Below are 55,253 nucleotides of genomic sequence, written 5' to 3'. Positions count from 1 at the left end.
TGAGCCTCAACGGCACCGGCGGCCGCAACCAGGAGGTGCCCGGCCCCGACTGGGCCAAGCCCGAGCGCTACCGCTACACGATGGCGCTGGCCAGGATTCTGGCGTTCCTGCTGCCGGAGGACGTGCAGTTCGGCAGCATCTCCACCATCCCCATCGGATGGCGCCGCGACTGGCCCGCCGACCTGCACGCCATCGCCACCCGCCGCCTGGAGCGGCTGGCCCGCGAGCTGCGCGGCATCTACAGCACGACCGGCAAGACGATCAGGGTCGGCTTCGAGCCCTGGCCTGGGTGCGTGCTGGAGACCACCGAGCAGGCGCTCGAACGGGTCGGCGGCATCGACTCCGAACACTTGGGCGTGTGCCTGGACGCCTGCCACCTCGCCTGCGGGGCCGAGGAGCCGGGCCAGGCGCTCAAGGGGCTGGCCGAGGCGGGCGCGCCTGTGGTGAAGCTCGGTCACGTCCACAACCACACGGGCGAGACGCCCAGCACCGGGGCCGTGCTGCACGACACGCTGACCGCCATGCTGTCGGGGGCGGTGAGCGGCAGCGCTCACATCGAAGTGGAGACCCACAACCTCACCGTGCCGGGCCGCGCCAAGGGGCCTGGTGCGCTGGTGTCGCTGCTGGCCGAGGAGCTGGACTGGGCGCGTACGAACCTGACCGCCCTGGGGCTGCAGCTGGCCGCCTGAGCGGCTCGATCTGCAAAGGCCCGGCCGGTGCTTCTTTCGCCGGCCGGGCTTTTTGCGTGCCGGGGCGGTCAGAGGTTGCCGAACCAGCCCGGGGTGTCGAGGCGCCACGGGTTCGCGGGGGTCATGGTGCGAAGGTCCGCCTCCAGGGCCTGCAGGCGGTCCTCGCCCAGCTCGGCGGCCCAGCGGGCGCGCAGGGTGCCGAAGATGCGGGCGGAACGGGTGAGCGCGTCGGCCCCGCGCGGCGTGAGGCGGACGATCTTCTCGGCGTGCAGCTCGTCGATGATCATTCGGAACGCGAGCAGCAGGCGCAGGGGCAGTTCGAAGCCGGAGCTTGACACGATAGACAGCGCCGGTCGGAGACTCCGGGCGGGGTGATGACGACGTTCGCCTCGCCGACGCAGGGCGGGGCGTCACGGGCGATGTGGCGGGTCGACGCGCACCCGGGAGCCGTGGGGCCGGTGCACGACTTCGACCGCGAGCAGGTGTGGAGCTGGATCGCCGGGGCGGCGACCGTGGAGCTGGGCGGAGAGACGTACACGGTCGGCGCAGGGGACACGGTCGTCATGCCGGCGCATACCGTGCGGCGGGTGCTGGCCGACCCCGAAACGGGCTACAGCGCCGTCGTGACGGCGCCCGCCGGGGCGCGGGCGCTCGCGGCCGACGGCAGCGGTGACGAGTACGGCGTTCCGCCGTGGATCGCGTGAGGGGGAGCGCGGTGAGCGTTGTGACGGCGAAAGAGGCGCGCCGGGCCGAGACGCCGAACGGCGTGATGACCACGCTCGCCTCGCCCGCGCAGGGGCAGGCGGAGGCGGCGTTCTGGCGGGTGGAGGCGCGGGTGGGGCGAAGGTCTGCAACCCTGGTGGTACGTCGGAGCCCGACGCCTGCCACCTCGCGCCTAAGGACGACGAGCGCATCGTCCCCCTGTGGGGCAGGTGAGCCGGTTCGCCCGGTGAACTCTCCTGATCGGCCTGCCAGGAGGTGCGGGGGAGGCCGAACTGTGGGTCCGGTTCGCCCGGTGAGCTTCCCTTGGTGGAATCGTCAGGTGGGCAGGCGGTAGGTACCGTCGTCCAGCACCTCGGCCAGGCCGTCGGCGATGAGGCCGTCGAGTGCGCGTTCGCGCTGGACGGCGTCGTCCCACACCACGTCGAGCGCCGACTTGGGCACCGGGCCGTGGGCCTCGCGCAGCACGGCGAGGAGGCGGCCGCGGCACTGGCGGTCGGTGCCGGCGTACGTCTGGCCCTTGCGGGCCGGGCCCTCGTGCGGCGGCTTGCCCGCGAGACGCCAGGCGCACAGCGAGGTGATCGGGCAGTCGGCGCAGCGAGGGGAGCGGGCCGTGCACACCAGCGCGCCCAGCTCCATCACGGCCACACCCCAGCGGGGCGCGCCCAGTTCGGGCAGCAGGCTCTCGGCGAGGCGGCGTTCGGCGGCGGAGGTTGCGGCCGGCGGGTATTCCTCGCCGCGGATCGCCCGCGCGAACACCCGCCGCACGTTCGTGTCGAGCACCGCGTGACGACCGCCGAAGGCGAAGCTGGCCACGGCCGCCGCGGTGTACTCGCCGATGCCGGGCAGCGACAGCAGCGTGTCGTGGTCTGAGGGCACCTCGCCGCCGTGCTCCTCGGTGATGGCGCGGGCGCAGGCGTGCAGGCGCAGCGCCCGGCGCGGGTAGCCGAGCCGGCCCCAGTGGCGTACGGCCTCGCCCGGCTGCTCGGCGGCCAGCGCCTTGGGGGTGGGCCAGCGTTCCATCCACTCGTGCCAGACCGGCAGGACACGGACGACCGGCGTCTGCTGGAGCATGATCTCGCTGACCAGCACTCCCCACGGGGTCGCGTCGGGGGCGCGCCACGGGAGGTCTCGGGCGTTGTCCTCGTACCAGTCCAGAACGGGGGCGTGCAGGAGGTTCGGCTCAACCACGCGGTCAAGCGTATTCGGAGATTAAGGCCGTCGGCGTGTCGTCACCGAACGTGGTCGCTCTCTCACCATCCTTGGCGTATGGACCCGGATACTATGCGTGGCGACGGCGGTGACATCTACTGGCGGCGCCGGATGAGCGTGCTGATCGCGGTGCTCGTCGTGGTGGCCGTGGTGGCGTGGGCATGCTCAAGCGGCGGCAGCGGGCCGGAACGTGAGTCCAGCGCTCAGTCGTCACCGAGCGTCAGCCCCACGCCGACCGTCGACCCGCTGCTCGCGGGCCTGCGTACGCTCGCCATGGGCACCGCCAGCCCGTCGCCCACGCCGACGGCCAGCCCCAAGGCGTCGCCCTCCGAACGGAGGCGACCAGGTGAGCCGTGCTCGGACAAGGATCTGGTGCTCAGCCTCCAGGGCAGCGGTAAGGAGCCGATCTACAGCGGCGACGCCCGGCCGTCCTTCCTGGTCACGCTGGTGAACACGGGGCCGGTCATGTGCACGGCCGACGTCGGCCCCCGGTCCATGGAGATCCGGATCACCTCCGGGACGGACCGCATCTGGTCGACGGCCGACTGCGTGAGCGGCGAGGGCACGGAGATCAAGCAGTTGCGGCGCGGGGTGCCGTACGTGCGCATGCTGGAGTGGAACCGGCGGCGGTCCAGCTCCGACTGCCGGGCCGAGCCGCCCGCCGCGCTGCCCGGCACGTACGTGGCCATCGCGCGGATGGGCAGGCTGCGCAGCCACAAGGGCGTCTTCCACCTGCGCTGACCACGAGCACCGCTGGGGTCACGGGCGGTCGTAGCGGGTCACCACCACGCCCTTGTCGCAGACCCGCGACTCCACCAGCCGCAGCCCCAGCCGGTCGGTGCCGTTCGGGAACAGCGGGCGGCCGCCGCCCAGCACCACGGGGTGCACGGCGATGTGGTACTCGTCGATGAGTCCGTGCCGGGTCAGCGTGCCTGCCAGGCCCGCGCCGCCCATCAGCAGGATGTCGGCGCCGGGCTGCCGCTTGAGCTCGGCGATGCGCTCGGCAGGGTCGGTGCGGATCACTTCGGCGGCCCACTCGTCGTGCTCCAGGGTGGTCGAGACGACGATCTTGGGCGTCTTGCGCCAGACGGGGGCGAACGTCAGGTCGTGCGGGTCGTCGGACAGGGCTTCGGCGTTCGGCCAGTAGCCGACCATGATCTCCCAGACGCCTCGGCCGTACAGGAAGGCTCCGGCCCGCGCGCAGAGCTCGTTGGAGTACGCCGACAGCTCCTCGCCCATCATCGCCCAGTCGAACTCGCCACCGGGGCCCTCGATGTGGCGGTCGATGGAGGTGTGCACCCAGAACAGGATCTTCCGCATGGTTTCCGTTTCCCTTCAGTGGTCGTTGTCACCAAGGGGTCGGAGCGGGTCGGCCGGTCTCGACATGGGACGCGAGAAATCCCCCGATGTGAAATAAGTCATTCACCGTGCGGCCCGGCCGGAGTAGCCGTGCGCTCCGGTCGCCGGGAGTAGCCGTGCGGTCCGGCCGCCGGGAGCAGGAGGCTGTTGGAGCTCGCGAGAGTGGGTGCCTGGGCGCAGTGGGGCGCTTTCGCGTCGTGGTGGGTGGCCTGGGTCCGGCGCGAGGGGCTGTGCGCTTTGGCGGGGAGCCCGGTCGGAGATTCGGTGCGCTGGTGGGCGCTGCCGGGCGACAAGGCTCACGTGAGACGGAGAAAGGGGGCGCTGCTTGGCGGCCGGGTGGGAAACCACGTCACCCGAGGAGGCGCGGAGCCGGAGGGTAAGACGTGGCGTTCGAGGATGGAGGGTCTGGCGTCAGACGTGGTGTTCGAGGATGGAGGGTCCGGCGTCAGACATAGCGTTCGCGGATGGCGGGCTCGGCGTCAGACATAGCGTTCGCGGATGGCGGGTTCGGCGTCAGACGTGGTGTTCGAGGACGGAGGAATCGCGTCAGACGTAGCGTTCGAGGATGGAGGATTCGGCGAGGCGGGAGAGGCCCTCGCGGACGCTGCGGGCGCGGGACTCGCCGACGCCGCCGACGGCCTGGAGGTCGTCGATGCTGGCCGCCAGCAGCTTCTGCAGGCTGCCGAAGTGGTTGACCAGGCGGTCGACGACGACGGCGGGCAGCCGGGGGACCTTGGCCAGCAGGCGGAAACCGCGCGGGCTGACCGGGCTTTCGAGCTGGTCGCTGCCGCTGTGGCCGAGCACGCGCGCCACCGCCGACAGGTCGAGCAGCTCGGAGCCCGACAAGTGGTCGAGGTCGTGCATGGCCTCCTGCAGGCGGCGCTGGCGGCGGCCGGCCGGGGCGGGGAGGTAGTCGCGGATGACCAGCTCGCGCTCGGAGTCGACGCCGGCCACCAGCTCGTCGAGCTGGAGCGAGAGGAGCCGGCCGTCGGTGCCGAGCTCGACGACGTAGCCCTTGATCTCGTCGGAGATGCGGCGGACCATTTCGAGCCGCTGTGCCACGGCCGCGACGTCGCGCACCGTCACCAGGTCTTCGATCTCCAGGGCCGACAACGTGCCGGAGACCTCGTCGAGCCGGTGCTTGTAGCGCTCGAGCGTGGCCAGCGCCTGGTTGGCCTTGGACAGGATCGCGGCCGACTCTTCGAGCACGTAGCGGATGCCGTCGAGGTAGAGGGCGATGATCCGCATCGACTTGCTGATCGCGATGATCGGCAGGCCGGTCTGCCTGGCGACGCGCTGGGCGGTGCGGTGGCGGGTGCCGGACTCGTCGGTGGGGATGGACGGGTCGGGAACGAGGTGGACGGCGGCGCGGACGATCTTCTGGTCGTCGCTCACCACGATGGCGCCGTCCATCTTGGCGAGCTCGCGCAGCCGGGTGGCCGAGAATTCGACGTCGAGCTCGAAACCGCCGCTGCAGAGCGATTCGACGGTGCGGTTGTAGCCGAGGACTATCAGCCCGCCGGTCTGCCCGCGCAGGATGCGTTCGAGGCCGTCGCGCAGAGGAGTGCCCGGCGCTACAGCGGCCAGCGCTTCGCGACGGCGGTCGTCAAGACTCCTATCCACCTGACCCCCGTGTCGATCGGTCACCTCAGCTTAGCCGCGCTCACGTGACGTGTGTGAGTGCGTCCCAAACGTTCTCCGCCTGCACCACCTCGAACCCGGGAGCGAACGCGACCGGCCCGACCGGCACCAATGCGCGCTGGCCGCCGCGCTTTCGCCCGCCCTCGTCGAGCGATCCGGCGGGAACGAGTGCCCTCTTGAATCCCAGTCTGGCCGCTTCACCCAGCCGCCTGCGAACGTCTTTCACCGGACGCAGCTCGCCCGCGAGCCCGACCTCGCCGAGCGCCACCAGACCGGAGGGCAGCGGCTTGTCGCCGGCCGCGCTGGCGACGGCCAGCATGACCGACAGGTCGACGGCGGGATCGGCCAGCCTGATGCCGCCCACGGTGGCGGTGAAGACGTCGCAGCCGCCGAGCCGGGCGTTGAGCCGGCGCTCCAGCACCGCCAGGATCATCTGGACGCGATAGGGGTCGAGGCCGGACGAGGTGCGGCGGGGCTGCTGGGCCTCGGTGCGCGCGACCAGCGCCTGCACCTCGGCGGGCAGCGGACGGGTGCCCTCGACGGTGACGGTGACGCACGTGCCGGGCACCGGCTCGCTGCGCCGGGAGACGAACAGCCCGCTCGGGTCGGTGATGCCCTCGATGCCGCGCTCGTGGAGGTCGAAGCAGCCGACCTCGTCGGTGGGGCCGAAGCGGTTTTTGATCGCGCGGACCATGCGCAGCCGGGAGTGGCGGTCGCCCTCGAAGTTGAGCACGACGTCGACGAGGTGCTCAAGGGTGCGCGGACCGGCGATGGAGCCCTCTTTGGTGACGTGGCCGACGATGAGCGTCGCCATGTTGCGCTCCTTGGCCAGCCGCACGAGGTTGGCGGCCACCTCGCGCACCTGCGTGACCCCGCCGGGCACGCCCGTGGCCTGGCTGGTGCCGATGGTCTGGACGGAGTCGACGACCAGCAGCCGCGGCTGCACCTTCTCCACGTGGGTGATCAGGGCCGACAGCTCGGTCTCTGCGGCGAGGTAAAGGTTTTCTTGGATCGCGCCGATGCGGTCGGCCCGCAGCCGCACCTGGGCCGCGGACTCCTCGCCCGTGACGTAGAGGACGGTGGTGCGCTCGGCGATACGGGCGGCGGCCTCGAGCAGCAGCGTGGACTTGCCGATGCCGGGCTCGCCGGCCAGCAGCACCACGGCGCCTGGCACCAGGCCGCCGCCGAGCACCCGGTCGAGCTCGCCCACGCCGGTGGTGCGGGCCGTCGCCACCTCGGCCTTGACCTGGCCGATGGGCAGGGCGGGAGCGGTGGTGGCACCGGCCTGCACGACGGTGGCGCCGGCGCGGGCGCCCTCTTCGTCGACCGTGCCCCACGCCTGGCACTCACCGCACCTGCCCACCCACTTGGGGGTGCGCCAGCCGCACTCGGTGCAGCGGTATCCGGGCTTCTGGGCAGTCTTGGCCATGAGGAGCAGGCTAGCGCCAGGCACCGACAATCCCACCCGTCCCGCCCGTAACCGCGACCGGCGCGGCGCGCCGGCTGATGAGGCCGATCAGGACAGGCCCAGCTCGGCCTCCGGCAGTCGTTCCGGCCCGGGGCAGGACCGGCTCGGCCGATCGCCTCAGGACAGGCCCAGCTCCGCCTCCAGCAGGCGCTTCGGCTTGGCGCCCACGATCTGCTTGACGGGCTCTCCGCCCTCGAACAGCAGCATCGTCGGCACGGCCATGACGCCGTAGCGGGTCATGATCTCGGGGTTCTCGTCGGTGTTGAGCTTGCCGACGGTCAGCCCGTGCTCGGCCTCGATCTGCTCCAGTACGGGACCCACCATCCGGCACGGCCCGCACCACTCGGCCCAGAACTCGACCAGCACCGGCTCGTCGCTCTTGAGCACCCGCTCCTCGTAGTTGTCGGTGGTCAGCGTGATCATCTTCATCCCCTTACGAAGCAACCAGGACAGGACTGGGCGAGCTGGGCGGCCACCTCGGCGCGCCGCGCGAGCAGCACGCGGATCTCCCGGTCGATCTCGTTGAGCTTGCGCTCGTAGACCGCGACCGACTCGGCGCAGGAGCCGCCGGTGCTGTGACCACGGCGCAGGCAGTCGACGAACGGCCGCGTCTCCTCCAGGGTGAAGCCGATCTGGAGCAGGGCGCGGATCTCCGAGACGAGCCTGACGTCGTCCTCGGTGTAGGTCCGGTAGCCGTTGGACGCCCTGCGGGCGTGGAGCAGCCCGTGTTTCTCGTAGTAACGGAGGGAGCGGGTGCTCACCCCGGTGCGTTCCGCCAGCTCACCGATGCGCATGCGGCCAGGCTAAACGTTGACACTCGTGTCAAGGTCAAGCGTTCAGAAGTAGCGCCAGCGCAGCACGTTGGGGTAGTCGAGCTCCAGCCCCGGCGTCTCGGCGATGGCCTGCTCGGCCACCTCGGGCGCGAACTCGATGCGCAGCACCGCCTCCAGGTCGGCCCTGCGCTGGAAGACCATTCTGAGGTCGAGCGGCCTGCGCTGCCAGCCGTGCCGGTCCCAGAACGCCTCGACCTCGCGCGCGGAGTAGGTCGGCACCGTACGCGAGAACCACCGGCCGAACGCGCCCCGCGTCGCGTCGAGGTCCACCACGAACGCGGCGCCGCCCCTGCGCATGACCCGCGACAGCTCGCGCAGCCCTGGCTCGCACCCGGGGCCGAAGAAGTACGCCCAGCGCGCGATGGCGACGTCCACCCCGGCGTCCGGCAGCGGCAGGTCCTGGGCGGCGGCGGTGTGGACGGTCACGTTGGGCAGCGCGGCGCAGCGGCGGCGGGCCAGCGCGGCCAGGTCGCCGTGCGGCTCGACGCCGATCACCCGCGCCGCCTCGGCGGCGAGGATCGGCAGGTGGTAGCCGGTGCCGCAGCCGATGTCGAGCACCGTGGCGCCGGCCCAGGGGCGCAGCGCGCGCATGGCCGCGTCGGCGGCGCCGTCGGGATCGACGGCGCGGTTCTCCAGCTCGTAGATCTGCGGGGTGTTCCAGATGTTCGGGCTGGGGATGGCGCCTTTCACGATCCGTGGCATGCGTTCCACGCTAGGGCCTTTCGCGCACTCGTCCGGACAGGCCGTCGGTACGGCTCGTCTGTACGGGGCAGAAGGCACATACGGACAGGGCAGAAGGGCCTGACGCGCCAGATCGGCTTCTCCGGCTTAGGCTGGCTACGTGGCTGATGTCATCCGCGTGCCCAATGCGAAGATCGCATTGTCCACCGCCTCGGTATATCCGGAACGCACTCCCGACGCGTTCGAGCTGGCCGCCCGCCTGGGCTACGACGGCGTCGAGATCATGGTCGGCGCCGACCCCGTGAGCCAGGACATCGACGTGATCGAGCGGCTCTCCGATCACTACGAGGTCCCCGTCCTGGCCATCCACGCGCCCTGCCTGCTGGTGACGCAGCGGGTGTGGGGGCGCGACCCGTGGGCCAAGCTGCTGCGGGCCCAGAAGGCGGCAGAGCGGCTCGGCGCGTCCACGGTCGTGGTCCACCCGCCCTTCCGCTGGCAGCGCGAGTACGCGCGCGAGTTCGAGACCGGGCTGGCCAGGATGCGCGACGAGACGGACATCACGTTCGCGGTGGAGAACATGTTCCCGCTGCGCGCCAGGGGCAACGACGTGGTGCCGTACGCACCCGACTGGAACCCGATCGACTACGACTTCCCCCAGGTCACGCTCGACCTGTCGCACACCGCCGTGTCGGGCTCCGACGCCATGGAGATGGCGACCAAGCTCGGCGACCGGCTCGCGCACCTCCACCTGGCCGACGGCATCGGCGTGACCAACAAGGACGAGCACCTCGTGCCCGGCAGGGGCAACCAGCCGTGCGCGCAGATCCTGGAGCGGCTGGCCGGCAACGGCTACTCCGGGCTCGTGGTCCTTGAGATCAACACGAGGAAGGCGGCCAGCCGCACCGAGCGCATCGACGACCTCGCGGAAGGGCTGGCCTTCGCCCGGCTGCACCTGGCGGCGTCCACGTGAGCGGGCCGCTCAAGGACCTGGCGCGGACGTTCGACCGGGTGGCCGACGCCTACGACGAGGGGCGGCCCGGCTATCCCGACGAGGTCTACCGCGCGATGACCGAGGTGTCGGGCGTCGAGCTCGACGGCGCGACGACGGTCGACGTGGGTGCGGGCACCGGCATCATGACGCGGGCGCTGCGGGCGCGCGGCTCGCGGGTGATCGCGGTGGATCCCGGCGAGCCGATGCTTGCGCACCTCGTCGCCAAATCGGGCGGACGGGGAGCCGGTCGAGGGCGCGCGCAGGACGAGCGAGGGCGTGCCCGGCGAGCCGGACAGGGCACCGGGCAGGCCGGGCAGGGCGGCGGCGAGGACGGCTATGCCGGCGGGGAGGAGGCGCCGCTCGCGGCCGTGCTGGGCGACGGTAACGCGCTGCCGCTGACCGACGGCGTGGCCGACCTGGTGATGTACGCCCAGTCGTGGCACTGGCTCGACCCGGCCGCCTCCATCGCCGAGGCGCGGCGGGTGCTGCGGCCCGGCGGCGCGATCGTGGGCTGCTGGAACTTCAACCACGCGTCCCAGGCCGACTGGCTGGCCGCGTACGAGACGAGGCTGGCCGAGGAGGTGCCCACCTACTACGGCCCCGCCGTGGAGGAGTGGTCGGTGCCGCCGATCGCGTCGGCCTTCGAGGTGGTGGGGGAGCGCTGGATCCCGTGGACGCGGCTGGTCGGCATCGAGCACTTCCTGCTCGACCTGCGCTCTCACTCGTACATGGCGGCGCTGTCGCCGGAGCGGGCCGACGAGGTGGTGGCGCGGCGGCGGGCGGAGCTGCGCGCGGCCTTTCCCGAGGGCGTGCTGTCGGTGCCGATGCGGGTCTACCTGGCGGTGGGCCGGTGACGCGCTGCCTGGAAACGGGCGGGCGCCCCTCGCTGCCGGGCGTACGGACCGGCGGGGCACAGCGCCGCCCGGCGACGGGCGCGAGAAGCGGGGCGAGGCGATGACCGCGCAGCGGCGGCGGCCGGGGCGCAGGCCCGGCGCGGTGGACACGCGCGGCGAGATCCTGGCGGCGGCGCGGAAGGTGTTCGCGGAGAAGGGCTTCGACAAGGCGACCGTACGCGGCATCGCGCGCGAGGCCGGCGTCGATCCCGCGCTCGTGCACCACTACTTCGACACGAAGGAGGGCATGTTCGCCGCGGCCATGCAGCTGCCGATCACGCCCGAGCAGGTCATTCCGCTGCTGCTCGAGGGGCCGCGCGAGGAGATCGGCGAGCGGCTGGTCGGCATGTTGCTGCGGGTGACGGCCGAGCCGGAGATGCGCGAGCCGATGGTGGCGCTGCTGCGCTCGGCGATGACCAACGAGCAGGCCGCGACGATGTTCCGCGAGTTCATCCTGCACGCGCTGCTCTACCAGGTGGCCGACCGTCTGGGGGTGCCGCATCTGCGGGTGGAGGCGGCCTTCGCGCAGATGTTCGGCGTGATCATGGGTAGGTACGTCCTCAAGCTGGAGCCCCTGGCGAGCGCGAGCATCGAGGAGCTGGTCGAGCTGCTGGCGCCGACGATTCAGCGCTACTTCTACGGGTAGAGCATTGTTCTAGAATGGGCGGCGACCTTAGGGTATGTCGCGTGAGCCAGTAAAGTTACTCGTGGGTAGGATCGGCCTATGCCTGCGCAGCGGGTGACCGTACGCTGACAGCCAACGTCGTCTGTGGGAGGACCCGTGCTCTGGGTTGCCATCATCGGGCTCGTCATGACCGTCCTGGCGGTGGCCGTGGCCGGTCGAAGGGTGCTGTTCCTGTACAAGCTCGCCACCGTGGGCCCGCCCGCGCCCGAGCGGATCGAGTACGCCAAGACTCACGTGGGCGACGAGATCAAGGCGCAGCTCGTCGAGGTCTTCGGCCAGAAGAAGCTGCTCAAGTGGACGCCGTCGGGCGTCGCGCACTTCTTCGTCATGTGGGCGTTCTTCATCCTGCTGACCGTCTACATCGAGGCGTACGGCGCGATCATCCAGGGCGCGATCACCGGGCGGCCGAATTTCCACATCCCGCTCATCGGCACCTGGGGCGTGCTCGGCTTCCTGCAGGACTTCATCGCGGTGGCCTGCCTGCTCGGCCTGGTCGCGTTCGCGGTCATCCGGGTCAAGAACTCGCCCAAGCAGCTCGGCCGGCGCTCCCGCTTCTCCGGCTCGCACCTGGGCGGCGCCTGGCTGGTCCTGTTCATGATCTTCAACATCATCTGGACCCTCTTCCTGGCCAGGGGCGCCGCGGCGGCCAACGGCAACTTCCCCTACTCCTCGGGCGCGTTCGTCTCGCTGGCGCTCGGCGACGTGCTTCCGCAGAGCGCGCTGCTGGAAGAGATCGGGCTGCTGCTGCACATCGGCTTCATGCTGGTGTTCCTCATCATCGTGGTGAACTCCAAGCACCTGCACATCTTCACCGCGCCGCTCAACGTGCTGTTCTCCCGCCGCCCCGACGGGCTCGGCGGCGCGCCGGAGCTGCGGGTGGACGGCAAGCCCGTCGACTTCGAAGACGAGGACCTCGACCCCGAGCGGCTCGGCCGGGGCAAGATCGCCGACACCACGTGGAAGGGCTTCCTCGACTTCTACTCCTGCACCGAGTGCGGCCGCTGCCAGTCGCAGTGCCCGGCGTGGAACACCGACAAGCCGCTGTCGCCGAAGATGCTCATCCTCGACCAGCGCGACCACGCCTTCGCCGTGGCGCCGTACCTGATGGCCGCGCAGAACGGCGTCGAGCACAAGGACGCCGACGTGCTCGCGCTGCTGGAGAAGCCGCTGGTCGGCGAGGAAGGCGTGATACACCCAGACGTGCTGTGGTCGTGCACCAACTGCGGCGCCTGCGTCGAGCAGTGCCCGGTGGACATCGAGCACATCGACCACATCCTCGACATGCGCCGCTACCAGGTCATGGTGGAGTCGTCGTTCCCGTCCGAGGCGGGAGTGATGGTCAAGAACCTGGAGAACAAGGGCAACCCGTGGGGCATGTCCGAGATGAAGCGGGCCGACTGGATCGAGGAGCTCGACTTCGAGGTCGAGGTCGTCGAGGACAAGATGCCCGAGGACGCCGAATACCTGTTCTGGGTGGGCTGCGCGGGCGCGCTCGAAGACCGGGCCAAGAAGACCACCAAGGCCGTGGCGGAGCTGCTGCACATCGCGGGCGTCAAGTTCGCGGTGCTCGGCCCGATGGAGGCGTGCACCGGCGACCCGGCGCGGCGGCTGGGCATGGAGTACCTGTTCAACATGCTCGCCCAGCAGAACATCGAGACGCTCAACGAGGCCGGCGTCAAGAAGATCGTGGCCACCTGCCCCCACTGCTTCAACACGCTCGCCAACGAGTATCCGCAGCTCGGCGGCACGTACGAGGTCGTGCACCACACGCAGCTGCTGGCCAAGCTGGTCGATGAGGGCAAGCTCACCCCGATCACCCCGATCGAGGAGAAGATCACCTACCACGACCCGTGCTTCCTCGGCCGCCACAACAAGGTCTACTCCCAGCCGCGCGACATCATGGCGAAGGTGCCCGGAGTGCAGACCCAGGAGATGCACCGCCACAAGGACCGCGGCTTCTGCTGCGGCGCGGGCGGCGCGCGCATGTGGATGGAGGAGCGCATCGGCAAGCGCATCAACACCGAGCGCGTGGACGAGGCGCTGACCACGAACCCTGACACGGTCTCGACCGCCTGCCCCTTCTGCATGGTCATGCTCGGCGACGCGATCAACGAGAAGAAGAACAACGGCGAGGCCAAGGAATCGCTGGAGGTCGTGGACGTCGCGCAGCTCCTGATCAAGTCAGTCAAGAGCCCGTCCTGACCGCGACATGTCGGACTCCTCCACACCTGATGTGGAGGAGTCGCATGTCAACGCACGTGACAGGAAGAAATCCGGCATCCACATAACGGGAAAATCACGGTAACCTCAACGTCGCATGGCTCTATTCGGACGGGGAGGGGGCTAGTGATGGGCGTCGTCGTCACAGACGCCGAAGTCACCCTTGCCGACGTGCTCTCCCTGCGCCTCGCCATGGACGGACCTCTGGAGGAAGGCACCGAACTCGTTCTGCGGCACCGCACCACGGGCGTGGAACGCGCCGTGCGGCTCGGCACGCCGGGCGCCCGGGCGCGCGAGGCCTCGCTCGCGGTGTCGCTGGAGCCGCTCGGCCTCACCGCCGGCCGGTGGGACGCCTACCTGCGCCGCGGCGGCAAGCGCACCAGGCTGCGCAGCATCGACCCGGGCTTCTCGCTCGACCACCTCGACGCGTACGCGCTGTGCCGCCGCACCCTCGCCTACCGCTCCTACCGCACCCGCAACGGCTACCTCGCGCTGAAGATCTCCGAGGCGGAGCCGGTGGCGGAGGTGCGCTCGGTCTGGTTCAGGGAGGGCCGCTTCGAGGTGATGGGCCTGCTCGCCTACACCGGCCTGGAGGACGACGACTCGCGCCACGAGGCCGTGCTGACGCTCAGCCGCAGGCAGACCGGCGCCCGGCTGAAAGGCAACGCGACCGTGCAGGGAGTGCGCTTCCACGCGGCCGTGTCGCTGGTGGACGTGCTGGCCGCCGACCCGGAGGGCGCCGCGGGCTCCGGCACGTGGGAGCCGGTGCTCGAAGTGGAGGACGTGCCCACGGCGCTGCGGCTCGGCTCACGCCTCGACGACGTGGACGGCAAGCGGCGCCGGCTGCACTACCCGTCGGCCCGGGTGGACGGCGTGCTGATCAAGCCCTGCTACACCGCCGACGACGAGCTGCGGATCGAGGTCGGCGGATGAGGATCAGCCTGGTGCTCGCCTCCGCGTACGGTATGCGCGGTGACGTGCGCGCCATGCTGAACCTGGCCACGGCCCTGGCCGAACGCCACGACGTCGAGGTGATCAGCGTCAGGCGGCAGAAGGAGAAGCCGTTCTTCCCCATCAGCTCCAAGGTCTCACTGCGCAGCGTGGTGGACGCCAGGCCCGGCGTGCGCCACCTGCTGCCGCGCGGCCAGGTGCGTACGGAGGTCGCGCTCTGGCGGGTGCTGCGCAACCTCAGATCCGACGTGGTGATCACGACCAGGCCGGGCATCGGCGTGCAGGTGGCCAGGCACGCGCCGCGCGAGACCCTCAAGATCGCCCGCGAGTGGGGCAGGCCGGCCGTGCCGGGCCCCGTCAAGCGCTACTATCCGCGCCTGCACGCCGTCGTGACGGCCACCGAGTCGGCGCAGGAGGAGTGGACCAGGCTGCTCGACGACGGCGGGCCGCCCGTCCACTGCGTGCTCGACGCGCTGCCCTGCGGGCCGCGGCCGCGCTCGCGCATGGACAACAGGATCGTGGCCGCCGGCGGCCGGTGGGTGCCGGTCAAGGCGTACGACCGGCTGATCAGGGCGTTCGCGATCGTGGCCGACAAGCGGCCCGACTGGCGGCTGCGGCTGTACGGCGGCGGCCCGGAGGAGCGGCTGCTGCGCTCGCTGGTGCGGGAGCTGAACCTGCACAACCACGTCTACTTCATGGGCACCACACCCGACCTCGCGGGCGAGTTCGCCAAGGCGTCGATCGTGGCCAGCACCTCGCGCAGCGAGGACCTCGGCATGGCGGTGCTGGAGGCGATGGGCTGCGGGGTGCCGGTGGTGGCGTACGAGGGGGCCAGGGGGCCCAGGGAGTTCGTCGCGACGGGCTACAACGGCGTGCTGGTGCCCGAGGACGACCCTTCGATGTTCGCGGCGGCGCTGCTCGCGCTGATCGACGACGAGCGCCGGCGGCGGTCGCTGGCGGCCGGGGCGCGCGACACGGCGCTGCGGCACTCGGCCGACGAGATCGCCGAACAGTGGGAGAAGCTCATCTCCGGGCTTCGCTAGATCACCTGGGCCATACCTCTTACGGGTACCGTAGAAGCATGCATGGGTACAGCGGAGACAAGCAGGCATATCTCACCCGCCTGCGGCGAATCGAGGGGCAGATTCGGGGCCTGCAGCGCATGGTCGACGACGATGCCTACTGCATCGACGTGCTGACCCAGGTCTCCGCGGCGACGAGGGCCCTGCAGGCGGTGGCGCTGGGGCTGCTCGAGGAGCACATCTCCCACTGCGTGGCCGACGCCATCGCCACCGGCGGCCCTGAGGCCGATGCCAAGGTCAAGGAGGCCTCCGCGGCCATCGCCCGCCTCGTCCGCTCCTGACGCCTTCGCCCGGCCCGGTCTGTGCGGTCGTGCTGTGGGGCCTCCGCCTCCGCGCCTGATGCCCGTGCCGCCCGTGACGCCCTCAGCGCGGCCGTGACGCACACGCCCCGTGTCCGGCCTGGCGTGTGAAGGTCGCTCAGGGGGTGGGGCGGGCTCGTGTCTGAGGGGATGGTCCGAGTGTGCGCGCCCGCGTTCGGTCTGGCGTGCCGGGAAGATCGTTTTGGGAGAGGGGAGGGCTCATCCGTGAGGGGGATAGTCCGAGTGGCGGAATGACTAGTTATGTGAAACCCCGGAAACCGGTGTTCCCGACCCCCTTGGGCCGGGAACTAGGTCCCCGGGGCTAGTAATCGTGATGGTTCTTCAGCGGCTCGCCGAAGTCCGCAATCCGAGCGCGTCGTCGAGTTCGTCCAAGGTCAGCCGCCGCTCGCTACCGGCCACGGCCGTGAGCACCTCGGCGTAGAGCGCAATCTCGTCCAACGCGACACGGTCGTGGACCCGAGAGTCCAGGTCATCGTGCCCCACCGCGTCGTCCTTCCTTCCGCAGCCCACACCCTCTACGAGGTTACGGCGCGGGCCCTTCCGGCGACATGGCCCATCGGAGTCATTCCTTTCGTCGCCTAGGGGGCCCCAGGGGGATCATTTCCCGTTTCCGAGATCACAATTCAGCTAATCGGGTGTTATCGGAAGGGTTGAAACGATAGTGGGGAGGTAAGGTGGAAATAGCGGTATTAGTGGTTTACATGTGACCTGTGTGGTGGTCGTCACGTTCGTGGACGATCTTACGCACCAGCGCCGTCTGGCTCGCCAGCCCGCGCTCGGGCATCTTGGCCCCCGTCAGCCGCTCCCACGCAAGCCCCGTCGCGTACGCGGCCCCCAGCACGGCCGCCGCGCTCGCCCGGTCGGGCGGCGCCACCTCGATGACGGGAGCGGGCGCCACGGACACGCCGCCCCCGCGTACGGGGAAACCCTCGGGCTCGGTCCGTTCGGCCGCCGAGGTGCTCGTCAGGCCCGCGCGGCGCAGCTCCTCGTACGCCATCCGCAGCCGGTGGTCCAGCCGCCCCGGCAGCACGCCGCGCGAGTCCGAAAGGTCGGCGAGGAACGTGGCCGCCGCCTCGCGCGGGTCGGGCATGAAGGACAGCGCGTCCACGAGGTCGTACACGGAGTGGGAGAAGTGACCCTCGGGGTCGTTCTCGACGAGCAGCGCCCGGCACAGCCGGGGCGGGCAGCGTTTCAGCCACGCCTGCCGCAGCGCCGCGTCGTCCTCGTGCGGCTCGTCGATCTCGGCCTTGCGCAGCATCGGCTCGACCATCGTGAGCAGCGCCAGCGCGCGCGGCCTGAAGCGGGTGTCGAGCAGCAGGATCTGCGCGGTGTCGGCCATGACGGCGGCCAGCCTGAGCGCCGCGCGCGGCTGCCCGGCCCGCAGCCGCTCGGCGACGAGCGTGGCGAGGTCGAGCAGCGGCGGCGCGGGCAGCCAGCGCACCCACTCGTCGCCGGGCAACGACCGGCGCAGATACTCGCCGAAGACGGTGATCAGCCGCTCGTTGCCGTCGAAGGCGGGCGCGTACGCGCACCACATGATCGTGCCCCACACGGCGGCGACCGTGCTGGGCACGTCGGAGGCGAAGATCTCGCCGAAGGCCGTCAGCGGGTAGTCCAGCTCCGACTTGCGGCCGCAGGCGCGTACGAGCTGCCTGACCTGCTCGGTGAGGCCCTCGGGCACGTCGGGACCGATGAACGACTGCGTGGAGCCGGGCTCGGCGTGGAAGTCGTAGCCGTGCGGCACCACCTCGTCGGGCAGCGCCGCGGCCTGGTGCGCGTCGCGCCGGGCCCGCAGCCTGCGGGGCGGTGGCGCGAGGTGCCAGCGGCCGTCGGCGGGGTCGTACAGGTGCCAGCGCGCGTGCGCGCCGAACAGCCACCGGTCGCCGTCGGGGGTCACCAGGATGCGGGCCGCCAGGACGTGGGCGCGGTCGGGCACGGACAGCCCCTGCCAGCGCGGATCGGCGACCATGGTGCGGACCTCCGCCTCGGTGGCGGTGAAGGCATCCCAGGGTCGCACGGCGGTCATCGTACTGGGCGAAGGTGGATCATCCATCGGCATTTCGCGGCAGAATGGCCGCTATGAGGGCGAAGGTTGCAGGGATCGTGGCGGTCGTCAGCGTGCTCTCCAGCTGCGGTGCGGATGCGCCGGCACAACCGACGCTCTCAGGGCCGGGGATTCTCACGCTACAGAACGCCACCGCGCCGGCGCCCGGCGGGGAGGTGGGCGAGGCGTCCACGGAGTTCGACGACGCGGCCGATCTGTCCATGTGGACCAAGCTCAGTGACACCGAGAAGGACATCGACAGGATCGCCAAGCTCGATGTGAACGAGACCGTGAAGGGCGCGATGTACCTGGAGCCGAAGACCTCGGCCTGGTTCGACGCCTTCCGCGGGCCCTTCGTCTACCAGGAGCTGGCCGGCGACATCGTCATGTACGCCAAGGTCAAGGTCACCGGCAAGAAGGGCGGCAAGCCCAAGCGGCTGTTCTCGCTCGGCGGCCTGATGGCCCGCCAGCCCGGCTCGTACGCCAAGCCCAACTGGGTCTCGATCACCACCGGCACCGCGGAGAAGAGCGGCCAGGTCGAGGTGAAGTACACCCAGGACGGCAGCTCCAAGCCGGAGGAGCTGGCGGTCAAGGACGGCTGGGTGGAGCTGGTGCTCGGCCGGGTCGGCCGGGTGTTCGTCGCCCTGTACAAGGAGGAGGGCGGCACGTGGAAGGTCGGCAAGCGCTGGCCCTCGACGCTGCCCGACGTGCTCCAGTGGGGGGTGACGGCCTACACCGACTGGGACAGCTACAGCACGCTGAAGAAGGACGCCGCCAAGGGCAACGCCAAGCAGGTCAAGGGCACGCCCGACCTCAAGCTCACGGTCGACTTCGTCCGGTTCCTGCGGCCGGAGCTGCCCGACTACGCCGATCCGCTCAACGAGGCGTCGGTCTCGGACGAAGTGCTGATCAAAGTGATGACGCCTGCCGGTGCCTGATCGCCTTGGCCTGGTAGTTGTCCGGCGTACGGGCGAAGGAGGCGCGGTCGTCGTCGGTCAGCTCGCGCACGATCTTCCCCGGCACGCCCGCGACCAGCACTCCGGACGGGATCTTCTTGCCCGGCCCGACCAGCGCGCCGGCCGCCACCAGCGTGCCCGCGCCGATCCTGGCGCCGCCCAGCACGATGGCGCCGATGCCGATCAGCGCGCCGCGCTCCACGTACGCGCCGTGCACCATGGCCTTGTGGCCCAGGCTCACGCGGTCTTCGAGTATCGCGGGCTCTCCGGGATCGGCGTGCAGGCACGACAGGTCCTGGACGTTGCACTCCTCGCCGATCTCGATCCGCTCGTCGTCCCCGCGGAGAACGGAGCCGTACCAGATGCTGGACGCCCGTCCGATGCGTACGCGGCCGACCACCACGGCGCCGGGCGCGATGTACGCATCGGGGTGTATGTCTGGGGTTGCTCCGCCATCCAACGCTGCTATGTACATTCGAGGCATCTTATTTCCAGGTCGGGGTATGGCGTTCGGGTTGCGGCTGTGGGCCGATGGCAGGAAAGTCGTTTCCTGACGTCTCGTCGCCAGACCCTCACAACCCGCAGTTTTCCCCCGCCTCACGCGAACCCTTAGGTAACCCCCATGATGAACCAGCACGAGAACTTTCCCGATCTGATGCAAGAGGAGACCTTCGAGGTCGTCATGCGCGGCTACAACCGCCGCCAGGTCCACGACTACATGATGCGCACCCGTAACCAGATACGGGATCTCGAGGAACGGCTGGCGCGGGCCATAGAGCAGGCGGAGCAAGGCCGGATCGAGCTGGCCGAGGCCCGGCGGCGGATGGTCGAGACGCCCCAGAGCTACGAGGACCTGAGCCCGCGGCTCGCGCAGATCCTCCGGCTCGGGGAGGAGGAGGCCCAGGCCAAGCGGGAGGACGCCGAGGCCGAGGCCGCCAGGGTGCGCGAGGAGGCCAAGACCGAGGCCGACCGGCTCGTCACGTCGGCGCGCGAGACCTCCGACAAGATCCTCACCTCCGCCCAGGCCGAGGCCGAGCGCCGGGTGAGCGAGGCGACGCAGGCCGCCGAGCGCATGCTGGCCCAGGCGGGCAGCGACGCCGAGGAGCAGCTTTCCGCCGCCCGTACGGAGTCGGAGGAGACGCTGGCCAACGCGCGGGCCGAGGCCGAGCGGCTGGTCACCACCGCCCGCGAGGAGTCCGAGCAGCTCCTGGCGTCGGCCCAGGCGCAGGCCGAGCAGATCGTCTCGGGCGCGCGGGCCGAGGCCGACGCGCTGCTGACCGGCGCCCAGCAGCGGGCGGCGGCGATCGACGAGCAGGCCGGCCGCCGGGTCGACTACCTCACCAACACGCACACGGAGGTGGTGCGGCGGCTGACGGAGATCAGCACGGTGCTGGGCGACCTCATGGTGGCCGAGTCGAACGCCGGGCCGCTGGTGCCCGAGTCGGCGGTCTCCACCTCCCCCGCGCTCCCGCAGCCGCAGCAGGGCATCGAGCCGCCGCAGGAGCCGCAGGACGACGTGCGGGTCATCATCGAGGATGGCGAGACCGCATCGGAGCCGGCCTCCGTGCCGGCCCCCGATCCGGCCGGCACGGAGGTCTCTGACGACACGGACGTGCACATCGTGCGCCTGCCGGAGACTCCCGCTCACAAGTGACCGCGGTGCGAGCGGAAGCCTCCGCCCCCGATAGGGTCGGAGGCTTCCGCGTTCGTGGCCCCTCCTGATTTGGGGGCCCGGTACCGGGGCCGCCGAGACGCTGGACCCGGCACCGGGCTGCTCGCGTGCGGGTGGCGTGACGCTCCGCCGCCCGCGTCATGGAGGCGCGGGGCCGGCCCGTTCCTGCTCGCCGGCCCGCCTCTCCTGGTCCCGGAGCTGGTCGCGCAGCCCCTCCGGGTCGTCCGCGTCGATGGTCATCGCGCATCCTGCCTCGCGCTGCGCCGCGCTCAGCGGATGGTGTCTCGTGGCCCACCAGCGGCCCGCGTCGCTCCGCCAGATGGTCCACTGGGGATGCTCCCGGGCGATCTCGGCGAGGTGCCGATCAAAGGACATCGCTGTCCACCTTCCCGGGCCCCGAGCGAGGTTCCATCTCCCTTAAGAAGATGCGCCACCTCTCTAGAGAATTCAATGATCGCGGGGGTCAGGTCAACGTTGCCTTGACAAATCACCTTGAATCATGCGTCGAAGTCGTATTGGAGTACATACGCGGCCGAGTCCAGGATCATCTCGTTCAGCTCGACCGGCCGCCCGTCCGACGCGTACGCGGTCCGCGCGATGACGATCACCGGCGTGCCGCCCGGCAGGTCGAGCAGGTTGCTCTCGCGGGGGTTCGGCATGCGGGCGCGCACCTCCTCGGTGAAGTGGGCAGGGGGCACGCCGAGCTCGGCGAGCCTGGCGTACACGCCGCCGGGCCCGGTGTCGGTGAGGGTGATCGCGCTGCCCTCGACCAGGTGGGCGGGGAAGTAGGAGGTGGCGAGCTGCACGGGCCGCGCGTCCACCAGATAGCGCCGCCTGCGCACCCACACCTGGTCGCTGTCCAGCACCCGCGCCACGTCCTCGGCGGCTCGCTCCAACGCCACCTCCACCCGGTCAACGGTGAACGGACGCCCGCGCGCGTCGGCGTCCCAGATGGCCCTGCCCTGCCCCCACTGCTCCCGCGACAGGCGTCGTGCGCCGTGCCTGCGGATCGGTTTGAACTGCCGCACGTAAACCCCCGAACCTCGTTTGGGCACCGCCAGCCCTTCGTTGATCAGTACGGCAAGCGCCTGCCTGGCGGTGGCTCGAGCGATTGCGTATTCGGCCATCAGTGCGTTCTCGCCCGGCAGTCGGTCCCCGTCGCGCAACTCGCCGGCATGAATCCGGGCGCGGAGACCGTCGGCGATGCGTCGATAGATAGGGGGCTCGTGGGGTACCGGGGATTCAGACAACTTTGATCACCCTCTGTCACCAACCAGGTTGTGGCGTCTCCAGAGAACTTGCCCCGTCTTGTCCACGATCGCACAGATGCAGGCGATGGTCGCGGGCAGATTTTGGACGGATCGTGCCTGAGTGGTGAATTCCGCGAGGTTTTAGCGGACCGTTACTGTGGAACGGTCCGGGCCGGTATTCGATCCGCCCACCAGCGGCGAGTAACCAAAGAGAAGATCGCGGCGCCCGCCGCATTGAGGAGCACATCGTCGACGGACGAGAAACGGCCCAGGCGTAGGACGTACTGAAGCGTCTCGACGATGACCGAAAACCCCGCGGCGAGGGCCGCGACCCTGGCCGTCGAGCACATCGCGCGGCTGCGCACCGGTAGCAGCGCGCCCAGCGCGGCGAAGACCAGCAGATTGCCTCCGACCTGCACCAACACCTCCTCCCACGGCGCTCCGGCGAGGTCTGCGAGGTCGCTGAACGGCACCAGCGAGACCCCGTCGGCGCCGCCCGCGGGAGTGAGGATCATCCAGATCCATGGAGCGGTCCCGACCGCGATGCCCACGTCGGCGACGGAGGTGCGCAGGGGCATGGGATGGCCGGAACGGGTGCGATGGCGGGCGAGGAGCACGATCGCCAGCAAGGCCAGCGGAAGTGCAATCGTCCCAGCAATTATGACGTTTCCCCACAATTCCCATGTCCGTGCCATCCGACCATGATGGCGATGATCTAGGGATACCGGAAGATGTCCCTTCGGACAGGTCTTAAGGGACGGTCGCCCCTTAAGGCATGGCGCCTAAGAGACGGGCCTAAGAGACGGGCCTAAGAGACGGGCCTAAGAGACGGGCAGGTGCCGGTCGAGGAATTCCAGCGCCACCCGCCAGGCGCGCTCCGCCGCCTCCGGGTGGTGGAACATCGGCGCCTCGCTGTTGTGGAAGGCGTGCCCCGCCTCCTCCTCGATGTACATCACCACGTTCGGACGGCTCCGCGCGGCCTCCTCCACCACCGCCACCCGATCACGCGAGATGAACGGGTCGTCGCCGCCGAACACCAGCAGCAGCGGCGCGTCGATGCGTTCGAGCAGCCCGGTCGACTCGGGCACCGCCGAGCCGTAGAAGGACAGCACGGCCGCCAGCTCGATCTGGGTGGCCAGCATGAACGCGACCGTGCCGCCCAGGCAGAAGCCCAGCGCGCCCACCCCGCCGCGCACCTCCGGCATCGCGCGCAGGTGGGCCACCGTCAGCGCGCAGTCGGCCACCCCCTGGGCCAGGTCGAAGTCGCGGGCCAGCTCGATGGAGGTCGCGGTGCCCTCCGGCGTGTGCTCGCCTCGCCAGTGCGGCCTGATGCGCCAGAACAGGTCGGGCGCGGCCACCACGTAGCCCTTTGCGGCCAGCTCGGCGGCGACCTTCTCGATGTACGGGCCGACGCCGTAGATCTCCTGGATCAGGAGAATCCCGGGCCCGCCGCCCGACTCGGGCAGCCAGGTCCGTACGTCGAAGGTGCCGTCGTGGGCGCTTATCCGATCGGTGCGGGTCTGCATGTCCACCAGCATCGCGCATGGCGCCCGCCGCGTTCCGGCGAGACGATGCGAACGGCGGGTCCGTGTCGTCAGCGTCGTCAGCGTCGTCAGCGTCGTCAGTGTCGTCAGCGTCGTGTGCGTCGTGAAGTCCGCGTCGTGTCGCCGGTGCCGTGCCGTCCGTGCCCCGCGAGGCCCGCCGCCGTCCGCGAACCGATCGACACCGGGAAGTGGAGGAGAGATGAGGAGAACGTGGTGCTGACCCATTTCATCGGCGGCCGGCCGGTCGCCGCGGGGCCGGGCTTTCCCGTCCACGATCCCGTCACGGGCCTCGTGGTCAGGCACGTCCACGAGGCCGATCCCGAGGTGGCCGACCGGGCGGTGCGCGCGGCCAGGGAGGCGGCGCGCGACTGGGCGGCGATGCCCGTCGGCGAACGCGCGGGCTGGATGCGCCGCCTGGCCGAGGGCATCGAGGAGCGCTTCGACGACCTGGTGGCCGCCGAGATCGCCGACACGGGCAACCCGCTCGACCAGACCCGCACGCTCGACGTGCCGCGCGGCATCGCCAATTTCCGCGCCTTCGCCGAGATGGCCGCCCAGCGGCCGGAGGAGGCCTTCCACCTGTCGGGCACGCTCAGCTACACCGTGCGCAGGCCGCTCGGCGTGGTCGCGGTGATCGTCCCGTGGAACCTGCCGTTCCTGCTGATGACGTGGAAGCTCGCGCCCGCGCTCGTCTGCGGCAACACCGTGGTCGTCAAGCCGTCGGAGCACACGCCGGGCTCGGCGGCGGTCTTCGCGGAGATCTGCGCCGGCGCGGGGCTGCCGCCCGGCGTGGTGAACATCGTCTTCGGGCACGGGTCCGCAGGCCAGCTCCTCGTCGAGCATCCCGACGTGGACGCGGTGACATTCACCGGCTCCACCAGGACCGCCGCGGCGATCATGCGGACGGCGGCCCAGCGGGTCAAGCCGATCTCGTTCGAGCTGGGCGGCAAGAACGCCGGGCTGGTCTTCGAGGACTGCGACCTCGACAGGGCCGTGGAGGGCACGGTCCGCTCGGCCTTCACCAACGGCGGCCAGGTCTGCCTGTGCACCGAGCGCATGTACGTGCAGCGCCCGATCTTCGAGGAGTTCTGCGCCCGCCTGGCCGCCCGCGCCCAGGAGGTGGAGCCGCAGCCCATGATCTCCGCCGCGCACCGCGACAAGGTGCTGTCCTACTACGCCCTGGCCCGCTCGGAGGGAGCCAAGGTGCTGGCGGGCGGCGGCGTGCCGGTGTTCGGCGACCACCGTGACGGCGGATACTACGTCGAACCGACGGTAGTGGCAGGCTTGTCGGAATGGTCGAGGTTCAACCGGGAGGAGATCTTCGGTCCCGTGTGCCACGTCGCGCCCTTCGACAGCGAGGCCGAGGCCCTCGACCTCGCCAACTCCAGCGAGTACGGCCTGGCCGCCACCGTCTGGACCACCAGCCTGGACCGCGCCCACCGGGTCGCCCAGCGCCTGGAGGCGGGGCAGGTCTGGGTCAACACCTGGGACGTGCGCGACCTGCGGGCGCCGTTCGGCGGCGTGAAGCTCTCGGGCATCGGCAGGGAAGGCGGCACCCGGTCGCTCGACTTCTACTCAGAACCCACCACGATCACCATCAAACTGGAGCAGCCCGATGCATGACGAATGGTCCCAGGCAGTGGACGTGCACGCCCAGGCCGCCGACCGGCTGGCCGAGGCGGCGCGTACGGGCAAGCCCTGCGAACCGATCAGGGACCTGGTCAGCACGGCGGCCGACGGGTACGCCGTACAGGAGATCCACACCAGGCGGGCGCTCGGCGAAGGGCGGCGGCTGGTCGGCAGGAAGGTCGGCGTCACGAACGCGCAGCTCCAGCAGCGCTTCGGCATCGACCAGCCCGACTACGGCATGCTGTTCGCCGACATGTCCTACTGCGACGGCCTGCCGGTCCCGTACGAGCGGTTCCTGCAGCCGCGCGCCGAGGCCGAGGTGGCGCTGGTACTCGGCGACGACCTCACCGGCGGTCCTTTCACGGTGGCCGACGTGATCAGGGCGGTGGACTTCGCGCTGCCCGCGATCGAGATCGCCGACTCGCGGATCGCCGACTGGGACATCACGCTGGCCGACACCGTCGCCGACAACGCGTCGGCGGGGGCGTTCGTGCTCGGCAGTACGCCGGTGCCGCTGACCGGGCTCGACCTGCGGGCGGCGGGGATGACGATGACCCGTAACGGCGCGGAGGTCTCGACCGGCTCGGGCGAAGCCTGCCTCGGTCACCCGTTCAACGCCGCCGTCTGGCTCGCCACCCGGCTCGGCCGCACGGACTACGCGCTGCGGGCCGGAGACGTGGTGCTGACCGGCGCGCTCGGCCCGATCGTCCCTGTCGAGCCCGGCGACGTGTTCGACGCCCGCATCGAGGGCCTCGGCTCGGTACGGGCGGTGTTCGGCGCGTGAGACCCCCGCCCAGGGCCTTCCGGGTGCCCGGCAAGGCCACGCCCGCAGGCCGGCACCCGCACGTCAAGCGGGCCGGCGACTTTGAGATGCAGGCGGTCGCCTACCACCCGCAGGAGCGGGCCTTACCGTCGCCGGGCTGAAGGGAGTCTCCCCATGCGCCTGCCCATGCTGGGGCTGCCGGCGGCCGGGCTGGCGGTGCTCATGGCGGCCGGCTGCGGCGGCGCGGTGCCGCAGGCCGGCGACGCTGCGCCGGTCGAGGTCGGGGCGATCATCACGCAGACCGGCGTGTACGCCGCGCTCGGCGACGAGATGGAGACCGCCATGCGGCTCTACCTCGACGATCACGGCGGACGGCTGGGCGGCAGGCCCGCCCGGCTGATCGTGGCCGACGACGCGGGCAGCCCCGAGAGGGCGAGGAAGGAGGCCAGGCGGCTGATCGGCGAGGGCGCCGACGTGCTCACCGGGCTCATCTCTTCGCCTGTCGCGGTGGCGGTGGCCGATGAGGCGGGCAGGGGAGCACGCGGAAGGGCCGTCCTGGGGCCGGGCGGGGGAGAGGGGGCCGACGGAGCGGGTGCGGTGCCCGTCGTGGTCGCCAACGCCGGTGCGGACGAGCTGGGCGGGCCGCACGTCTTCCGCGTCTCGTACACCAACCGCGAGCACGGCCGCGCGGCCGGCCGGTACGCCGCCGAGCGATACGGCCGGCGGCCCGTTGCGCTCATGGCCTCCGGCTACTCGGCGGGCGAGGAGACGCTGCGTGGCTTCGTCGAGGGCTACGGGGCCGAGCCGATCGCCCGCGTCATGACGCCGCCGGGCACCGTCACCGAATTCGAGCGGTACCTCGCCCGCGTCCCTGACGAGGCCGAGCTGCTGTTCGCCTGCTACGCGGGTGGGGAGGCGGTGGCGTTCGCCCGGGCGTACAAGCGGCTCGGCTACGACGCCAAGGTGCCGCTGCTGGCCTCCATGAACCTGACCGACGAGGACGTGCTGCGCGCGATCGGTCCCGATGCCGAGGGCATCACGAGCGTCGGCATGTACGCGCCCGCGCTGGACAACCCGGACAACGCCGCCTTCGTCGCCCGCTGGCGGGCCAGGACCGGCCGCGACCCGTCGGCGGTCGCGCTGCAGGGCTGGGACGCGATGCGGGTCATCGACGCCGCCCTGTCCAGGGGCGGCGATCTGACGCGGCGGCTGGGGGAGCTGGGCGAACTGGCGGGTCCGCGCGGCCCGTTCCGTCTGGACGAGCGGCACGAGCCGGTGCAGAACTGGTACGCCAGGGAGTACCACAATGGGGTGAACAGCGTTACAGCCACCATTCCGCCATGAACAGGAGCGAATCCCGTGGATCGCGACCAGTGCCTCGCCCTCGACGCCCAGGACCCGCTGCGGGCGTTCAAGGACGAGTTCGTCCTTCCAGAAGGCGTGATCTACCTCGTCGGCAACTCGCTCGGCGCGCTGCCGAAGCGTACGGCGGAGCGCATGCGGCGCGCGGTCGAGGACGAATGGGGCGGCCAGCTCGTCGGCGGCTGGAACCACGCCGGATGGTACGACCTGCCGCTCACCCTCGGCGACCGCCTGGCCCCGCTCATCGGCGCGGGACCGGGCCAGGTCGTGGTGGGCAACACCACCTCGATCGCGATCTTCCAGGCGGTGGCGGCGGCGCTGCGGCTGCGGCCCGACCGCCGGGTGATCGTCTCCGACGCCCAGAACTTCCCCACCGACCACTACATGGTGCAGGGCCTGGCCGGGCTGGTCGGCGGCTATGAGATTCGCGACCTCGCCGAGGGAAGCTTCGCCGACGCCGCCGTGGTGCTGCTCTCGGAGGTGGACTACCGGACCGGAGCCCGCAGGGACATGGCCGAGGTGACCGCCGCCGCGCACGCCGCCGGTGCCCTCATCGTGTGGGACCTGTGCCACAGCGTGGGCGCCATGGAGGTGGACGTCTCGGACGTGGACTTCGCGGTCGGATGCACGTACAAGTATCTGAGCGCGGGGCCGGGCGCGCCCGCCTTCCTCTACGTCAACCCGCGCCACCACGGCACGGCCGAGAACGTGCTGTCCGGCTGGCACGGGCACGCCGCGCCGTTCGCGTTCGAGACCGACTTCCGGCCCGCCGACGGCATGCGCAGGTTCGTGATCAGCACCCCGCACGTGCTGTCGCTCGCGGCCCTGGACGCGGCGCTCGACGTGTGGGAACGCGTGCCGATGGCGCAGGTCAGGGCCAAGAGCAAGGCCCTCACCTCGCTCTTCGTCGACCTGGTCGGCGACCGGCTGGAGCTGGCCTCGCCCGCCGACCCGGAGGCGCGGGGCAGCCAGATCAGCCTGCGCCACCCCGACGGCTACCCGATCATGCGGGCGCTGATCGACCGCGGCGTGCACGGCGACTTCCGCGCGCCCGACACGCTCAGGTTCGGCTTCGCGCCGCTCTACCTCGGCTACACCGACGTCTACGACGCCGCCGCGACCCTGCTGGAGGTGCTGGACAAGGAGCTGTGGCGGGACGAGAAGTACGCCGTCCGCCTCGCCGTCACCTGACGCCTCGCCGCCCGCGCGGCCGTCGCCCGGACATCGTCGCCGGGCCACGCGACGGCACGCCTGCGCGGCGCGCCCAAGGGATGTGAAGGGCGGGCGGGGCGACGGGTCAGAGCGCGTCGAGAGCCTTGATCGCGCGCTTGGGCGCGACCGCGCGGTAGCTCTCCTCCACCCAGTCGAGCAGCACCTCGGTCTCGGGCAGCTCCGCCATGAACGGCACCGTCACCCAGCCTGCCTTGCCCAGCCCGTAGCCGCTGGGCTTCGCGCCGGGGACGGTCAGCGCGTGGCCGTGGGCCTCGGAGAGCAGCTTGACGGTGAACGCCGGCTGCCACTTGCCGGTGGGCTCGTCGAGGCCGAGGAAGACGAAGACCTTCTTGCCGACCTTGACGACGGTCTCGCCCCAGGGGTGGTCTTCGTGGGCCTCGGGCAGGCCGAGCGCGAACGCCAGCAGCTCTTCCCGCACGTCATGCCAGTCGCTCATGCCTCACCCTAACCCGGCCGGCGGAATTCTTCGAGCTTGCGTTCGATAACGTCTCTGACCCGGTCGCGGGCCTCCATCCTCGGCACGCCCGCCATCAGCAGCCGGTCGTAGTCGGTGTCGAGATGCCGGATGGAGGCGATCACCGCGAGCGTGATCGCGTTCTCGTCGAGCGCCTTCGCGGCGGCCGACCTGCCCACCCGGCCGCTGCCACGCTGGCCCGCGTGCTCGGCGATCTCGCGGGCGCGCGGCTCGGGGCAGCCGGGGAAGAGCCTGGCGATCTCGGCCGCCATCTTCGCCTGGAACTCGACGTCCTGCTCGGCCCTGCGGACGCGGTCGCGCTCGCGGCGGCGCAGGCGTACCTCCTCGTCGGCCAGGCAGCGCTCCTCGGCGGCGGCCAGCGCGGCCTCCTCGACCAGCAGGCCCTTGCGCTGGTAGACCTTGCGCCGCCGGTTGTACTGCACGACGACCGCTGACAGGCCGCTCTCCTGCTTGGCCCGGCGGCTGAGCGCCGCGTTACCGGACGGCAGGAACACCAGGTGGTCGAGGTCCGCGCAGGTCAGGCAGTGGGGCTCGTCGTCCTCCATGATCAGATAGGGGCCGGTGTCGCCGCAGGACGCGCAGGTGAACGGCTCAAGCGGGGCCACCACCATGAGGTCGGGCGCCTTGCTCTGCGCCTCGGTGAGCCGCCGCACCCGGGCCTCGCTCAGGTCGGGCGACAGCCAGTGCACCCGGAACGGCGCCTGGTCGGGACCCTTGACGAAGCGCAGCTCGCGGCGGTCGCGGGTGCCCGCCACGTACGGGGTCTCCACCGGCCGCAGCCCCTTGGCCAGCGCCCACTCGCGCAGCAGCCCCGCCGTGACGAGCAGCCGGTCCTCGTCCACCGCGGCCAGCTCCGCCAGCGTGCCGGCGCGGCCCTGCCGCCAGACGTCCACGTGCCTGGTGTGCAGCCAGCGCAGGCCCGTCACCACGTCGATGAACGTCACGTACTTGCGGGTGGTCAACGCGATCTCGGCGGCTTGGGCGACCCTGCGGGCCAGGTTGGGCTTGGACACCCTCCAAGTTTGTCGTGAGATGGCGCGGCGCGAAGCTTTCCTTGCACCGCTTGCGGCAAGTAACTCCTTCGGACTCGGGCCCCGGAGGAGAGCCCTGGAGGAGAGAACGTTGCGTCTGTTCTGGCCTGCCCTGCTCCTGCTCGCCACCTCGTGCGGCCTGGCGGAGGAGGGCACGCAACCCGTCGTCACGGGACGTTTCGGCAGCAAGCCGGTCGTCACCCTCCCGAAGGGCAAGCCGGGGCGGACGCCGCGTATCACGGTGCTGTCCACGGGCAGCGGGCGCCGGACGATGCCGGGCGACGTGGTGCTCGCCGACGTGGACATCCGGCGCTGGTCGGGCAACCGGCCGTACATGAGCACCTACGACGGCGACCAGCCCACGACGGTCGTCTTCGACGGCCGCAAGGTGCCGGAGACCTGGCGGCGCTCGCTCATCGGGCATCCGGCGGGCAGCCGGGTCATGCTGATCAGCCCGGCCGGTCAGGCGCTCGGCCCGAACGTGCCGTCGGCCGGCCTCGACCCCGACGACACGCTGGTGCTCGTGTTCGACATCATCGGCGGCTACCCGCCGGACGCGCGCCTGGTCGGGCGGACGCTGCCGGTCGTGCCCGCCGACCTCGCCCCCGCCGACCCGCCCCGCGTGCTCATCGACGGCTCGGGCGGCGAGGTCGCCGCGGGCTCGAAGGTGGTCGTCCAGTACGTGGCCGCGTCCTGGCCGTCCCGCCGGGTCGTGGACTCCTCCTATCGGCGGGGCGGGCCGAGCGCGTTCACGCTGGAGCCGGGCGCGGTGCCGGCCTCCTGGGTCGGCGCGCTGGCCGGGCGGCGGGTCGGCAGCAGGATCGCGGTGCCGTCGCCGGGCGAGCGGCCCAGGCTCTACGTGATCGACATACTCGACACCGTCACGCACGCGTAGGCCGGGCGGCCCTCGCGCCGCCCGGCCTGGTCAGATGAGGGGTCGGGTCAGGTCAGCTGCAGTGCTCCCACGGGCTGTCGTACGTGGACGAGCCCGCCTTGCCGCCCCACTTGACGCATGTGCTGGGAGCGGCCGCCTTGACCGGGCCCGCGTAGTAGCTGAAGTTGCCCGAGTCGGTCTTGCGGGACTTGCCCTGCACCTCGAGATAGGCGCTGACGGCGGTGGCCTTACCGATGTTCTTCGCCTTCAGCGTCACCACGCAGTTGTTGGCGTTGCTGGAGTTGTAGAGCAGGTAGACCGTGCCGTCGGTGCCCAGCTTGGCCGAGTCGATGACCTTGAAGCCGGAGCCGCACACCTGCTCGGGCTTGTACGGGTTCGTCGATCCGCCGCTACAGCCGTTCTGCGAGGTCAGGGTCTGCTGGGGGTACCCGAACGTGACCCCGTTGAAAACGGCCCGCTGGATGTTGGACGGATAGTTGTCGCCCAGCCGTACCTCGTAGTGGAGGTGCGGCGAGATGTTGTTGCCCGGCTTGCTGGTGTTGCCGACTGTGCCGATCTTCTGGCCCTGGGAGACGGACTGTCCGACGCTGACCGTACGGGTGTCCAGGTGCGCGTAGTACGTCGCCCAGCCGCCACCGTGGTCGATCTTGACCAGGTTGCCGAAGCCGTTGGTCGAGCCTTGGTGCGACGAGATCACCACCGTCCCGGCGGCAGCGGCGACCACGGTGTCGCCCTTGTCGGCGTCCGCGGTGCTGCCCCGGTTGAAGTCGATCTCGTACGAGCGGTGCGCGCTGCTCGCGCTGGAGTTGCCCGTCCACGTCTGGCCACAGGGGAAGGGGAGCTGGAAGTTCGTCGCGAGGATCTGGGCCTCTTCCGATTCCGGTACGGGATCGGCCGCCGCCGGGGACGCTGCGCCGAGGCCGGCGATCAGCACCAGGGCCGCGGCCATTGCTCCGTAGAGCTTCATGGGGTGATCCTTTCCGTGGGATCTCTGAGACCCAGGGTCCGTACGAGCCGCACAGAAAACGTCCACAACCGATACAAACGGCTGTCAGGCCCCTGTAGAGGAGCTGATGCGGATGACGGTCACCTTCCACGTGCTCGGCCCGCTGGAGGTCCGCCGCGACGGACAACCCGTCCGGATCTCCGGCAGGAAGCCTCGGCTGCTGCTCGCCACGCTGCTGCTCGACGCAGGCCAGGTGGTGGCCGCCGACCTGCTCGCCGAGGTGCTCTGGGCACAGCGGCCGCCGCGCTCGGCGCAGGCCAACCTGCGCACGTACGCGAGCTCGCTCCGCGCCGACCTGGGCGATCTGCTGCGTTCCGACGGCGGCGGCTACGCCATCGACGTGACCGCGTCCGAGCTGGACCTGCTGGCCTTCGAGGAGCTGGTCGATCAGGGTGAGTACGACGCCGCGCTCGCCTTATGGCGCGGCGCGCCCCTGTGCGACCTGCCCGGCAGCCCCGTCTGGGACCGCCGCATCGAAGCGCTGCGCGACCTGCGCGCGCGTGCCGCGGAGGCGCTGATCGAGCGGCGCATCGCGGCGGGCGACCACGACGGCGCGGTCTCGGAGCTGCGCGGTCTGCTGGCCGAGCAGCCCTACCGGGAGGACCTGTGGGGGCGGCTGCTGCTGACCCTGCACCGCGGCGGCAGGAAGGCCGAGGCGCTGCGGGCCTACGCCACCGTGCGCGGCCGGCTGGTCGACGAGCTGGGCGTCGAGCCGGGGACGGAGCTGCGCAGCGCGTACGAGCTGATACTCGCCGACGAGAGCGCGACCGTCGTGCCCCGCCAGCTCCCGCCCGACCTGCCCGACTTCACCGGCAGAGCAGATGAGGTGGCGAGGCTGAGCCGGCCGCATCCCGTCGCGGTCGTCTCGGGGCCGCCCGGCTGCGGCAAGTCGGCGCTCGCCGTGCACGTTGGGCACGCGTTACGCGCGGCCTACCCATCCGGGCAGCTCTACCTGGAGCTCGGCGACCGCGAGCCGGGCGACCTGCTGGCCGAGGCGCTCAGGGCGCTCGGCGTCGCCACGCCGCCGCCGACGGTGGCCGAGCGGTCGGCGCTGCTGCGCTCGCTGCTGGCCGAGCGTCCCATGCTGGTGCTGCTCGACGACGCCCGCGACGCCGCCCAGGTGCGCCCGCTGCTGCCCGGCAACGGCAGCGCCGTCATCGTCACCAGCCGGCGCCGGATCACCGAGCTGCCCGGGGCCGCGTTCGTCCAGCTCGGGCCGCTCGCGCCCGGCGAGGCGCTGTCGTTGCTCGCGAAGGTCGCGGGCACGGACCGGGTCGCCAGGGAACGTGAGCCGGCGCTCGCCATCGTGGCCGCCTGCGGCCACCTGCCGCTCGCCGTCAGGAACGCGGGCGCCCGCCTGGCCGCCCGCCCCGGCTGGTCGCTGTCGGTGCTGCGGCAGCGCCTGGAGGACGACTGGCTGGCCGAGCTGCGCGACGTGCGTGAGGGCCTCGACCGCGGGTACGCGCGCCTGCCCGACGAGGCCGCCCGCACGCTCGCCACGCTGGGCCTGCTCGGCCCCGCCGCACAGCCCGGCTGGGTGATCGACGCCGCGCTCGGCCGCCACGGCGCGGGCGAGGTCACCGACCTGCTGGTGGAGGTCAACCTGCTGGACCCGGTCGGCACCGACGACACCGGCCAGCCGCGCTACCGGGTGCCCGACCTGATCGCCGAGCACGCCCGGCGGCAGCCCGGCGACCCCGCCGCCGTGGGACGGGTGCTCGCCGCGTGGACCGCGACCGCCGAGCACGCCATGGCCCGCCTGCCGACCACGGTGTTCAGCCTCACCGCCGCGGGGGCGCCGCGCTGGCGGCTGCCGGGACCCGTGCTCGACCGGCTCACCGCCGACCCGGTGACGTGGTTCGAGGCCGAGCACGAGACGCTGGCCGCCGCCGTGGAGACGGCGGCGGGCAACGGGGCGGCCGAGTCGGCGTGGGGGCTGGCCGCCGCGATGGTGCCGTACCTGGATCTGCGCTGCCACCTCGGCACCTGGCGGCGCACGCACACCGTCGCACTGGCCGCCGCCCGCGCCGCCGGCGACCGGTACGGCGAGGCCGCCATGCTCAGGGGCCTTGCCCAGGTGGCGCTCTACCAGGATCGCTACGACGAGGCCACCGACGCCTTCACCCGCTCGCGCCAGATCTTCCGCGACATGGGGGACCGCAGGGCCGAGGCCACCTCGATCTGCGGCCTCGGCGCGGTCAGCCAGTTCCGCGGCCGGCACGCGCAGGCGCTCGGCCACTTCCGCCAGGCCCTCGCGATCTTCGAGGCGACCGGCGACAAGCCCGGCGAGGCGTACGCCCGCCAGGCCATCGGCCGGGTGTGCCTGAAGTCGGGTGACCTCGCGCAGGCGTCGGAGTCGCTGGGCCTGGCCATGCGGCTGGCCCAGGAGCTGGGCGACTCCCACAGGGAGGGCTGCGTGTGCGTCCAGATGGGTCACCTGCACCAGGCCATCTCGTTCCACCGGCACGCGCTGGAGATCTTCGAGTCGCTGGGCGACCGGCACTGCGGGGCGTACGCGCTGCAGAGCCTGGCCGGCCTGCAAGCGGCCAACGGCGACCTGGCCCGCGCCTCCTCCGGGCTCGAACGCGCGCTGCGGATCTTCCAGGAGCTGGGCGACCGCAGCGGCGAGGCGTCGAGCACGCAGCTCCTCGGCGAGCTGCACCGCTCGGCGGGGCGTACCGGGCTGGCGCGCGACTACCTCAGGCAGGCCGACGCCCTGCGCGCCAGCCTGTGAGCCCTACGGCCGGGACGCTGTGCGGCGGCGACCCCGGTGTGCTCCACGAGCCTGGTGTGTTCTACGGTCGGGACACGATGCGGCGGACGAACCTGGTGAGCCGTGACTTGTGGCGCCGGCCGGGCGGCGGCGGTGCGTCGCGCAGCGCCTGGAGCGCCTGCGCCGCCGTGGGGCGCTTGGCCGGGGAGTGGTCGAGCATCATGCGCACCACCTCGGGCACGTCCGGCCCCTGGGCGTCGGCGCTGGTCGGGAGCTGGCCGGTGAGCAGCTGGTAGGCGATGGCGCCGGCCGCGTAGACGTCGGACGAGGTGGTCATGAGGTCGGGCCGCTCCTGGCACTCGGGCGCCACATAGTGGGCGTCGAGCACGTTGCCCAGCTCGTGGGCCACCGTGTAGTTGCGCGGGCCCGGCTTGGCGTAGTCGAAGCCGGTCAGCACCGCGTGGCCGTCGTCGGTGACCAGCACCGCCGCGGGCGTGAGCGCCCGGTGCACCACGCCGTGGAGATGGGCGTGCGCCAGGCCGCGCAGCAGGTCGGTGATGACGCCCATCGGGGCGGCCTTGCCCATCGCCAGGTGCAGCGCCTCGCCGTGCACGTCGTCGAGCACCAGCACGAACCGGCTCTCGTCGTCGATCGCGAAGAAGTCGCGCGAGCGCACCACGCACGGGTGCGGCGGGATGCGCGCCAGCGTCTGATACGCGTTCGCGATGCGCTGCCGCTCCGCCGCCCGCGACTCCTGATCGGCCAGCGGGTCGGCCTGGTAGACGCGCAGCAGCACGGTCTCGCTGCCCGGCAGCGTGGCGTTGAACGCGCGGTATTCGGTGACCTTGGCGTCGCCGCCGAGCTGCTCCTCCACCTCCCAGTTGCCGAACCTGGGCGGCGCGGTGCTGCGGCGCACGGTCTGGTTGAGCGCGTCGAGGATCGCCGTCATGTACGGCCGGATGTCGGGGCTGCAGCCGCGCCGCACCCGCGAGACGTCGCTCAGCGTCGCCACCAGGTTGGGCAGGTCGGTGACGTTGACCGCGTCGCGCCCGGCGGGATCGATCAGCTCGGCGTCCGGTGAGGTGAGCACGACCAGGCTGTCGACGTAGACCCGCTCAAGCTGGGTGGCACGGGAGACCAGCAGGCCCTTGAGCGCCTTGGCGGTGCCCCGCAGCTTGGTCACCGGCGAGCCGAACGCCTCCCTGCGCGGCGGGAACCAGCGCGTGCCCGACACCTCGATGCGGCCCCTGGTGCCCTTGACGTCGACCACCACCAGCGAGTGGCCGGTCAGGACGAGCAGGTCGACCTCGAACACGTCGTGGCCGCGCGGGACCTCGATGTTGTGCAGCAGCAACCAGTCGGCGGGCGCGTGGTCTCGCAGATATGCGATCACGCGCCGCTCGGCGTCGTTGACCGGACGTCCTCCGCCGACGATCTCTGCCATGAACACTATCCTCGCACGGGATCGGGCCCGGATCTTCGCCGGGCGGCGAACCGCCCCGGCGGGATTCCCGCACGTCATCACAGGTGCCCCCGGTCCTCGTACGTGGTCCGCGGCGGCCCTTTCAAAAGCGTTTTCCTGCTGCCGGATACCAGCGCCAAGCGGCGGTCGATCGTTGTCCAAAGACCGGTGATCCTCCACCCCATACGCGGCGTGGCCCGGCGGCGGCACCGGTTCAATAGCGGATCCCGCGGAGTGCCGATCGTGCACCGCCGCCGCAGTGCCGGAAAAGCGGCTCAAAAAATCCAGGCGGCTCTTTGACCTTGCCGAGAGATTTTCCAGTTGCGCTTTTCGAGGGTTCCCGTGATGGTTATTCGCGGCACCTAGCAGCCCTGCAACGAACGACCACGGCGTCGGTAAATTCACGCCGTTCCATGGAGGAAAGAAAACATGATCCGTCGCATTCTGGCCGGTGCCGCTGTCGCGGCCGCAGCCTTCGGCTTCTCCGCCTCCGCCGCGTCCGCCGGCGTCGGCCCCAACCCGCACAACGAGGGCGCGAGCTTCGTGAGCCAGTTCCAGATCCTGGACGACGTGCTCAACGACGTCGGCAACCACTCGCTGAACAACCTCGAGATCGCCATCGGCCAGCTCCTCGACGAGGTGAACGTGAGCGCGCTGAACGGCAACCAGCCGAAGGTGGGCGACAAGAACATCAACACCCGGATCGACAACGGCGACGCTCGCGCCCAGTAGCCCGGTGGGCGCGCGGGCGGCGAACCATCGCCCCCGCCGCCGGTGCACAGGTAAAAAGTGCAGGCCCGCGATGGCATTGACGCCGCCCAGCCATCGGGTGCGCCCGCGGATAAGCGGGCGCCGGTTTCCAGAATCGTGACCGGCGAAACCTGATGCCAAAGAATCGAGGCGTCTTCTTGACCTCCGTAAGGTCTTTCCGGGTTGCGGGCCCCGCCACCTGCCGCGATTGTTATTCGCGGCACCTCACAGCCCTGCACGAACGACTATGGCGCCGGAAATTCCGGGCCGTTCCATGGAGGAAAGCAAACATGATCCGTCGTATTCTGGCTGGTGCCGCAATCGCGGCCGCTGCTCTTGGCTTCTCCGCCACCGCCGCGTCCGCCGGCGTCGGCCCCAACCCGTACAACGGGGGCCAGGCCATCCTCAGCCAGTTCCAGATCCTGGACGACGTCCTCAACAACGTCGGCAACCACTCGCTCAACGACCTCGAGCTCAGCATCGTCAAGGTCCTCGACGAGGTGAACGTGAGCGCGCTGAACAACAACCAGCCGGCGGTCGGCGACCACAACAAGGACACGAAGATCAAGAACGGCCAGGCTCAGGCCAGGTAAGACCGGTCGCGGAGGCAGGGCAGGTGCGCCGGCCGTGCGACCGCACCCGGCCGCACGGCCGGCCGCTCTTCCCGCCTTCTCCTGGCGCGTCACAGAACTGAACGATCGTGGGGACTCGCAAGGTCGCGGAGCGCTTCCCGGAGCGCCGAAACGCTCGGCAGGCGATCGATGAATCGTCCAGGTACGGCCGGCGCCGTCGCGAACGCCATCCGGAAATCGGCCGGAAAAGGTGCCGATCTGGTTATAGGCGCTTTCCGCGGGAGGACCGGAATTCACCTGGTCGGCCGGGAATCAGCACCACAGGTTTCACGCGTTCCTTGACCTCCATTACGAGTCGCATCTCCCATATCACCACGATCACCGTCAGCGGCGCCGCACAGCCCTGAACAAAAAAACCTGGCGTGGTAATGCCGCGCCGTTTCATGGAGGAAAGCAAACATGATCCGTCGTATTCTGGCCGGCGCCGCTGTGGCGGCCGCGGTCTTCGGCTTCTCCGCGTCCGCCGCGTCCGCCGGCGTCGGGCCCAACCCGAACAACTCGGGCCAGGCCCTGCTGACGCAGTGGCAGCTGGGCGACGACGTCCTGAATCACGTGCTCAACCACTCGGTCAACGACCTCGAGGTCGGCTTCCTCAGCTTCCTCGACGAGATCAATGTCGCGCTGCTGAACAACAACCAGCCGAGGGTCGGTGACGGCAACGTCAACACCGGCATCGACAACGGCAACACGCAGGCCCGGTAAGACCCTGGGCGCGCAGGCGGGGAGGGCGCGGCGGCCCCACACCGGACGGGCCGCGTGGCCAACCGCTCTCCCGTGACCTGGGCGATCCGGCGAGGCCGGCCGTGGAGACTCGCGAGGCCACGGCCCGGCCCTGCCGGTGGACCGAACGTTCGGTGATCCGTACGCCTCCGGCGCGATCCCACCAAGGACCGCCCGGGGGCGTACGGCCTTTTCACGTACTAATCCTTTTCACGTACTAATAGGGTGCACCGCCTTAGCGGGAGTGCACGGCCTTGCCGGGAGTGCGCGGCCGGCTCCCCGGGAGGCGGGCCGTTTCACGGGCATGCGGCCGGCTCCTTAGGAGGCGGGCCGTTTCAAGGGCACGCGGCCGGCTCCCCAGGAGACGGGCCGCTTCACGGGCACGCGGCCGGTCAGCGGTCGGGGTCGCCGCGGCCGACCTCCACGCGGACGAAGCCGAGCAGGTCGGCGCGGTCCAGCGGGTCGATGCGCACGTACGCGCCGGTGTGCGGCGCGTGCACGATGCGCTGATCGTCCACCGCCAGCGCCACGTGCTCGGGTCCCGGCGTCTTCTTGTCGCTGTCGTAGAAAACCAGGTCACCTGGTTCCAGCAGGTCACGCGTGATCCTGACGCCTGCGCGCCACTGCTCGTACGTGGTGGTGCCGATGAGGGCGCCCGCCCGCGCGTAGGCGTACTCGGTCAGGCCTGAGCAGTCGAAGCCCTTGGTGGCGGCGCCGTGCCCGATGCCGTAGCCGGGGCCGTTCACCCCGCCGCCGCCCCACGAGTACGGCGTCCCGATCATCTCCAGCGCCGCCCGCAACGCGATCCCACCCGCCGTCGCCCGAGCGGCGGCGCTGCTAGGGGCGAGGAGACAGGACACCAGCACCGCCATCCCCACCGCCGCCGCCCGCGCCGCCGTTCCCGCAGGCCGTCCCCGCCGTTCAGGCCGTCGCCGCAAGGCCCGCCGTATCCGCAAGGCAGGCCGTCTTCGCCGGTCCGGCCGTGTCCATCGGTCCGGCCGTGTCCACAGGTCCTGCTGCCTACGCCGTACCGGCCGTCCGCGCCGTTCTTGCCGTCTCCGTTCCTGGTCCATGGCACATCCGCGCTCCCGATCCGAGCCGCGCCAGGGGCCGATGTGGCCGCCCTGCCCGCAGTTGTCTCCTCTGTGGCTTTTCTCGCTCTCTATGCCGACAAAACGCCATCGGGGTACGTACGCAATAGGGTGAAATTTCCACTGATAAAGGGCAGATCGCCGACCCTCCGAGCGACTTCATAGATCCTCGGTAAAGCCCGTCGTCCCCGCCTCCGCAGCACCTCGCAACTCCGGACAGGCCCCGCGAGACCGTCAACTTCAGCTTTATCCGATAAAACGGTCATTATCCGACGAAAAATCCGATGCCCGGCATGTTTCGTGTAGCCTAGGTTTCGGATTAATCGCCGGAAAGCGCGTGCGGGGGGATCCGCAGGTGCGTACGGCGACAACCCCCAGAAAGAGCGTGTTGGGGGGTGCGGGGGAGCGTGAGCGTTCAGGAACGGCTGCTGTACCAGGACCGGCAGCTGACCATCACCACGGCCGCGCCGCCGGGCCTGCCGCCCGTGCCGGCGGTCGCGCTGGTCGGCGAGATCGACGCGACCAACAGCCGCGCGGTGGCCGGCGCCCTGGAGAGCATCCGCCAGGGCACCTACATCGTGGTGGACACCGGAAAGCTGACCTTCGTCGACGTGTCGGGGCTGCGCGTGCTGGCGATGCCGACGGTGCCGCCGTCGGAGCGCTGGATCCGCCTCTACAACGTGACGCCCTACCAGCGCCGGCTGCTGCGGATGATGGGCTGGTTCTACCAGCCCAGGATCCACGTGCCTACGCAACAGCCCCAGGCACCCTGATCACCTACGCGACAGGGCTGACGGCCCCCGGCGGCCTGATCACCGCGGCCGAGGTGCCGAGCCCGCTCGGCCCGTGGAAGCGCGGCCGCGGCGCTTGATGGTGCCGCAGCAGCGAGGGCTCGTCGTAGCGGCGGCAGTTGTGGTGCCAGTTGAGTATCGCGGCCAGCCAGTTGCGCAGCTCCTCGAGGAAGCCGTCGAGGTCGCGCCGCGCCTCCTCGCCGAGGCCGAAGTCGTCGCAGACGATGGGCAGCTCGTTGGCCACGATGTGCTCGAACTGCCGCACCCGCGAGGCCATCAGGTCGTCCACGACGCCCAGCGCGGTCGGGTAGTCGCAGTCGAAGAAGTTCTGGACGACGAGGATCGCGTTGTGCACCTCGCCTTCGAACTCGATCTCCTTCTGGTACGAGAACACGTCGTTGACCAGCGTGCCCGCGTCCATCATGGCGTTGACCAGCGCCACCATCGGCCCGCTGGCATAGAACTCCTCGGGGATGTCCTCGGAGTGCCGCAGCCGGCTCAGGCTCATCGTGAGCTGCGAGCCGAACGTCGAGCGCCGCATCTCGACGTAGTCGACCGGGTCGGGAATGTGGTGGGCGATCTCGCCGGCCAGCTCCCACAGCCAGCTCTCGCACATCGCCTCCACCGCCTCCCGCAGCTTGCGCCTGTCCTCCCGCGGCATCGGCCCCGCCGTACGCGCCCAGATGTCGGCGAGCGACCGCTCCAGAGCGTTGGCGGGCGGCGGCGCGGGCGTGCCGTCGAGCGGCATGAACGCACCGAACCGCGCGACCGCGACCTTGGCGGCGGCCAGGTTGCGGGTGCGGCCGAAGACGACGGGGAAGTAGTCGTCGCCGTACGTGCCCCACGCCAGCCACGCCGAGGCCAGGTCCAGCTCCTCGGGTGTGGCGTCGGGGTGGATGCCGGCGGCGCACAGCGGCAGGTCGTAATCGACGAGCTTGGCCTCGTCCCAGACGGCGGGCCCGGCGACCCCGTGCGACGGCTCCAGGATGCCCATCTCGTGGCACCAGGTCACGAGGTTGCGCCGCGCCCGGTCGAGGTGGGGCGACAGGCGCAGCGGGAACGGCACGTACAGGTCGGGGATGCGCGACGGCCCGACCCGCTGGTACGGCACGTGCGTGAACGAGCGCACCCGCTTGGCACCCAGCAAATCGATCACCGACGACATGCCGAGCGGCCTGCTCGCCCCGGCCCGCTCGTTCATGTAGCGGCTTGAGCGCATGTGCCACTCGTGCCCGCCGGCCTGCCAGTCCTGCAGCCCCTTCACGTACGCCGCCACCCCGGCGGCGCTGAGCGGGTCGATGCCGTGCTCCACGAACAGCGGGCCCAGCTCGAAGACCGCGGTGTGCTCGAACTGCTGCAGCCGCGAGGTCAGCAGGTCGTTGACCGCGTTCGCGGCCTCCTGCGTGGAGCAGCCGAGGAACCTCTCCAGCACCAGCACCCCGTTGCTCAGCTCGCCCTCCTCGGCGACCTCGCGCTGGTAGGAGAACAGGTCGTTGCGCAGGTGCACGGCGTCGGAGAAGGCGTCCTTGAGCACCCGCAGCGGCCGGCTCTCCGCGATCTGAGCCGGCACCTCCGCGCCGACCGCGTGCTCCACGAGCCCGGCCGACCAGGGGGCGCCGCCGACCTTGCGCCGCATCTCGATGTACTCGACGGGGTTGGCGACCCGGCCGCGGTTGATGTTGGCCAGCTCCCACAGCGACTCGTTGAGCAGGTTGCGGGTGCTCCCGGCGAAGCGGGCCCGCCAGTCGAGCGACATGCTCGGCACCGTACGCGGCCACAGGTCGGCCAGGCCCGCCTCCACCGGGTTCTGCGGCTCGGGCACGCTCAGGTCCGCCCCCATCGGCATGAAGGCGGCCAGCCGCGCCAGGTACTCCTTGCCGCCCGCCAGGTCGCCGGTGCGCTTGAAGAACTCCAGGAAGTGGTCGTCGAAGAAGAACACCCACACGTACCAGTCGGTGATCAGGCCGAGCTCGGCCGCGTCGCAGTCGGGGTGGGTGTAGGCGCACATCAACGGATAGTCGTGGGCGTCGAGGTCCGCCTCCTCCCAGACGCCCGAGCCTTCGAGCATGCCCATGTCGCGCGCCCACTGTTTGGAGTGCACGCGCGCCTCGTCCAGATGCCGGTTGAGCCGGGCGGGATATGGCAGGTAGAAGTCCGGCAGTTCGAACGGCTGCGTCATGGTCGACTCCTTCGCGTCATCACGGGGCAGGGCGGCAAGCGGCCCCGCCCGCCAGGGGTGGCGGACGGGGCCGTGGAACGTTCTAACCGATGCGGCCGAGCTCGACGTCCTCCAGCACGCCCAGCGCGTCGGGCACCAGGACGGCGGCCGAGTAGTAGACGCTGACCAGGTAGGAGATGACGGCCTTCTCGTTGATCCCCATGAACCGCACCGACAGGCTGGGCTGGTACTCGTCGGGGATGCCGGTCTGGTGCAGGCCGACGACGCCCTGGTTCTCCTGGCCGGTGCGCATCAGCAGGAACGACGTGGTCCGCGCGTTGCTGATCGGGATCTTGTTGCACGGGAAGATCGGGACACCCCGCCAGGCCGGCACGCGGTGGCCGTTCACCTCGGTCGACTGCGGGTAGACGCCGCGCTTGCTGCACTCGCGGCCGAACGCGGCGATGGCCTGCGGGTGCGCGAGGAAGAACGAGGGCTCCTTCCACACCGTGGACAGCAGGTCGTCGAGGTCGTCAGGGGTGGGAGGGCCGGAGCGCGTGCGGATGCGCTGGCTGAAGTCGGCGTTGTGGAGCAGGCCGAAGTCGCGGTTGTTGATCAGCTCGTCCTCCTGACGCTCGCGCAGGGCCTCGATGGTGAGGCGGAGCTGCTGATCGAGCTGGCTCATCGGCTGGTTGTAGAGGTCGGAGACGCGGCTGTGCACGCGCAGGACGGTCTGGGCGACGCTCAGCTCGTACTCGCGGGGGCTCGTCTCGTAGTCCACGAACGTGCCGGGCAGCTCGGCCTCGCCGACGTGGCCCGCCGACAGGTTGATCGCGGCCTCGCCGTAGTCGTTCTGGGCGCGCGAGCCGCTGGTGCGCCAGGTCTCGACGTGCTCGCGCAGGGCGGGTGAGCGCTCGGCGATCTGCTCGTAGTCCTGCCTGGAGAGCGTCAGGACGGTGGTCGTGGTCTTGGCGCGGGCGCTGAACTCGTACCTGCCGCCCTGGACGAGCGTCTGCTCGCCGAGGTAGTCGCCGTCGGCCAGCACGCCGAGGCTCTGCTCGTCGCCGTACGCGCCCCGCCCGATCTTCGCCACCCGCCCGTGCGCGATGAGCACCAGCCGGTCCACCTCGCCGCCCTCGGCGACGATCTCCTCGTCGGGTGCGATCTCGTGCTGGGTGAAGCGGTCGGCAAGCGCCTCAAGCACCTCCATGTCGTCGAAGCCGCGCAACATCGGCAGCTCCGTCAGCTCGGCCGGGATCACCCGCACGTCGGCGCCGGTGGTGCTGAAGGTGATCCGGCCATCACCCAGTGTGTACGTCAGTCGCCGGTTCACCCGGAACACGCCGCCGGAGCACTGGACCCACGGCAGCAGCCGCAGCAGCCAGCGCGTGGTGATCTCCTGCATCTGCGGCGGCGTCTTGGTCGTCGTCGCGAGCTGTCTGGCGGCGTCGGTACTGAGGCTGAGCTGCCCGTTGCCGTTGATGCCCCCGTTGCCGTTGGCGTTGGGCGCGGTCGAGTGGGTCGTTTCTGTCATCGTGCACCACCAATCTCTATGTGCGGACTAGCCGGGGTTGCGGGATGAACGGAGTTCGAGCGGAAGGGAGAACGTGAGCGTCTCCTCGGCCAGGGTCACCGGCTGGACGTCGGCGAACCCGCGGGCCGAGAGCCAGTCGAGTAATTCGCCGACCAGCGGCTCGGGCACGGACGCGCCGGAGCTGACGCCGACCGTGCGCACGCCGTCGAGCCAGCGCTCGTCGGCGTCGGCGGCCCGGTCGATCAGGTGGGCCGCGTCCGCGCCGGCGTTCAGCGCCACCTCGACGAGCCGCCGCGAGTTGGAGGAGTTGGCCGAGCCGACCACGACGACCAGCTCGCACTCGGGCGCGATCCTGGCGACCGCCTCCTGGCGGTTCTGGCTGGCGTAGCAGATGTCGTCGCTGGGCGGATCGACCAGGCCGGGGAAGCGGTCGCGCAGCCCGGCGACCGCCCGCATCGTCTCGTCCACGGCCAGCGTGGTCTGCGAGACCCAGCTCACCGGCTCCGAGCCGTCGAGCGCCAGCTCGTCCGGCCTGGCCGGGTCCATGACGTGGATGCGCCCCGGGGCCTCGCCCACCGTGCCCTCGACCTCTTCGTGCTCGGCGTGCCCGATGAGCACGATCTGGTGCCCGGCCTCGGCCATCCTGGCCGCCTCCTTGTGCACCTTGGTGACGAGCGGGCAGGTGGCGTCGATGGTGCGCAGGCCGCGCAGGCCCGCCGCCTCCTTCACCGCCGGGGCGACGCCGTGCGCGGAGAACACGACGAGCGCGCCCTCGGGCACCTCGTCCAGCTCCTCGACGAACACCGCGCCCCGCCTGGTCAGGTCGTCCACCACGAACGTGTTGTGCACGATCTGCTTGCGCACGTAGACCGGCGGTCCGAAGCGCCGCAGCGCCTCCTCGACGGTGACGATCGCGCGTTCGACGCCCGCGCAGTAGCCGCGCGGGGCCGCGAGCAGCACCCGTCCCATGTGGGGATCCCCTCACTTGCTGCGATGTGCGAGCTGGTCGGCCATCTCGGCGAGCACGCCGGCCGCCTCGGGCTTGATCTGCGCCTCGTCCAGCGCCGCCACGGCCTGGCGGACGCGGTCTTCGATCATGTTCTCGACCCTGGCCAGCGCGCCGGTGTCGATGAGGATGCGGCGCACCTCCTCGGCGCGCTCCTCGGTCAGCTCGGGGTTGCCGTGCCAGGTCCGCAGGTGGGCGAGCTGGGCGGGGGAGGCGTGCTGCACGGCGTGGGCGTACATCACGGTCTGCTTGCCCTCGCGCAGGTCGTCGAGCGCCGACTTGCCGGTCTCCTCGGCCGAGCCGAACGTGCCGAGCACGTCGTCGCGGAGCTGGAACGCCTCGCCGAGCGGCACCCCGAACCTGGAGTAGGCGTCGAGCAGGTCGGGCGGGGCGCCGGCCAGCGCGCCGCCGATCTGCAGCGGCCGCTCGACGGTGTATTTCGCGCTCTTGTAGCGGATCACGGTCAGCGCCTGCGCCTCGGTCGCACCCGCGCGGAGCTGGGCCAGCACGTCGAGGTACTGGCCGCTGATGACCTCGGTGCGCATGGCGTCGAACAGGTGGTGCGCGGCGCGCAGCCGGTCCGCCTCGACGCCGCACGACGACAGCAGCGCGTCGGACCAGGCCAGGCTCAGCGTGCCGAGCAGGATGCCGCCGGCCCTGCCGAACGCCTCCGCGCCCGGTCCCTTGTGCAGGGCCGACAGGCTGCGGTGCACGGTGGCCTGCCCGCGGCGCAGGTCGCTGCCGTCCATGATGTCGTCGTGGATCAGCAGGCCCGCGTGGCACAGCTCAAGCGCGGCGGCCGCGGTGATGATCTCTTCGCAGTCGTCGCCGCCCGCGCCGCGCCAGCCCCAGTAGCACAGCTGCGGCCGCACGCGTTTGCCGCCGCCGAGGATGAAGTCCGCCAGCAGTCCGTACGCCGCCTCGACGCCGGGGTCGGAGACCGGGTTGCCCCAGGCATCGAGGAACTCGCCGAGTCGCTTGTCGATGCGGGAACCAAGGGAGTGCTGCGGGAAGCTCACCGGCATACGCGCGGCCCTTCTGTCGTCCGTCACTACACCTAGTTACTCATCCGATACGGATTGTGTAAAGTATCTTTTGTGGCTCGGGTTTTCTTTTGCCACAGCAGTCACGCGGCCAGGGGATGTCATGAAGACGGTGCTGCCCCACGTGTCCACCCCCGACGACCTGCGGGCCCTGCCCTCCTGGCGGTTGCCGTCGCTGGCCCGCGAGATCCGTGACTTCCTCATCGAGAAGGTGAGCGCGCGGGGCGGCCATCTGGGCTCCAATCTCGGCGTCGTCGAGCTGACGATCGCGCTGCACCGGGTGTTCGACTCGCCGGACGATGCGATCATCTTCGACACCGGCCATCAGGCGTACGTCCACAAGATCCTCACCGGCCGCCGCGACGCCTTCGACGAGCTGCGCGTGCGCGGCGGGCTGAGCGGCTACCCGAGCAGGGCCGAGTCGCCGCACGACCACGTCGACGGCTCCCATTCCTCCACCGCGCTCGCCTACGCCGACGGCATGGCCAAGGCGCGCAGGCTGGCCGGCGACGGCGGCAGGCCGGTGGTCGCGGTGGTCGGCGACGGCGCGCTCACCGGCGGCGTGGCCTGGGAGGCGCTCAACAACCTCGGCGCCGACCGGAGCCTGCCGGTCGTCGTCGTGCTCAACGACAACGGCCGCTCCTACGCGCCCACCGTGGGCGGCTGCGCCGAGCATCTCTCCCGGCTGCGGGCCGAGCCCGGCGTCTCCGTGTTCGAGAGCCTCGGCCTGCGCTATCTCGGCCCGGTCGACGGCCACGACATCGCCGCCCTGGAGCAGGCGCTGCGCACGGCCCGCGAGCTGCGCGCGCCCGTCGTCGTCCACTGCGTCACCCGCAAGGGGCGCGGCTACGGCCCCGCCGTGCAGGACCTTGACGAGCACCTGCACTCCATCCCCGCCTCCGACCCGGCCACGGGACGGCCGCTGTCACCGGTGCGCGGCACGTGGACGCACGCCTTCTCCGACCACCTGTGCGCGCTGGGCGAGCGCCGCCGCGACCTGGTCGCGGTCACCGCGGCCATGCCGGGCCCCACGGGGCTCGCGGCGTTCGGGCGGCGCTTTCCCGGCCGCATGTTCGACGTCGGCGTGGCCGAGCAGCACGCCATGGCCTCGGCGGCCGGCATGGCGATGAGCGGGCTGCACCCGGTGGTCGCGATCTGCGCGGCGTTCCTCGGCCGGGCGGTCGATCAGGTGCTGATGGACATCGCGCTGCACCGGCTGCCGGTCACGATCGTGCTCGACAGGGCCGGGATCACCGGCCCCGACGGGCCGGGCCACCACGGCATGTGGGACCTCGCGACGCTGGCGATCGTGCCGGGGCTGCGGGTGGCCGCGCCGCGCGACACCGTACGCCTGGGCGAGCTGCTGGAGGAGGCGGTCGCCTGCGAGGGGCCCACCGCGCTGCGCTTCCCCAAGGCGCCGGTCGGCGCGGAGATCCCGCCGGTCGGCAGCGTCGGCGAGGTGGACGTGCTGGTCTCCGGAGGGCAGGACGTGATGCTGGTGGCGGTGGGCCCGATGGCCGGGCCGTGCCTGAGCGCGGCGGCCCTGCTCGCGGAGTCCGGCATCGGGGCGAGCGTGGTCGATCCGCGGTGGGTCATTCCGGTCTCCGATGACCTGCGCAAGGCGGTCGGCGGCAGCCGGCTGGTGGTGACCGTCGAGGACGGCGTCGCCGCCTCGGGGGTCGGCGCGCTGGTGCGCCAGGTGTGCGGGCCCGGCCAGGGTGTGCTCAACCTCGGGCTGCCGTGCGCGTTCATCGGCCAGGGCGGGCGCTCGGAGCTGCTGGCCGAGGCCGGGCTGACCGGCGAGGGCATCGCACGCGCCGCCGGCGACGCCCTGCACGCCCTCGGCAGGATCTGATACGGCGGGTTCTGGGGGCGCCGGGCAGGGTCTGATGCGGCGCGTTCAGCGGGCGCCGGGCAGGGGCTCGTGGCCGGCCAGCTCGAAGGTCATGCCGTGGCTGCTCGACGTCGTGGTGATCGGCCGCCGGATCAGTTCGCTCGCGCGGTGCGCCACCTCCTGGAACTGGCGCTGCCGTTCCGGGGTGTCGGCGGCGGCCAGGCGTACGAAGCCCTTCTGTGCGAGCTCCTGGGCGAGCCACTGCGCCATGGTGGCGTAGAAGCGCGCCTCCTCGTCGGAGTCCAGCGGGGTGGGCCGCACGCTCTCCTGCGCCGGGCGGTGCAGGACGCGCGGCTCGAGGACGGTGTCGTCGGCGCGGGGCTCCAGGGGGTTGTCCATGCGCGCAGTCTAGGGCGGCCGCCCGGCGCGCGACGCTGTTTGGCGTTCTATGTGGGGGTATGCGGCCTTTGTTGCTCCGGCTTCGAGGAGACGAGCATGAAGGCAGTCACCTGGCACGGCAAGCGCGACGTACGGGTCGAGGAGGTGCCCGACCCGGCCATCAAGGAGCCCAACGACGCGATCATCAGGGTCACCAGCACCGGGATCTGCGGCTCTGACCTGCACCTGTACGAGGTGCTCGGCCCCTTCATGGCCGAGGGCGACATCCTCGGGCACGAGCCCATGGGCGTGGTCGAGGAGGTCGGCTCCGCCATCACCACGCTCAAGCCCGGCGACCGCGTCGTCATCCCGTTCAACATCTCCTGCGGCCACTGCCACATGTGCGGCCTCGAGCTGTACGCGCAGTGCGAGACCACTCAGGTGCGCGACCAGGGCATGGGCGCCGCGCTGTACGGCTACACCAGGCTGTACGGCCAGGTGCCCGGCGGGCAGGCCGAGTACCTGCGGGTGCCCGAGGCCCAGTTCGGCCCCATCAAGGTCCCGGAGGGGCCGCCGGACGAGCGCTTCGTCTACCTGTCGGACGTGCTGCCCACCGCCTGGCAGGCCGTCGCGTGGGCCGACATCCCCGAGGGCGGCAGCGTCACCGTGTACGGCCTCGGCCCGATCGGCCAGATGTGCGCCCGCATCGCCCGCCACCTCGGCCACCGCGTGATCGGTGTGGACGGCGTCATCGCGCGCCTGGAGATGGCCCGCCGCCACGGCATCGAGGTCATCGACGCGAGCGAGGTCGCCGACGTGCCGGGCGAGGTCAGGGAGCGCACGTCGGGGCGCGGCACCGACTCCGTCATCGACGCGGTCGGCATGGAGGCGCACGGCTCGCCCGGCGCCAAGCTCGCCCAGACACTCACGGGGCTGCTGCCCGACGCGGTGGCCGCGCCGCTCATGGCCAACGCGGGCATCGACCGGCTGCACGCGCTCCACCAGGCCATCGACACCGTCAGGCGCGGCGGCGTCATCTCGATCATCGGCGTCTACGGTGGGATGACCGACCCGCTGCCGATGCTGCGCATGTTCGACAAGGGGATCACGCTGCGCATGGGGCAGGCGCACGTCAAGCGCTGGATCAGCCCGCTGATGCCGCTGCTCACCGGCGACGGCGACCCGCTGGGCGTGATGGACCTCGCCACCCACCGGCTCTCGCTCGACCAGGCGCCGCAGGCGTACGCGATGTTCCAGAAGAAGGCGAACGGCGCGGTGAAGATCCTGTTGGAGCCCTGAGCTCGGGTTTCGCCGCCCACGACCAGGGCAGCGGTGCTGCCATGAGAGTCGTAGTGGTGGGAGCCACGGGAAATGTGGGCACCAGCGTGGTGCGTGCCCTGAGCACGGACGACGACGTCACCTCCATCGTCGGGGTCGCCCGCCGGATGCCCGGCTGGCAGGCCGAACGCACCGAGTGGCGTCAGGCGGACGTGGCCACCGCCGACCTGACCAGGATCTTCGACGGCGCCGACGCGGTGGTGCACCTGGCCTGGCTGTTCCAGCCGACCAGGGACCCCGCCGTCACCTGGCGGGCGAACGTGCTGGGCAGCATGCGCGTCTTCCGCGCCGCCGCGGAGGCCGGGGTGCGGGCGCTGGTGCACGCCTCGTCGGTGGGCGCGTACTCGCCGGGGCCCAAGGACCGTCCCGTGGACGAGAGCTGGCCCACGCACGGCTGGCCGGGGGCGGCGTACGGGCGGGAGAAGGCGTACGTGGAGCGGGTGCTCGACGTCTTCGAGCACGATCACCCGGGCATCCGCGTGGTCCGCATGCGGCCCGGCTTCATCTTCCAGCGGGCGGCGGCCACCGAGCAGCGCCGGCTGTTCGCCGGACCTCTGGTGCCCAGGCGGCTGATCAGGGCGGGGCGGGTGCCGTTCGTGCCGGACATCCCCGGCTTGCGGCTGCAGGTGCTGCACGCCGAGGACGCGGCGCAGGCGTACCGGCTGGCCGTGACCCAACCCGTGCGCGGGGCGTTCAACATCGCCGCCGAGCCCGTGCTCGACCCGCACGACCTGGCCGACATGCTGGGCACCCGCACGCTGAAGGTGTCGCCGCGGCTGGCCATGGCGGCGGTGACCGCGGGCTGGACCCTGCGGCTCTTCCCGGCCTCGCCGGGCCTGCTCGAGCTCGCGCTGCGCATCCCGCTGATGAAGACCGACCGGGCGCGCGACGTGCTCGGCTGGACGCCGCGGTACTCGTCGTACGAGGCGATGCAGGAGCTCTTCGAAGGGCTGCGCGAGGGCGCGGGCATGGACACCGGGCCGCTGGCCCCCGACAGTGGACCGGCGGGACGGGTGCGCGAGATGGCGTCCGGCATGGGCAAACGCCCCTGAGTCTCTGACTTTGTGTAAATTCCGGCGGTCTGGGAAATGAACGAACACAGGAGGTCCTGAAGCGCGGCCTGTGTCGGAATTGGCACGGAGGAGCGCATGCGCATGTCGTTCAGCCAGACCTTCACCTCCGAGGACATCAGCAGGCTGCGCCGCGAAGTCGCCGAACACGCCATCGGCTGCGGGCTGCACGGCGTCCGGCTCGACGACTTCGTGCTCGCCGTCCACGAGAGCGTGGTCAACGCCGTGGAGCACGCGGGCGGCATCGGTCACCTGCGGCTGTGGACGGCCGACGGCGCGATCAGGGCCGAGATCAGCGATGGGGGCGCGGGCATCCCCGAGCCGTACGTGGACGGCGACAAACAGGCGTCCGGCAACGCGAGCACCGGACGCGGCCTGTACCTGATGCGCCGCCTGTGCGACACGGCCGACCTGCGCACCGGGCCTGAGGGCACCAGCGTGCTGCTCACCATGCGGTTACCGCCCGCCGCCGGACTCCCCGTACGCAGGGGCATGCGGCGGATCAGGGTCGCCGCCCCCGGGGACGGGCGCTCCGGCTGCTTCACCGCCTGATCGCGAACCCGTCCCGCGCGCGGCTGACCGGCACGGCCGCCGGGTAGGCTCGAAGGGACGGAGAGGATCACCACGTGAGCGGCGACATCCCAGCATCCGGCATCATCGCTCCCGTCCGGCGTCTCGGCCGGCGGGAGTTCGATTTCGAGCGCCAGGTCGCGATCATGGCCATCGTCAACAGGACGCCCAACTCCTTCCACGACCAGGGCCGCACCTTCGCGCTCGACCAGGCGGTCGCGGCGGCCACCAAGGCCGTGGACGAAGGGGCCGACTGGGTCGACATCGGCGGCTTCGCCTTCAGCGCCGCCCAGGCCCCGATCAGCGCGGCCGAGGAGATCGACCGGGTGGCGCCCGTCATCGCCGAGGTCAGGGCCGCCACCGACGCCGTGATCTCGGTCGACACCCACCGCCCAGAGGTCGCCGAGGCGGCCATCGCGGCCGGCGCCGACGTCATCAACGACACCAACGGCCTGCGCGAACCGGGCATCGCCGAGGTCGCGGCGGCCACCGGCGCCGCCGTGGTCGTCACCCACAGCCTGGGCGGGCCCGGCCGGCGGGTGCTCCGGCCCAGTTACGGCGACGTCGTCACCGAGGTGGCCGACTACCTGTGCGAACGGGTCGAGTACGCGCTCAAGGCCGGCATCGCGCCGGAGAAGATCATCATCGACCCCGGCCACGACCTCAACAAGAACACCTTCCACTCGCTGGAGCTGACCCGCCGCTTGGAGGAGATCACCGCCATCGGCTATCCGACGCTGGTGGCGCTGTCCAACAAGGACTTCATCGGCGAGACGCTCGACCGGCCCCAGGGCGAGCGCAAGGAGGGCACGATCGCCGCCAACGTGATCGCCATTCTCAAGGGCGCGCGCATCCTGCGGGTGCACGACGTCGCCGCGACCGTCGCTTCCGTACGCATGACCGAGGCCGTGCTGGGCTGGCGCGCTCCCCTGGCGCCCCGCCACAACCTTGCATGAGGAGGACCCGTACGTGACGCAGCGCAAGCCCATCGGGATGCCGTTCGAGAGCTGGATCGACCGGCAGATCCGCGAGGCGGAGGAGCGCGGCGAGTTCGACGACCTGCCCGGCAAGGGCAAGCCGCTGCCCGACCAGGGCAAGCCGCTCGACGAGAACTGGTGGGTCAAGCAAAAGATCGAGAGCGAGGGGCTGGCGATGCCGCTGCCCCCGTCGCTGCAGCTCCGCAAGGACGCTGAGACCGCGCTGGCCGAGGCGCGCGGCGCCCGCAGCGAGGCCGAGGCACGGCGCATCATCGAGGAGATCAACCAGCGGATCCGCGAGGCGATCAGGACGGGGCTTTCGGGGCCGCCGCTCAACATGATGCCGTTCGACGTGGAGGCGATCGCCGCCGACTGGCGCCGCACCCACCGCTGACGCGCGCTCCCACCGGCGTCCATACGTGCTGCGCCCGCCGCTGGTGCGCGCTCGCACCGCTGCCGGTACGCGCCGCCCCGCCGCTGCTGCGCGCTCACACCGCTGCCCGGTACGCGCCGCCCCGCCGGTGGCGCCCGATCCTGCCCCGCGGTTTGCGCTTTCGGCCAGGCGCAGGCCACTGCCCTGCCCGCGCCTTTCGCCGGGGGCAGGTGAGTGCGGGCGAGCAAGAGGGTCGAGCGCGTCCGCCTGGAAAGGGCGCGAGTGGGTGGAGGGCGGGGCGGCTACCTGCGGGCGTGAGGAAGCGGGGTCCGGTACGGCGTCCGGACCCCGCTTCGGGAGTCGAGGGACCCGGGTCAGGCGAGTCCCTCAGGCCGGCCGTCGCCCCGGGTCAGGCGGGGTTCTGGCCGGCCGGGCCTGTCAGTTGATGGGCGGGTAGGCGTTGGCGAGCAGCTCGCGGAACTGGGCCGAGAACCACTGGCCGGAGATCGGCGCGTTGGGCAGCGCACCGGTCAGGTTGTAGCCGTTGAGCTCGTTGCCCTCGTAGGTCGGGTCGCACATGCGGTCGAACCGCTTGCCCTCGTCGTTGTCGATCTCCTCGCTGGAGCCGTCGGACTCGCCCGGCGGCTTGATCCACACGTAGGCGTCGAAGCCGGGAGCGGGCGAGGCGGTCGGACGCTCACCCATGCCGGCGCCGCTCTGGTTGCACCAGTTGCCGGCGTGGATGCGGCGGTCGATTCGCGACTGGTCGACGAACTCGTCCACTTGGTTCGACGAGCTCGGGCCGTTGGGCCGGTCGGAGCCGCCCCAGCCGTTGCGCGAGGTGTCGATCAGCATGCCGAGCCCGGAGCGGAAGCCCTTGGAGATCAGGGCGCTGCGCAGGTCGGAGGCGAAGGACTGCTCGTCCACGTAGTAGTTCCAGTCCACCCACTTGGACTGGCGGACCGACTGGCCGTTCACCGTGGTGTTGATGGTGAAGTGCGGCTCGACCGTGGCCGAGTAGTTGGCGGTGTTGACGATGAAGCCGTCCACGCTGTCCACGCCGTCGGCGGTGCCGGCCACGGTCTCGTAGAACAGGTTCACGGCGGGCTGGAAGTTCGAGTCCCAGCCGAGCCAGGCGTGGTGGGCGGCGTCGAGGTAGGTGTAGACGTTGGGGATCGCGTGGAGCTGGTCGAGCGCGTACCGGATGCCGTCACGGTAGCCGCCGGTGCCGTTGGCCTCGCGGCAGTCGGCGAACCTGTCGAGGTTGGTGACGAGGTTCGGCAGCGAGTCGGGCTCGATGATGGTGACGATGCGCAGGTTGGAGTAGGCGGAGTCGCTGAGGATCTCGGCGATCGGGTCGATGTACTCCGACTTGTAGCGGTTGAAGCCGTTCTCCGAGATGCGCAGCTCGCCGTTGGAGGCCAGCGCCGAGCAGTCGCGGTTGGGCAGGTTGTAGATGACGATCTGGATGGTCAGCGGCGCGGAGCCGTTGGCGGCGTCCTGCCTGACGGCCTCGTCCAGGTGTGCGCGCAGGCCCATGGCGCCGCCCGCGCCCTCGATGGCGGCGATACGGTCGAGCCACACGGCGGTGGAGATGTTCGCGACGGCGCTGCCGCCGGGCTCGTTCGCGGCCTTACTGCTCCAGTCGGGGTTGACGTAGCCGGTGGCGTCCTCGTACGGGTTCTCGACGTGGGTGGGCGTGGAGACGCCGTCGTCGTCGGCCTCGGTGGCGGTGACCGTGCGCGGGGTCAGGCCGTCGGCGGCCACGGTGAAGGTGCGGGAGCCGTTCACCGAGTCGGAGTCCTGCGCGGCGGCCAGGGTGACCGTCTGCGGGGTGTTCCAGTTCGACGCGGTGAACGTGAGCGAGCCGCCGGAGCTGACGGTGAGGTCGGAGTCGCCGCTGCCGGCCGTCGTGGTGACGGTCACGTCGGAGGACGGCTCGGCGGCGAGGCGCGCGGTGAACGTGCCGGTCGAGCCCTCGGGGACGGTCACCGAGGTCGGCGTCACGATGATCGCCTGCTCCACCGTGGCGTCGTCGTCCACCTCGGTCGCGGTGAACGTGGCGCCGGTGACGCCGTTGCCCGCGACGCTGAAGGTGGCGGTGCCCGCCTCGTCGTCGTCGTCCTGTGCGGCGGCCAGCGTGATGGTCTGCGGGGTGTCCCAGTTGCTCGGCGTGAAGGAGAGCGTGGCGCCGGTCTCGACCGTCAGGTCCGTGTCGCCGCTGGTGCGGGCGGTGGTGAGGGTGATGGCCGAGGAGGGCTCCTCCGACAGGCGGGCGGTGATCGAGGCCGTGCCGCCCTCCTCGACGGCCACGGAGCTGGCCGACAGGATCACCGACGGCTCGGCGGGGGTCTGCGTGTCACCGCAGGGGGTGCCGTTCACGGTGAAGGACGTGGGCTCGGGGTTGCTGCCGGTCCACGTGCCGTTGAAGCCGATCGAGACGGAGGCGCCGGTGGCCAGGTCGCCGTTGTACGGCATGTTCGTGGCGGTGACGCGGGTGCCCGACTGGCTCCAGTTCGCACCCCAGCCGCTCGGGGTGTACTGCTGGCCCGTGGTCGGGAAGTCGAAGGCCAGCGACCACGAAGAGAGCGGATCGCCGGTGTTCTTGAGCGTGATGTTCGCGGTGAAACCGCCCTGGTTCTGGCCGCTCGTCCACGAGTTGGCTGTGTAGGTGACGTCGCAGGCGACGGCGGCGTTCGCCGCGGTACTCTGGCCGGCGACGAGTCCTAAGGCCGCGATGCTCGCGGCTGTCATGGTCACGGCCCATTTGCGGAGGCCGCGGTGGAGTCTCACTTGCGATCATCTCCAGTGGCTAGGTGGCTGGGAGCGCTCCCATGGTCTGCCGCACTCGCCACGGTGTACAGAGGCCGCCCCTCCGGAAGCCCTCAGCCGCCCCACATGCTCGTCTAATGCCCCGGAACGCGGATGAAACTTTCATCCCGGGCAGCCAGGTGAGAGGAAACGCGGGGGTTACCGCGATGCCATTCCGTTGACATACGGGCAGCGTCACCCACAATCCCGTTTGGGAGCGCTCCCACAATTCCTACTCCCCTGGAGATCCCGTGAAGCACAGACCTCCGAACCTCTTGACCCGCTTATCGAGACGGCTCGCCGTGGCCACCACCCTGATCCTCGCGGCAGGGTTGACCACAACCGTCACGGCGACCCCCGCCCAGGCGGCCGTGGCGTGCGACGTGACGTACGCGGC

Annotated in this window: 55 protein-coding genes (2 of these 55 running past the window's edge); 30 read left to right on the top strand and 25 right to left on the bottom strand. The window is 71.0% G+C overall.

Features of this window, described 5'->3' with window-relative positions; translation table 11 throughout:
• Window positions 1-689: the 3' portion of a TIM barrel protein gene (locus AB0K67_RS23740; RefSeq protein ID WP_364063966.1), read on the top strand. Its footprint begins 250 nt before the window's first position; 689 of the gene's 939 nt are visible here — the last part of the coding sequence; its start codon lies beyond the left edge, outside the window; it ends in the stop codon at window positions 687-689.
• A 68-nt stretch (window positions 690-757) separates the two neighbouring features.
• Here the strand turns inward: AB0K67_RS23740 and AB0K67_RS23735 are convergent, their stop codons facing one another.
• Complete coding sequence (locus tag AB0K67_RS23735; protein WP_364063963.1) at window positions 758-1,027, bottom strand: hypothetical protein; 270 nt, start codon at window positions 1,025-1,027, stop codon at window positions 758-760.
• A gap of 36 nt (window positions 1,028-1,063) precedes the next feature.
• Between AB0K67_RS23735 and AB0K67_RS23730 the strand changes: the two genes are divergently transcribed.
• Window positions 1,064-1,393 carry a cupin domain-containing protein gene (locus AB0K67_RS23730; protein WP_364063960.1) on the top strand — a complete coding sequence of 110 codons (330 nt, stop codon included), beginning with the start codon at window positions 1,064-1,066 and terminating at the stop codon, window positions 1,391-1,393.
• Between the two features lie 334 nt (window positions 1,394-1,727).
• On the opposite strand, the gene AB0K67_RS23725 is transcribed toward AB0K67_RS23730, so the two are convergent.
• On the bottom strand, window positions 1,728-2,600 hold the full coding sequence (locus AB0K67_RS23725) for an A/G-specific adenine glycosylase (protein WP_364063958.1): 873 nt from the start codon (window positions 2,598-2,600) through the stop codon (window positions 1,728-1,730).
• A 78-nt stretch (window positions 2,601-2,678) separates the two neighbouring features.
• Between AB0K67_RS23725 and AB0K67_RS23720 the strand changes: the two genes are divergently transcribed.
• Entirely contained in the window at window positions 2,679-3,362 is a 684-nt protein-coding gene (locus AB0K67_RS23720; RefSeq protein ID WP_364063956.1) for a hypothetical protein, read from the top strand.
• A gap of 18 nt (window positions 3,363-3,380) precedes the next feature.
• On the opposite strand, the gene AB0K67_RS23715 is transcribed toward AB0K67_RS23720, so the two are convergent.
• The 6 genes from AB0K67_RS23715 to AB0K67_RS23690 all read right to left on the bottom strand — a co-directional run bounded on the left by AB0K67_RS23715 (window position 3,381) and on the right by AB0K67_RS23690 (window position 8,624).
• Window positions 3,381-3,941, bottom strand: a complete 561-nt coding sequence (locus AB0K67_RS23715) for a dihydrofolate reductase family protein (protein ID WP_364063953.1) — start codon at window positions 3,939-3,941, stop codon at window positions 3,381-3,383.
• A gap of 585 nt (window positions 3,942-4,526) precedes the next feature.
• Window positions 4,527-5,603: a DNA integrity scanning diadenylate cyclase DisA gene (disA, locus tag AB0K67_RS23710; RefSeq protein WP_364063950.1), complete on the bottom strand. Its 1,077-nt coding sequence runs from the start codon at window positions 5,601-5,603 to the stop codon at window positions 4,527-4,529.
• 40 nt (window positions 5,604-5,643) lie between these two features.
• A complete protein-coding gene (gene radA / locus AB0K67_RS23705) occupies window positions 5,644-7,050 on the bottom strand; it encodes a DNA repair protein RadA (RefSeq protein WP_364063947.1) in 1,407 nt (468 codons plus the stop codon).
• 156 nt (window positions 7,051-7,206) lie between these two features.
• Window positions 7,207-7,512, bottom strand: a complete 306-nt coding sequence (trxA, locus tag AB0K67_RS23700) for a thioredoxin (protein ID WP_364063945.1) — start codon at window positions 7,510-7,512, stop codon at window positions 7,207-7,209.
• A gap of 2 nt (window positions 7,513-7,514) precedes the next feature.
• The gene (locus tag AB0K67_RS23695) at window positions 7,515-7,883 is read right to left on the bottom strand and encodes a MerR family transcriptional regulator (protein WP_364063943.1); all 369 of its coding nucleotides are present in this window, start codon (window positions 7,881-7,883) and stop codon (window positions 7,515-7,517) included.
• Between the two features lie 42 nt (window positions 7,884-7,925).
• Window positions 7,926-8,624 (bottom strand): class I SAM-dependent methyltransferase, encoded by a 699-nt coding sequence (locus AB0K67_RS23690; RefSeq protein WP_364063940.1) that lies wholly within the window; start codon window positions 8,622-8,624, stop codon window positions 7,926-7,928.
• Window positions 8,625-8,763: 139 nt separating this feature from the next.
• On the opposite strand from AB0K67_RS23690, the gene AB0K67_RS23685 reads away from it, so the two are divergent.
• The 7 genes from AB0K67_RS23685 (at window position 8,764) to AB0K67_RS23655 (ending at window position 15,706) form a co-directional block, all read left to right on the top strand.
• The gene (locus AB0K67_RS23685; RefSeq protein ID WP_364063937.1) at window positions 8,764-9,573 is read left to right on the top strand and encodes a sugar phosphate isomerase/epimerase; all 810 of its coding nucleotides are present in this window, start codon (window positions 8,764-8,766) and stop codon (window positions 9,571-9,573) included.
• Entirely contained in the window at window positions 9,570-10,448 is an 879-nt protein-coding gene (locus AB0K67_RS23680; protein WP_364063934.1) for a class I SAM-dependent methyltransferase, read from the top strand. Before AB0K67_RS23685 ends, AB0K67_RS23680 begins: the two co-directional genes overlap by 4 nt.
• A gap of 100 nt (window positions 10,449-10,548) precedes the next feature.
• Window positions 10,549-11,133 carry a TetR family transcriptional regulator gene (locus AB0K67_RS23675; RefSeq protein WP_364063931.1) on the top strand — a complete coding sequence of 195 codons (585 nt, stop codon included), beginning with the start codon at window positions 10,549-10,551 and terminating at the stop codon, window positions 11,131-11,133.
• Window positions 11,134-11,268: 135 nt separating this feature from the next.
• The gene (locus AB0K67_RS23670; protein ID WP_364063928.1) at window positions 11,269-13,374 is read left to right on the top strand and encodes a (Fe-S)-binding protein; all 2,106 of its coding nucleotides are present in this window, start codon (window positions 11,269-11,271) and stop codon (window positions 13,372-13,374) included.
• 147 nt (window positions 13,375-13,521) lie between these two features.
• Window positions 13,522-14,325, top strand: coding sequence for a hypothetical protein (locus tag AB0K67_RS23665; protein ID WP_364063925.1), 804 nt, complete (start codon window positions 13,522-13,524; stop codon window positions 14,323-14,325).
• Window positions 14,322-15,386, top strand: a complete 1,065-nt coding sequence (locus AB0K67_RS23660; RefSeq protein ID WP_364063922.1) for a glycosyltransferase — start codon at window positions 14,322-14,324, stop codon at window positions 15,384-15,386. The genes AB0K67_RS23665 and AB0K67_RS23660 overlap by 4 nt, the downstream gene beginning before the upstream one ends.
• A 38-nt stretch (window positions 15,387-15,424) precedes the next feature.
• The gene (locus AB0K67_RS23655; protein WP_049560737.1) at window positions 15,425-15,706 is read left to right on the top strand and encodes a metal-sensitive transcriptional regulator; all 282 of its coding nucleotides are present in this window, start codon (window positions 15,425-15,427) and stop codon (window positions 15,704-15,706) included.
• A gap of 736 nt (window positions 15,707-16,442) precedes the next feature.
• On the opposite strand, the gene AB0K67_RS23650 is transcribed toward AB0K67_RS23655, so the two are convergent.
• Window positions 16,443-17,771, bottom strand: coding sequence for a hypothetical protein (locus AB0K67_RS23650; RefSeq protein WP_364063918.1), 1,329 nt, complete (start codon window positions 17,769-17,771; stop codon window positions 16,443-16,445).
• Window positions 17,772-17,824: 53 nt separating this feature from the next.
• On the opposite strand from AB0K67_RS23650, the gene AB0K67_RS23645 reads away from it, so the two are divergent.
• Entirely contained in the window at window positions 17,825-18,727 is a 903-nt protein-coding gene (locus AB0K67_RS23645) for a hypothetical protein (protein WP_364063915.1), read from the top strand.
• On the opposite strand, the gene AB0K67_RS23640 is transcribed toward AB0K67_RS23645, so the two are convergent.
• Window positions 18,699-19,229, bottom strand: coding sequence for a gamma carbonic anhydrase family protein (locus AB0K67_RS23640; RefSeq protein WP_364063912.1), 531 nt, complete (start codon window positions 19,227-19,229; stop codon window positions 18,699-18,701). The genes AB0K67_RS23645 and AB0K67_RS23640 overlap by 29 nt on opposite strands.
• Before the next feature lie 138 nt (window positions 19,230-19,367).
• On the opposite strand from AB0K67_RS23640, the gene AB0K67_RS23635 reads away from it, so the two are divergent.
• Entirely contained in the window at window positions 19,368-20,399 is a 1,032-nt protein-coding gene (locus AB0K67_RS23635) for a hypothetical protein (protein ID WP_364063909.1), read from the top strand.
• Between the two features lie 156 nt (window positions 20,400-20,555).
• On the opposite strand, the gene AB0K67_RS23630 is transcribed toward AB0K67_RS23635, so the two are convergent.
• From AB0K67_RS23630 to AB0K67_RS23615, 4 genes are all read right to left on the bottom strand, one after another.
• Window positions 20,556-20,792, bottom strand: coding sequence for a hypothetical protein (locus tag AB0K67_RS23630; protein WP_364063906.1), 237 nt, complete (start codon window positions 20,790-20,792; stop codon window positions 20,556-20,558).
• Between the two features lie 122 nt (window positions 20,793-20,914).
• On the bottom strand, window positions 20,915-21,667 hold the full coding sequence (locus tag AB0K67_RS23625) for a GntR family transcriptional regulator (protein WP_364063903.1): 753 nt from the start codon (window positions 21,665-21,667) through the stop codon (window positions 20,915-20,917).
• A 152-nt stretch (window positions 21,668-21,819) separates the two neighbouring features.
• Window positions 21,820-22,362 carry a VanZ family protein gene (locus AB0K67_RS23620; protein WP_364063900.1) on the bottom strand — a complete coding sequence of 181 codons (543 nt, stop codon included), beginning with the start codon at window positions 22,360-22,362 and terminating at the stop codon, window positions 21,820-21,822.
• Between the two features lie 126 nt (window positions 22,363-22,488).
• Window positions 22,489-23,193, bottom strand: a complete 705-nt coding sequence (locus AB0K67_RS23615; protein ID WP_364063897.1) for a dienelactone hydrolase family protein — start codon at window positions 23,191-23,193, stop codon at window positions 22,489-22,491.
• Window positions 23,194-23,421: 228 nt separating this feature from the next.
• On the opposite strand from AB0K67_RS23615, the gene AB0K67_RS23610 reads away from it, so the two are divergent.
• From AB0K67_RS23610 to kynU, 5 genes are read left to right on the top strand one after another with little or no spacing between them, the layout of a single operon-like run.
• Complete coding sequence (locus AB0K67_RS23610; protein WP_364063895.1) at window positions 23,422-24,834, top strand: aldehyde dehydrogenase family protein; 1,413 nt, start codon at window positions 23,422-23,424, stop codon at window positions 24,832-24,834.
• Window positions 24,827-25,624, top strand: coding sequence for a fumarylacetoacetate hydrolase family protein (locus tag AB0K67_RS23605; protein WP_364063893.1), 798 nt, complete (start codon window positions 24,827-24,829; stop codon window positions 25,622-25,624). Before AB0K67_RS23610 ends, AB0K67_RS23605 begins: the two co-directional genes overlap by 8 nt.
• Window positions 25,621-25,764 carry a hypothetical protein gene (locus AB0K67_RS23600; RefSeq protein WP_364063890.1) on the top strand — a complete coding sequence of 48 codons (144 nt, stop codon included), beginning with the start codon at window positions 25,621-25,623 and terminating at the stop codon, window positions 25,762-25,764. Before AB0K67_RS23605 ends, AB0K67_RS23600 begins: the two co-directional genes overlap by 4 nt.
• A 13-nt stretch (window positions 25,765-25,777) precedes the next feature.
• A complete protein-coding gene (locus tag AB0K67_RS23595) occupies window positions 25,778-26,947 on the top strand; it encodes an ABC transporter substrate-binding protein (protein ID WP_364063887.1) in 1,170 nt (389 codons plus the stop codon).
• Window positions 26,948-26,962: 15 nt separating this feature from the next.
• Window positions 26,963-28,156, top strand: a complete 1,194-nt coding sequence (kynU, locus tag AB0K67_RS23590) for a kynureninase (RefSeq protein ID WP_364063885.1) — start codon at window positions 26,963-26,965, stop codon at window positions 28,154-28,156.
• Window positions 28,157-28,262: 106 nt separating this feature from the next.
• Here kynU and AB0K67_RS23585 read toward each other — a convergent pair whose 3' ends face one another.
• Together AB0K67_RS23585 and AB0K67_RS23580 are read right to left on the bottom strand one after the other, a co-directional pair.
• Window positions 28,263-28,634: an MmcQ/YjbR family DNA-binding protein gene (locus AB0K67_RS23585; protein ID WP_364063882.1), complete on the bottom strand. Its 372-nt coding sequence runs from the start codon at window positions 28,632-28,634 to the stop codon at window positions 28,263-28,265.
• A gap of 8 nt (window positions 28,635-28,642) precedes the next feature.
• Window positions 28,643-29,686 (bottom strand): DUF2293 domain-containing protein, encoded by a 1,044-nt coding sequence (locus AB0K67_RS23580; RefSeq protein ID WP_364063880.1) that lies wholly within the window; start codon window positions 29,684-29,686, stop codon window positions 28,643-28,645.
• A 109-nt stretch (window positions 29,687-29,795) separates the two neighbouring features.
• Between AB0K67_RS23580 and AB0K67_RS23575 the strand changes: the two genes are divergently transcribed.
• On the top strand, window positions 29,796-30,599 hold the full coding sequence (locus AB0K67_RS23575; RefSeq protein ID WP_364063878.1) for an FKBP-type peptidyl-prolyl cis-trans isomerase: 804 nt from the start codon (window positions 29,796-29,798) through the stop codon (window positions 30,597-30,599).
• Between the two features lie 52 nt (window positions 30,600-30,651).
• On the opposite strand, the gene AB0K67_RS23570 is transcribed toward AB0K67_RS23575, so the two are convergent.
• Window positions 30,652-31,566 carry a M23 family metallopeptidase gene (locus AB0K67_RS23570; protein WP_364063876.1) on the bottom strand — a complete coding sequence of 305 codons (915 nt, stop codon included), beginning with the start codon at window positions 31,564-31,566 and terminating at the stop codon, window positions 30,652-30,654.
• Window positions 31,567-31,678: 112 nt separating this feature from the next.
• On the opposite strand from AB0K67_RS23570, the gene AB0K67_RS23565 reads away from it, so the two are divergent.
• Entirely contained in the window at window positions 31,679-34,339 is a 2,661-nt protein-coding gene (locus AB0K67_RS23565; protein WP_364063873.1) for a BTAD domain-containing putative transcriptional regulator, read from the top strand.
• 61 nt (window positions 34,340-34,400) lie between these two features.
• Here the strand turns inward: AB0K67_RS23565 and AB0K67_RS23560 are convergent, their stop codons facing one another.
• Complete coding sequence (locus tag AB0K67_RS23560) at window positions 34,401-35,762, bottom strand: NERD domain-containing protein kinase family protein (RefSeq protein ID WP_364063871.1); 1,362 nt, start codon at window positions 35,760-35,762, stop codon at window positions 34,401-34,403.
• Window positions 35,763-36,209: 447 nt separating this feature from the next.
• Between AB0K67_RS23560 and AB0K67_RS23555 the strand changes: the two genes are divergently transcribed.
• The 3 genes from AB0K67_RS23555 (at window position 36,210) to AB0K67_RS23545 (ending at window position 37,864) form a co-directional block, all read left to right on the top strand.
• Window positions 36,210-36,512, top strand: coding sequence for a hypothetical protein (locus AB0K67_RS23555; RefSeq protein WP_364063869.1), 303 nt, complete (start codon window positions 36,210-36,212; stop codon window positions 36,510-36,512).
• 308 nt (window positions 36,513-36,820) lie between these two features.
• The gene (locus AB0K67_RS23550) at window positions 36,821-37,123 is read left to right on the top strand and encodes a hypothetical protein (RefSeq protein WP_364063866.1); all 303 of its coding nucleotides are present in this window, start codon (window positions 36,821-36,823) and stop codon (window positions 37,121-37,123) included.
• A gap of 438 nt (window positions 37,124-37,561) precedes the next feature.
• Window positions 37,562-37,864 (top strand): hypothetical protein, encoded by a 303-nt coding sequence (locus tag AB0K67_RS23545; protein WP_364063864.1) that lies wholly within the window; start codon window positions 37,562-37,564, stop codon window positions 37,862-37,864.
• Between the two features lie 410 nt (window positions 37,865-38,274).
• Here the strand turns inward: AB0K67_RS23545 and AB0K67_RS23540 are convergent, their stop codons facing one another.
• Window positions 38,275-38,754 (bottom strand): C40 family peptidase, encoded by a 480-nt coding sequence (locus AB0K67_RS23540; protein WP_364063861.1) that lies wholly within the window; start codon window positions 38,752-38,754, stop codon window positions 38,275-38,277.
• Window positions 38,755-39,380: 626 nt separating this feature from the next.
• Between AB0K67_RS23540 and AB0K67_RS23535 the strand changes: the two genes are divergently transcribed.
• The gene (locus AB0K67_RS23535; RefSeq protein WP_364063858.1) at window positions 39,381-39,746 is read left to right on the top strand and encodes an STAS domain-containing protein; all 366 of its coding nucleotides are present in this window, start codon (window positions 39,381-39,383) and stop codon (window positions 39,744-39,746) included.
• Window positions 39,747-39,750: 4 nt separating this feature from the next.
• On the opposite strand, the gene AB0K67_RS23530 is transcribed toward AB0K67_RS23535, so the two are convergent.
• From AB0K67_RS23530 to AB0K67_RS23515, 4 genes are all read right to left on the bottom strand, one after another.
• The gene (locus AB0K67_RS23530; RefSeq protein ID WP_364063856.1) at window positions 39,751-41,943 is read right to left on the bottom strand and encodes a germacradienol/geosmin synthase; all 2,193 of its coding nucleotides are present in this window, start codon (window positions 41,941-41,943) and stop codon (window positions 39,751-39,753) included.
• Window positions 41,944-42,025: 82 nt separating this feature from the next.
• Window positions 42,026-43,456, bottom strand: a complete 1,431-nt coding sequence (locus AB0K67_RS23525) for a family 2B encapsulin nanocompartment shell protein (RefSeq protein ID WP_364063853.1) — start codon at window positions 43,454-43,456, stop codon at window positions 42,026-42,028.
• Between the two features lie 27 nt (window positions 43,457-43,483).
• Window positions 43,484-44,416, bottom strand: a complete 933-nt coding sequence (locus AB0K67_RS23520; RefSeq protein WP_364064744.1) for a 4-hydroxy-3-methylbut-2-enyl diphosphate reductase — start codon at window positions 44,414-44,416, stop codon at window positions 43,484-43,486.
• Between the two features lie 21 nt (window positions 44,417-44,437).
• Entirely contained in the window at window positions 44,438-45,514 is a 1,077-nt protein-coding gene (locus tag AB0K67_RS23515) for a polyprenyl synthetase family protein (RefSeq protein WP_364063851.1), read from the bottom strand.
• A gap of 94 nt (window positions 45,515-45,608) precedes the next feature.
• On the opposite strand from AB0K67_RS23515, the gene AB0K67_RS23510 reads away from it, so the two are divergent.
• A complete protein-coding gene (locus tag AB0K67_RS23510) occupies window positions 45,609-47,360 on the top strand; it encodes a 1-deoxy-D-xylulose-5-phosphate synthase (protein WP_364063849.1) in 1,752 nt (583 codons plus the stop codon).
• Window positions 47,361-47,405: 45 nt separating this feature from the next.
• Here AB0K67_RS23510 and AB0K67_RS23505 read toward each other — a convergent pair whose 3' ends face one another.
• A complete protein-coding gene (locus tag AB0K67_RS23505) occupies window positions 47,406-47,738 on the bottom strand; it encodes a hypothetical protein (RefSeq protein ID WP_364063846.1) in 333 nt (110 codons plus the stop codon).
• 96 nt (window positions 47,739-47,834) lie between these two features.
• Here AB0K67_RS23505 and AB0K67_RS23500 point away from each other — a divergent pair, with 96 nt between their 5' ends.
• The 5 genes from AB0K67_RS23500 (at window position 47,835) to AB0K67_RS23480 (ending at window position 52,066) form a co-directional block, all read left to right on the top strand.
• A complete protein-coding gene (locus AB0K67_RS23500) occupies window positions 47,835-49,016 on the top strand; it encodes a zinc-dependent alcohol dehydrogenase (RefSeq protein ID WP_364063843.1) in 1,182 nt (393 codons plus the stop codon).
• A gap of 41 nt (window positions 49,017-49,057) precedes the next feature.
• Window positions 49,058-50,107, top strand: coding sequence for an NAD-dependent epimerase/dehydratase family protein (locus AB0K67_RS23495; protein ID WP_364063840.1), 1,050 nt, complete (start codon window positions 49,058-49,060; stop codon window positions 50,105-50,107).
• Between the two features lie 96 nt (window positions 50,108-50,203).
• Complete coding sequence (locus tag AB0K67_RS23490; RefSeq protein WP_364063838.1) at window positions 50,204-50,677, top strand: ATP-binding protein; 474 nt, start codon at window positions 50,204-50,206, stop codon at window positions 50,675-50,677.
• A gap of 74 nt (window positions 50,678-50,751) precedes the next feature.
• Window positions 50,752-51,651: a dihydropteroate synthase gene (gene folP / locus AB0K67_RS23485; protein ID WP_364063835.1), complete on the top strand. Its 900-nt coding sequence runs from the start codon at window positions 50,752-50,754 to the stop codon at window positions 51,649-51,651.
• 13 nt (window positions 51,652-51,664) lie between these two features.
• Window positions 51,665-52,066: a DUF1992 domain-containing protein gene (locus tag AB0K67_RS23480; RefSeq protein WP_364063833.1), complete on the top strand. Its 402-nt coding sequence runs from the start codon at window positions 51,665-51,667 to the stop codon at window positions 52,064-52,066.
• Between the two features lie 417 nt (window positions 52,067-52,483).
• Here the strand turns inward: AB0K67_RS23480 and AB0K67_RS23475 are convergent, their stop codons facing one another.
• Window positions 52,484-54,799 (bottom strand): glycoside hydrolase family 6 protein, encoded by a 2,316-nt coding sequence (locus tag AB0K67_RS23475; RefSeq protein WP_364063830.1) that lies wholly within the window; start codon window positions 54,797-54,799, stop codon window positions 52,484-52,486.
• A 359-nt stretch (window positions 54,800-55,158) separates the two neighbouring features.
• Between AB0K67_RS23475 and AB0K67_RS23470 the strand changes: the two genes are divergently transcribed.
• Window positions 55,159-55,253 carry the 5' end (the start) of a glycoside hydrolase family 48 protein gene (locus tag AB0K67_RS23470; protein ID WP_364063827.1) on the top strand. Its footprint extends 2,797 nt past the window's final position, so the window shows 95 of its 2,892 coding nt (coding positions 1-95); its start codon is at window positions 55,159-55,161; its stop codon lies beyond the right edge, outside the window.

The sequence above is a fragment of the Nonomuraea sp. NPDC052634 genome (assembly GCF_040678535.1).
Taxonomy (GTDB): Bacteria; Actinomycetota; Actinomycetes; order Streptosporangiales; family Streptosporangiaceae; genus Nonomuraea; species Nonomuraea fastidiosa.
The sequence above is the reverse complement of the archived record's forward strand: the minus strand, read 5'-3'. Positions and strand labels throughout refer to the sequence as shown.

What these genes read in the sequence shown, in the direction of transcription:
- AB0K67_RS23615 (WP_364063897.1), bottom strand. Translation starts at nt 23,193, where the DNA reads ATGCAGACCCGCACCGATCGGATAAGCGCCCACGACGGCACCTTCGAC.
- AB0K67_RS23630 (WP_364063906.1), bottom strand. Translation starts at nt 20,792, where the DNA reads ATGTCCTTTGATCGGCACCTCGCCGAGATCGCCCGGGAGCATCCCCAG.
- AB0K67_RS23585 (WP_364063882.1), bottom strand. Translation starts at nt 28,634, where the DNA reads ATGAGCGACTGGCATGACGTGCGGGAAGAGCTGCTGGCGTTCGCGCTC.
- AB0K67_RS23675 (WP_364063931.1), top strand. Translation starts at nt 10,549, where the DNA reads ATGACCGCGCAGCGGCGGCGGCCGGGGCGCAGGCCCGGCGCGGTGGAC.
- AB0K67_RS23730 (WP_364063960.1), top strand. Translation starts at nt 1,064, where the DNA reads ATGACGACGTTCGCCTCGCCGACGCAGGGCGGGGCGTCACGGGCGATG.
- AB0K67_RS23570 (WP_364063876.1), bottom strand. Translation starts at nt 31,566, where the DNA reads ATGAAGCTCTACGGAGCAATGGCCGCGGCCCTGGTGCTGATCGCCGGC.
- AB0K67_RS23605 (WP_364063893.1), top strand. Translation starts at nt 24,827, where the DNA reads ATGCATGACGAATGGTCCCAGGCAGTGGACGTGCACGCCCAGGCCGCC.
- AB0K67_RS23525 (WP_364063853.1), bottom strand. Translation starts at nt 43,456, where the DNA reads ATGACAGAAACGACCCACTCGACCGCGCCCAACGCCAACGGCAACGGG.
- AB0K67_RS23555 (WP_364063869.1), top strand. Translation starts at nt 36,210, where the DNA reads ATGATCCGTCGCATTCTGGCCGGTGCCGCTGTCGCGGCCGCAGCCTTC.
- AB0K67_RS23635 (WP_364063909.1), top strand. Translation starts at nt 19,368, where the DNA reads ATGATGAACCAGCACGAGAACTTTCCCGATCTGATGCAAGAGGAGACC.
- AB0K67_RS23655 (WP_049560737.1), top strand. Translation starts at nt 15,425, where the DNA reads ATGCATGGGTACAGCGGAGACAAGCAGGCATATCTCACCCGCCTGCGG.
- AB0K67_RS23640 (WP_364063912.1), bottom strand. Translation starts at nt 19,229, where the DNA reads ATGCCTCGAATGTACATAGCAGCGTTGGATGGCGGAGCAACCCCAGAC.
- AB0K67_RS23550 (WP_364063866.1), top strand. Translation starts at nt 36,821, where the DNA reads ATGATCCGTCGTATTCTGGCTGGTGCCGCAATCGCGGCCGCTGCTCTT.
- AB0K67_RS23720 (WP_364063956.1), top strand. Translation starts at nt 2,679, where the DNA reads ATGGACCCGGATACTATGCGTGGCGACGGCGGTGACATCTACTGGCGG.
- AB0K67_RS23650 (WP_364063918.1), bottom strand. Translation starts at nt 17,771, where the DNA reads ATGACCGCCGTGCGACCCTGGGATGCCTTCACCGCCACCGAGGCGGAG.
- AB0K67_RS23565 (WP_364063873.1), top strand. Translation starts at nt 31,679, where the DNA reads ATGACGGTCACCTTCCACGTGCTCGGCCCGCTGGAGGTCCGCCGCGAC.
- AB0K67_RS23690 (WP_364063940.1), bottom strand. Translation starts at nt 8,624, where the DNA reads ATGCCACGGATCGTGAAAGGCGCCATCCCCAGCCCGAACATCTGGAAC.
- trxA (WP_364063945.1), bottom strand. Translation starts at nt 7,512, where the DNA reads ATGATCACGCTGACCACCGACAACTACGAGGAGCGGGTGCTCAAGAGC.
- AB0K67_RS23715 (WP_364063953.1), bottom strand. Translation starts at nt 3,941, where the DNA reads ATGCGGAAGATCCTGTTCTGGGTGCACACCTCCATCGACCGCCACATC.
- AB0K67_RS23665 (WP_364063925.1), top strand. Translation starts at nt 13,522, where the DNA reads ATGGGCGTCGTCGTCACAGACGCCGAAGTCACCCTTGCCGACGTGCTC.
- radA (WP_364063947.1), bottom strand. Translation starts at nt 7,050, where the DNA reads ATGGCCAAGACTGCCCAGAAGCCCGGATACCGCTGCACCGAGTGCGGC.
- AB0K67_RS23530 (WP_364063856.1), bottom strand. Translation starts at nt 41,943, where the DNA reads ATGACGCAGCCGTTCGAACTGCCGGACTTCTACCTGCCATATCCCGCC.
- AB0K67_RS23490 (WP_364063838.1), top strand. Translation starts at nt 50,204, where the DNA reads ATGCGCATGTCGTTCAGCCAGACCTTCACCTCCGAGGACATCAGCAGG.
- AB0K67_RS23500 (WP_364063843.1), top strand. Translation starts at nt 47,835, where the DNA reads ATGAAGGCAGTCACCTGGCACGGCAAGCGCGACGTACGGGTCGAGGAG.
- AB0K67_RS23545 (WP_364063864.1), top strand. Translation starts at nt 37,562, where the DNA reads ATGATCCGTCGTATTCTGGCCGGCGCCGCTGTGGCGGCCGCGGTCTTC.
- AB0K67_RS23495 (WP_364063840.1), top strand. Translation starts at nt 49,058, where the DNA reads ATGAGAGTCGTAGTGGTGGGAGCCACGGGAAATGTGGGCACCAGCGTG.
- AB0K67_RS23560 (WP_364063871.1), bottom strand. Translation starts at nt 35,762, where the DNA reads ATGGCAGAGATCGTCGGCGGAGGACGTCCGGTCAACGACGCCGAGCGG.
- AB0K67_RS23510 (WP_364063849.1), top strand. Translation starts at nt 45,609, where the DNA reads ATGAAGACGGTGCTGCCCCACGTGTCCACCCCCGACGACCTGCGGGCC.
- AB0K67_RS23620 (WP_364063900.1), bottom strand. Translation starts at nt 22,362, where the DNA reads ATGGCACGGACATGGGAATTGTGGGGAAACGTCATAATTGCTGGGACG.
- AB0K67_RS23595 (WP_364063887.1), top strand. Translation starts at nt 25,778, where the DNA reads ATGCGCCTGCCCATGCTGGGGCTGCCGGCGGCCGGGCTGGCGGTGCTC.
- AB0K67_RS23540 (WP_364063861.1), bottom strand. Translation starts at nt 38,754, where the DNA reads ATGGCGGTGCTGGTGTCCTGTCTCCTCGCCCCTAGCAGCGCCGCCGCT.
- AB0K67_RS23660 (WP_364063922.1), top strand. Translation starts at nt 14,322, where the DNA reads ATGAGGATCAGCCTGGTGCTCGCCTCCGCGTACGGTATGCGCGGTGAC.
- AB0K67_RS23475 (WP_364063830.1), bottom strand. Translation starts at nt 54,799, where the DNA reads ATGACAGCCGCGAGCATCGCGGCCTTAGGACTCGTCGCCGGCCAGAGT.
- AB0K67_RS23695 (WP_364063943.1), bottom strand. Translation starts at nt 7,883, where the DNA reads ATGCGCATCGGTGAGCTGGCGGAACGCACCGGGGTGAGCACCCGCTCC.
- AB0K67_RS23645 (WP_364063915.1), top strand. Translation starts at nt 17,825, where the DNA reads ATGAGGGCGAAGGTTGCAGGGATCGTGGCGGTCGTCAGCGTGCTCTCC.
- AB0K67_RS23505 (WP_364063846.1), bottom strand. Translation starts at nt 47,738, where the DNA reads ATGGACAACCCCCTGGAGCCCCGCGCCGACGACACCGTCCTCGAGCCG.